General features: G+C 64.7%; 51 protein-coding genes and 2 pseudogenes (1 of these 53 only partly in view). 21 read left to right on the forward strand and 32 right to left on the reverse strand.

Annotated features, from left to right (window positions below):
• The 3 genes and pseudogenes from AC5JDC_RS27040 to AC5JDC_RS27050 all read right to left on the reverse strand — a co-directional run.
• On the reverse strand, window positions 1-1432 hold the 5' portion of the coding sequence (locus AC5JDC_RS27040; RefSeq protein WP_495846306.1) for an AbgT family transporter. 119 nt of this gene lie to the left of the window's left edge; the window shows 1432 of its 1551 coding nt (coding positions 1-1432); the start codon lies at window positions 1430-1432; its stop codon lies off the left edge, out of view.
• Window positions 1433-1795: 363 nt separating this feature from the next.
• Window positions 1796-2077, reverse strand: a complete 282-nt coding sequence (locus AC5JDC_RS27045; protein ID WP_495846308.1) for a YMGG-like glycine zipper-containing protein — start codon at window positions 2075-2077, stop codon at window positions 1796-1798.
• A gap of 181 nt (window positions 2078-2258) precedes the next feature.
• Window positions 2259-2378: pseudogene (locus tag AC5JDC_RS27050) on the reverse strand (alpha/beta fold hydrolase); the annotation flags it as partial.
• 121 nt (window positions 2379-2499) lie between these two features.
• On the opposite strand from AC5JDC_RS27050, the gene AC5JDC_RS27055 reads away from it, so the two are divergent.
• The 4 genes from AC5JDC_RS27055 (at window position 2500) to AC5JDC_RS27070 (ending at window position 6845) form a co-directional block, all read left to right on the forward strand.
• Window positions 2500-3393: a LysR family transcriptional regulator gene (locus AC5JDC_RS27055; RefSeq protein ID WP_495846310.1), complete on the forward strand. Its 894-nt coding sequence runs from the start codon at window positions 2500-2502 to the stop codon at window positions 3391-3393.
• Between the two features lie 176 nt (window positions 3394-3569).
• Window positions 3570-4505, forward strand: coding sequence for a pirin family protein (locus AC5JDC_RS27060; protein ID WP_495846312.1), 936 nt, complete (start codon window positions 3570-3572; stop codon window positions 4503-4505).
• Between the two features lie 99 nt (window positions 4506-4604).
• Window positions 4605-5855: a DUF5996 family protein gene (locus AC5JDC_RS27065; protein WP_495846314.1), complete on the forward strand. Its 1251-nt coding sequence runs from the start codon at window positions 4605-4607 to the stop codon at window positions 5853-5855.
• A 249-nt stretch (window positions 5856-6104) separates the two neighbouring features.
• Entirely contained in the window at window positions 6105-6845 is a 741-nt protein-coding gene (locus AC5JDC_RS27070) for an SDR family NAD(P)-dependent oxidoreductase (RefSeq protein WP_495846316.1), read from the forward strand.
• 70 nt (window positions 6846-6915) lie between these two features.
• Here AC5JDC_RS27070 and AC5JDC_RS27075 read toward each other — a convergent pair.
• Window positions 6916-7077, reverse strand: a pseudogene (locus AC5JDC_RS27075) (helix-turn-helix domain-containing protein); the annotation flags it as partial.
• Window positions 7078-7231: 154 nt separating this feature from the next.
• Between AC5JDC_RS27075 and AC5JDC_RS27080 the strand changes: the two are divergent.
• Complete coding sequence (locus tag AC5JDC_RS27080; RefSeq protein ID WP_495846318.1) at window positions 7232-7882, forward strand: hydrolase; 651 nt, start codon at window positions 7232-7234, stop codon at window positions 7880-7882.
• A 219-nt stretch (window positions 7883-8101) separates the two neighbouring features.
• Here AC5JDC_RS27080 and AC5JDC_RS27085 read toward each other — a convergent pair whose 3' ends face one another.
• The 11 genes from AC5JDC_RS27085 to AC5JDC_RS27135 all read right to left on the reverse strand — a co-directional run bounded on the left by AC5JDC_RS27085 (window position 8102) and on the right by AC5JDC_RS27135 (window position 18308).
• Window positions 8102-9010: an ABC transporter permease gene (locus AC5JDC_RS27085; RefSeq protein ID WP_495846320.1), complete on the reverse strand. Its 909-nt coding sequence runs from the start codon at window positions 9008-9010 to the stop codon at window positions 8102-8104.
• Window positions 9011-9014: 4 nt separating this feature from the next.
• Window positions 9015-10019 carry an ABC transporter permease gene (locus AC5JDC_RS27090; protein WP_495846322.1) on the reverse strand — a complete coding sequence of 335 codons (1005 nt, stop codon included), beginning with the start codon at window positions 10017-10019 and terminating at the stop codon, window positions 9015-9017.
• A 20-nt stretch (window positions 10020-10039) separates the two neighbouring features.
• Window positions 10040-10195, reverse strand: coding sequence for a hypothetical protein (locus AC5JDC_RS27095; protein ID WP_495846324.1), 156 nt, complete (start codon window positions 10193-10195; stop codon window positions 10040-10042).
• A gap of 6 nt (window positions 10196-10201) precedes the next feature.
• Window positions 10202-11290, reverse strand: coding sequence for an acyl-CoA dehydrogenase family protein (locus AC5JDC_RS27100; RefSeq protein ID WP_495846326.1), 1089 nt, complete (start codon window positions 11288-11290; stop codon window positions 10202-10204).
• A gap of 14 nt (window positions 11291-11304) precedes the next feature.
• The gene (locus AC5JDC_RS27105) at window positions 11305-11937 is read right to left on the reverse strand and encodes an adenine deaminase C-terminal domain-containing protein (protein ID WP_495846328.1); all 633 of its coding nucleotides are present in this window, start codon (window positions 11935-11937) and stop codon (window positions 11305-11307) included.
• A 15-nt stretch (window positions 11938-11952) separates the two neighbouring features.
• Complete coding sequence (locus AC5JDC_RS27110) at window positions 11953-13179, reverse strand: amidohydrolase family protein (protein ID WP_495846330.1); 1227 nt, start codon at window positions 13177-13179, stop codon at window positions 11953-11955.
• Complete coding sequence (locus AC5JDC_RS27115; protein WP_495846422.1) at window positions 13176-14681, reverse strand: ATP-binding cassette domain-containing protein; 1506 nt, start codon at window positions 14679-14681, stop codon at window positions 13176-13178. Before AC5JDC_RS27115 ends, AC5JDC_RS27110 begins: the two co-directional genes overlap by 4 nt.
• Window positions 14682-14702: 21 nt before the next feature.
• Window positions 14703-15692, reverse strand: coding sequence for a BMP family protein (locus AC5JDC_RS27120; protein ID WP_495846332.1), 990 nt, complete (start codon window positions 15690-15692; stop codon window positions 14703-14705).
• On the reverse strand, window positions 15689-16141 hold the full coding sequence (locus tag AC5JDC_RS27125; protein ID WP_133170160.1) for a hypothetical protein: 453 nt from the start codon (window positions 16139-16141) through the stop codon (window positions 15689-15691). Before AC5JDC_RS27125 ends, AC5JDC_RS27120 begins: the two co-directional genes overlap by 4 nt.
• 137 nt (window positions 16142-16278) lie before the next feature.
• Window positions 16279-17268: an adenosine deaminase gene (gene add, locus AC5JDC_RS27130; RefSeq protein WP_495846335.1), complete on the reverse strand. Its 990-nt coding sequence runs from the start codon at window positions 17266-17268 to the stop codon at window positions 16279-16281.
• A 107-nt stretch (window positions 17269-17375) separates the two neighbouring features.
• Window positions 17376-18308: a LysR family transcriptional regulator gene (locus AC5JDC_RS27135; RefSeq protein ID WP_495846337.1), complete on the reverse strand. Its 933-nt coding sequence runs from the start codon at window positions 18306-18308 to the stop codon at window positions 17376-17378.
• A 118-nt stretch (window positions 18309-18426) separates the two neighbouring features.
• Between AC5JDC_RS27135 and AC5JDC_RS27140 the strand changes: the two genes are divergently transcribed.
• Window positions 18427-18927: a nucleoside deaminase gene (locus tag AC5JDC_RS27140; RefSeq protein ID WP_495846339.1), complete on the forward strand. Its 501-nt coding sequence runs from the start codon at window positions 18427-18429 to the stop codon at window positions 18925-18927.
• Between the two features lie 63 nt (window positions 18928-18990).
• Here AC5JDC_RS27140 and AC5JDC_RS27145 read toward each other — a convergent pair whose 3' ends face one another.
• From AC5JDC_RS27145 to AC5JDC_RS27170, 6 genes are read right to left on the reverse strand one after another with little or no spacing between them, the layout of a single operon-like run.
• Entirely contained in the window at window positions 18991-19953 is a 963-nt protein-coding gene (locus tag AC5JDC_RS27145; RefSeq protein WP_495846341.1) for a nucleoside hydrolase, read from the reverse strand.
• A 26-nt stretch (window positions 19954-19979) separates the two neighbouring features.
• Complete coding sequence (locus AC5JDC_RS27150; RefSeq protein ID WP_495846424.1) at window positions 19980-20888, reverse strand: ABC transporter permease; 909 nt, start codon at window positions 20886-20888, stop codon at window positions 19980-19982.
• Window positions 20889-20893: 5 nt separating this feature from the next.
• Window positions 20894-21949 carry an ABC transporter permease gene (locus AC5JDC_RS27155; protein WP_495846343.1) on the reverse strand — a complete coding sequence of 352 codons (1056 nt, stop codon included), beginning with the start codon at window positions 21947-21949 and terminating at the stop codon, window positions 20894-20896.
• Window positions 21946-23472 carry an ABC transporter ATP-binding protein gene (locus tag AC5JDC_RS27160; protein WP_495846345.1) on the reverse strand — a complete coding sequence of 509 codons (1527 nt, stop codon included), beginning with the start codon at window positions 23470-23472 and terminating at the stop codon, window positions 21946-21948. The genes AC5JDC_RS27155 and AC5JDC_RS27160 overlap by 4 nt, the downstream gene beginning before the upstream one ends.
• 27 nt (window positions 23473-23499) lie before the next feature.
• Window positions 23500-24612, reverse strand: coding sequence for a BMP family ABC transporter substrate-binding protein (locus tag AC5JDC_RS27165; RefSeq protein ID WP_495846426.1), 1113 nt, complete (start codon window positions 24610-24612; stop codon window positions 23500-23502).
• A 55-nt stretch (window positions 24613-24667) separates the two neighbouring features.
• Complete coding sequence (locus AC5JDC_RS27170) at window positions 24668-26041, reverse strand: amidohydrolase family protein (RefSeq protein WP_495846347.1); 1374 nt, start codon at window positions 26039-26041, stop codon at window positions 24668-24670.
• A 204-nt stretch (window positions 26042-26245) separates the two neighbouring features.
• Here AC5JDC_RS27170 and AC5JDC_RS27175 point away from each other — a divergent pair, with 204 nt between their 5' ends.
• A complete protein-coding gene (locus tag AC5JDC_RS27175; protein ID WP_495846349.1) occupies window positions 26246-27151 on the forward strand; it encodes a LysR family transcriptional regulator in 906 nt (301 codons plus the stop codon).
• A gap of 27 nt (window positions 27152-27178) precedes the next feature.
• On the opposite strand, the gene AC5JDC_RS27180 is transcribed toward AC5JDC_RS27175, so the two are convergent.
• The 5 genes from AC5JDC_RS27180 to AC5JDC_RS27200 form a co-directional block, all read right to left on the reverse strand.
• The gene (locus tag AC5JDC_RS27180) at window positions 27179-28051 is read right to left on the reverse strand and encodes a 2OG-Fe(II) oxygenase family protein (protein WP_495846351.1); all 873 of its coding nucleotides are present in this window, start codon (window positions 28049-28051) and stop codon (window positions 27179-27181) included.
• Between the two features lie 243 nt (window positions 28052-28294).
• Entirely contained in the window at window positions 28295-28417 is a 123-nt protein-coding gene (locus tag AC5JDC_RS27185) for a hypothetical protein (protein ID WP_495846353.1), read from the reverse strand.
• A gap of 41 nt (window positions 28418-28458) precedes the next feature.
• The gene (fabF, locus tag AC5JDC_RS27190) at window positions 28459-29760 is read right to left on the reverse strand and encodes a beta-ketoacyl-ACP synthase II (RefSeq protein WP_495846355.1); all 1302 of its coding nucleotides are present in this window, start codon (window positions 29758-29760) and stop codon (window positions 28459-28461) included.
• A 172-nt stretch (window positions 29761-29932) separates the two neighbouring features.
• Window positions 29933-30730 carry an SDR family NAD(P)-dependent oxidoreductase gene (locus AC5JDC_RS27195; protein WP_495846357.1) on the reverse strand — a complete coding sequence of 266 codons (798 nt, stop codon included), beginning with the start codon at window positions 30728-30730 and terminating at the stop codon, window positions 29933-29935.
• A gap of 71 nt (window positions 30731-30801) precedes the next feature.
• Complete coding sequence (locus AC5JDC_RS27200) at window positions 30802-31380, reverse strand: TetR/AcrR family transcriptional regulator (protein ID WP_495846359.1); 579 nt, start codon at window positions 31378-31380, stop codon at window positions 30802-30804.
• Between the two features lie 121 nt (window positions 31381-31501).
• On the opposite strand from AC5JDC_RS27200, the gene AC5JDC_RS27205 reads away from it, so the two are divergent.
• The 3 genes from AC5JDC_RS27205 to irrA all read left to right on the forward strand — a co-directional run bounded on the left by AC5JDC_RS27205 (window position 31502) and on the right by irrA (window position 36317).
• Window positions 31502-32611 (forward strand): efflux RND transporter periplasmic adaptor subunit, encoded by a 1110-nt coding sequence (locus AC5JDC_RS27205; RefSeq protein ID WP_495846361.1) that lies wholly within the window; start codon window positions 31502-31504, stop codon window positions 32609-32611.
• On the forward strand, window positions 32611-35721 hold the full coding sequence (locus AC5JDC_RS27210; protein ID WP_495846363.1) for an efflux RND transporter permease subunit: 3111 nt from the start codon (window positions 32611-32613) through the stop codon (window positions 35719-35721). The genes AC5JDC_RS27205 and AC5JDC_RS27210 overlap by 1 nt, the downstream gene beginning before the upstream one ends.
• Window positions 35722-35891: 170 nt before the next feature.
• Window positions 35892-36317: an iron response transcriptional regulator IrrA gene (gene irrA / locus AC5JDC_RS27215; protein WP_106775027.1), complete on the forward strand. Its 426-nt coding sequence runs from the start codon at window positions 35892-35894 to the stop codon at window positions 36315-36317.
• Window positions 36318-36447: 130 nt separating this feature from the next.
• On the opposite strand, the gene AC5JDC_RS27220 is transcribed toward irrA, so the two are convergent.
• Window positions 36448-37008 (reverse strand): SH3 domain-containing protein, encoded by a 561-nt coding sequence (locus AC5JDC_RS27220; protein WP_495846366.1) that lies wholly within the window; start codon window positions 37006-37008, stop codon window positions 36448-36450.
• 162 nt (window positions 37009-37170) lie between these two features.
• On the opposite strand from AC5JDC_RS27220, the gene AC5JDC_RS27225 reads away from it, so the two are divergent.
• Window positions 37171-38172 (forward strand): 2-hydroxyacid dehydrogenase, encoded by a 1002-nt coding sequence (locus AC5JDC_RS27225; protein ID WP_495846369.1) that lies wholly within the window; start codon window positions 37171-37173, stop codon window positions 38170-38172.
• A 503-nt stretch (window positions 38173-38675) separates the two neighbouring features.
• On the forward strand, window positions 38676-39410 hold the full coding sequence (locus AC5JDC_RS27230; RefSeq protein ID WP_495846371.1) for a pentapeptide repeat-containing protein: 735 nt from the start codon (window positions 38676-38678) through the stop codon (window positions 39408-39410).
• Window positions 39411-39422: 12 nt separating this feature from the next.
• On the opposite strand, the gene AC5JDC_RS27235 is transcribed toward AC5JDC_RS27230, so the two are convergent.
• Complete coding sequence (locus AC5JDC_RS27235) at window positions 39423-41114, reverse strand: hypothetical protein (protein WP_495846373.1); 1692 nt, start codon at window positions 41112-41114, stop codon at window positions 39423-39425.
• Window positions 41115-41595: 481 nt separating this feature from the next.
• Between AC5JDC_RS27235 and AC5JDC_RS27240 the strand changes: the two genes are divergently transcribed.
• The 4 genes from AC5JDC_RS27240 (at window position 41596) to AC5JDC_RS27255 (ending at window position 45095) form a co-directional block, all read left to right on the forward strand.
• Window positions 41596-42702 (forward strand): DNA alkylation repair protein, encoded by a 1107-nt coding sequence (locus tag AC5JDC_RS27240; protein WP_495846375.1) that lies wholly within the window; start codon window positions 41596-41598, stop codon window positions 42700-42702.
• 87 nt (window positions 42703-42789) lie between these two features.
• Window positions 42790-44379 carry a peptide chain release factor 3 gene (locus tag AC5JDC_RS27245; RefSeq protein WP_495846377.1) on the forward strand — a complete coding sequence of 530 codons (1590 nt, stop codon included), beginning with the start codon at window positions 42790-42792 and terminating at the stop codon, window positions 44377-44379.
• Between the two features lie 105 nt (window positions 44380-44484).
• Window positions 44485-44763 (forward strand): type II toxin-antitoxin system RelE/ParE family toxin, encoded by a 279-nt coding sequence (locus AC5JDC_RS27250; protein WP_495846379.1) that lies wholly within the window; start codon window positions 44485-44487, stop codon window positions 44761-44763.
• A gap of 5 nt (window positions 44764-44768) precedes the next feature.
• Window positions 44769-45095, forward strand: coding sequence for a HigA family addiction module antitoxin (locus AC5JDC_RS27255; RefSeq protein WP_495846381.1), 327 nt, complete (start codon window positions 44769-44771; stop codon window positions 45093-45095).
• 79 nt (window positions 45096-45174) lie between these two features.
• On the opposite strand, the gene AC5JDC_RS27260 is transcribed toward AC5JDC_RS27255, so the two are convergent.
• Window positions 45175-46152, reverse strand: a complete 978-nt coding sequence (locus tag AC5JDC_RS27260) for a M23 family metallopeptidase (RefSeq protein ID WP_495846383.1) — start codon at window positions 46150-46152, stop codon at window positions 45175-45177.
• A 219-nt stretch (window positions 46153-46371) separates the two neighbouring features.
• Here AC5JDC_RS27260 and AC5JDC_RS27265 point away from each other — a divergent pair, with 219 nt between their 5' ends.
• Window positions 46372-47079: a pyrimidine 5'-nucleotidase gene (locus tag AC5JDC_RS27265; protein ID WP_495846385.1), complete on the forward strand. Its 708-nt coding sequence runs from the start codon at window positions 46372-46374 to the stop codon at window positions 47077-47079.
• Window positions 47076-47996: a DUF817 domain-containing protein gene (locus AC5JDC_RS27270; RefSeq protein ID WP_495846387.1), complete on the forward strand. Its 921-nt coding sequence runs from the start codon at window positions 47076-47078 to the stop codon at window positions 47994-47996. The genes AC5JDC_RS27265 and AC5JDC_RS27270 overlap by 4 nt, the downstream gene beginning before the upstream one ends.
• Here the strand turns inward: AC5JDC_RS27270 and AC5JDC_RS27275 are convergent.
• On the reverse strand, window positions 47971-48813 hold the full coding sequence (locus AC5JDC_RS27275; protein ID WP_106772728.1) for an LOG family protein: 843 nt from the start codon (window positions 48811-48813) through the stop codon (window positions 47971-47973). The two genes, AC5JDC_RS27270 and AC5JDC_RS27275, sit on opposite strands and share 26 nt — an antisense overlap.
• 145 nt (window positions 48814-48958) lie before the next feature.
• On the opposite strand from AC5JDC_RS27275, the gene dapD reads away from it, so the two are divergent.
• The 3 genes from dapD (at window position 48959) to AC5JDC_RS27290 (ending at window position 51015) form a co-directional block, all read left to right on the forward strand.
• Window positions 48959-49813, forward strand: a complete 855-nt coding sequence (gene dapD, locus AC5JDC_RS27280) for a 2,3,4,5-tetrahydropyridine-2,6-dicarboxylate N-succinyltransferase (RefSeq protein ID WP_495846389.1) — start codon at window positions 48959-48961, stop codon at window positions 49811-49813.
• A 106-nt stretch (window positions 49814-49919) separates the two neighbouring features.
• Complete coding sequence (locus tag AC5JDC_RS27285; protein ID WP_165816069.1) at window positions 49920-50282, forward strand: DUF805 domain-containing protein; 363 nt, start codon at window positions 49920-49922, stop codon at window positions 50280-50282.
• Between the two features lie 22 nt (window positions 50283-50304).
• A complete protein-coding gene (locus tag AC5JDC_RS27290; protein ID WP_106772875.1) occupies window positions 50305-51015 on the forward strand; it encodes a hypothetical protein in 711 nt (236 codons plus the stop codon).
• Between the two features lie 10 nt (window positions 51016-51025).
• On the opposite strand, the gene AC5JDC_RS27295 is transcribed toward AC5JDC_RS27290, so the two are convergent.
• The gene (locus AC5JDC_RS27295) at window positions 51026-52162 is read right to left on the reverse strand and encodes an ABC transporter permease (RefSeq protein WP_106772731.1); all 1137 of its coding nucleotides are present in this window, start codon (window positions 52160-52162) and stop codon (window positions 51026-51028) included.
• Window positions 52159-53085: an ABC transporter ATP-binding protein gene (locus tag AC5JDC_RS27300; RefSeq protein WP_495846392.1), complete on the reverse strand. Its 927-nt coding sequence runs from the start codon at window positions 53083-53085 to the stop codon at window positions 52159-52161. The genes AC5JDC_RS27295 and AC5JDC_RS27300 overlap by 4 nt, the downstream gene beginning before the upstream one ends.
• Window positions 53086-53228 lie beyond the last annotated feature (143 nt).

Genomic DNA, 53228 nt, shown 5'->3' on the forward strand with positions numbered 1-53228 from the left:
TGTCGTACTTCTGGGCAAAGCCGACGACGAGCGCGAAATAGGCGTTGAGCGGCGTGATCGCGTTCATCGGGGAATCGCCGACGCGGTAGGCGGCTAGCACCGCCTCAGGTTCGACGCCAAGCTGCATCAAAAGCGGCACGAAGACCGGTGCAAAAATCGCCCACTTGGCGATTGCCCCGGTGAGCAGCAGATCGATGATCGCGACCACTATGATGAAGCCGATCAGCAGAGGCAGCGCACCGATATTGGCCGCTTGCAGGACGCCCGAGAGGCTGAGCGCCATGACTGTGCCGATATTGGTGTAGGTGAAATAGGCGACGAACTGACTGAGCACGAAGAACAGGAAGATCGTGCCGCCCATGTTCTTGATCGACTTCTCGATCGCGCCGATGACCTCGGTCAGCGTACGCAGGGTTCCGGCGCCGATGCCATAGGCCCAGCCGGTCACCAGAAACATGAGGACGATGAGGGTTATGAGGCCGCTCATGAATGGCGAGTTGCCGATCAGTTCGCCCGTGTCCGGATTGCGCAGCGGTCCCCATGACGGGATCGTCAGCAGGCAGAAGACCACGATCAGGCCGAGCAGTCCGAAACCGGCGAAACGCAGGCCACGCGACTCCTGTTCGCCAAGCATAGCGCTCTGGTCCGTCGTGGTGCCTTCGGAGGCGCTCTTAGGATTATAGGTTCCAAGGCGTGGTTCGATGATGCGATCGGATATGAATGCTATGATGACTGTCAGAAACAGCACCGATGCGATGGAGAACCAGAGGTTCGAGGCCAGGCCGATCGATCTGGTGGGGTCGACAAGGGCGGCGGCGTCATTGGTGAACTCGACGAGCACCGTGTCGAGCGGCTTTATCAGCATGTTGACGGTGAAAGCGGCTGCGACGGCGGCAAAACCCAGCGCCAGGCCGGCCAAAGGATGCCGCCCGACTGCAAGATAGGCGATGCCGGCGAGAGGGATCAGGACAAGATAGCCCGCATCGGCGGCAATGCTGGCAAGTATGCCGACAAAGGCCAAGATGTAAGTGAGCGCCCAGTGCGGCGACACGATGACGAGCTTGTGGATCAGCGCGGTGACCAGCCCGGATTCCTCTGCCACGCCGGCGCCGATCATCGCCGCAATCATCAAACCCACGGCGGTAAAGGCCATGAAGTTGGGAACCAGCGATTCGTACATGAAGCGAATGCCGTCCGTATTGAGCAGGCTGCGTATTTCCGTGCTCGCAATCTCGATTTGGTGCGTGTCCGGATTGATGCGGTCGAAAGTGACCGCCGCGTCGAACATGCCCAGAACCGCCGACAGAACGATGACGATGGCAATCAGGATCAGGAAGATGACGACCGGATGGGGAACCATGTTCCCGACTTTCTCGACGCCATCAAGAAATCTTTGCATCGCGGTTTTCGGAGCCGCATCGGCGGTGGGCATTTCTTCTTCCCCTCTGCTGGACCCGTTGGTGCGGTCGACCAGGAGATATGCTCAGATCAAATGGATTCTGAGATTAGTCCTCCGTGCAAGGAATCATGAGCGCAGAACGCACTGTATCAGACGAAGCGTATGGTTGCCTTCAAGCTAATTTGTTGAAAAGGACATTACCTTCTAAGTCGGCGGAAATCGACGACGCGGGCATTGTGCGAGTTAATAGCTATTTCGAACAGGAATGCCCCACGCCGCGCGTGAGTTTCGTGCGCTGATCCGACATTGTGGATGCCCTCATGTTGCCCAACGTCCTTAGGTGGCTGCTGGGTCTTGTCCGGACAGTTGCTGTGGATCCGCTATCAAACCGGGTGTTTAGCAGCGTGCGGTATAAATTGTACCGTCAGGGCGTTGGAATCGACAGTAGCCGGCGCCGCGAGGCGTTGATGCGGTCCCGACCACGGCGCCCAGAAGCGCACCAGCACCCGCGCCAACGACCGTGCTGCGAGTGTTTCGGCCGAGTGCCTGTCCAGCCACCGCACCTGTGCCGGCGCCAATCAGCGCCCCGGTACCGGCTCGTTGTTCTTGCGTGGCCTCGCAACCCGTTAGTGAAAAAGGAACAATTATCGATGTGACAATAAAAAGAGCGAATCTCATGACCTAGGTTCCCCTCACTCGCAACTTCAAATGAATTCTAGGATTGCATGAGTGAACCCCGAGAACAATCACCGATGGGCAAATAGGAAGCTCATCCCGGCGGCCGCCCTTTGACATGCGAACCCAGAACCCGTTCGACCCTTGCTGACGTGGGCCTACCAGCGAAGTCGTTGTTGTTCGAGGCGTCCCAGTCGTCGGAGCTGAGCGGCCAGCCATGGTGAAAAACGATGGGCTGGGCATCCTTGGGACCCCAATCCTTATAGAAAATCCGTACGTCGTCGTCGGTCGTGACAAAGCCCATGGTGTGTTCTCCTTCTGGAGCGTCGTGCTTGGACATTGCCCGGCCGCAATTTGTCGTTCCCCATCGCAATACGGTAGTGCCATAGTCAGGCAAGCTGTGTCGCGTAGCAAGGAACGCCAAATTGGACATCGAAGATCTACAGACATTCGTCGCAGTAGCCGATGCCGGAGGCGTATCGGCCGCCGCACGCCGGCTTGGCGTCTCCAAGTCAATCGTCAGCCGGAGGCTCTTCCGGGTTGAAGCGGAGCTTGGGGTCCAGCTTCTTGCACGAACGACCCGCGGCGCCGCGCTCACGGAAGCGGGGATCACGTTCAGGGACCATGCCGCCCGCGCCAGCGCCGAGATCGATACGGCCAGGGAAACGATCCTCCCCACCGGTGAGTTGCGTGGCCGGCTGAGGGTTGCCATGCCGCTTACTTTCGGCCCGACCCACTTCGCTCCGGTACTGGCGGAAATGGCGCGCCGGCATCCGCAGCTTCACATTCATACCTCCTACAGCGATCGCTTCGTCGATCTCATCGCAGATGGTTTCGATTGCGCGATCCGGGCTGGCTACCTTCAGGACTCCAACCTGGTCGCGAAGCGCGTCGGGCCGTTCCATGGCAAGCTTGTCGCAAGCCCGGACTATATCGAAGCGCACGGCTCACCCGAGACTCCGGAGCAACTCGTCACCCATCAGGCCCTCATGCAGGGAACCGAAACCTGGCAGTTCATGGATGGTGGCAAGGTTGTCACGGTCCAGCCGCAGGGCAGGTTCAAGGCCGATAGCGCCACGGCGCTCGCCGCCGCGGCGGCGGCAGGTCTCGGCATCGCCTGGCTCGCCGACTGCATCACACATGACTATGTGGCCTCCGGCGCGCTGGTCCCGATCATGACACGCTATCCGGTACCTCCGGCGGCCGTATATGTCGTCCGCCCGCCGGGTCAGCATCCCACGCGGAAAGTACGGGTGCTCACCGAGATGCTGATCGAGTATTTCAAACGGAACCCGGATCTTTGGGGGCTCGATCGGTAGGACACGAACGCTTCGAAGTCTTGTCGGACAATTGCGACCCATACTTCGGCGGCATGTGCCGTTCCACTTGCTGCGACACAGCTTGACGTATCGCGGGCCTAGTTCGGTAGATGGTCCCGCGCCAACTTAGACATTCCGGAAACCCAGGGTCGGAAGCCCAAGAGAGGATAGCGCGCATGAGTTGGAACCCGGCAATCGAACCGGGCTGTCCCGATGAGGTTGGCCTCGACGCGATCGAAACGCTCATCGTCCCGCGCGCCCGAGACCTGGGCGGCTTCGAGGTTCGGCGCGCCCTGCCGGCGCCGAAACGGCAGATGGTCGGACCATTCATCTTCTTCGATCAGGCCGGCCCGGCCGAGCTCCTGACCGGACAGGGCGTCGACGTTCGGCCGCATCCGCATATCGGGCTCGGCACCGTCACGTACCTTTATCGCGGCGACTTTCATCACCGCGACAGCACCGGCGCCGATCAGATAATACGTCCTGGCGCGCTGAACTGGATGGTCGCCGGGCGCGGCGTGACCCATTCGGAGCGCACATCAGCGGCCGCCAGAAGCGGTCCGAACAGCCTGTTCGGGATACAAACATGGCTTGCGCTGCCCGATACGCATGAGGATATGGCGCCTACCTTCGAACATCACGGCAAGGAGGCGCTGCCGGTGATCGAGGATCGCGGCGTTTCGGTTCGGCTCATCCTGGGGGAGGCCTATGGCCGGAAGGCACCCGCGACGATGTTCTCCGAGACGTTCTACGCCGATGTGAAACTCGAGCCTGGAAGCCGGCTGCCCATGCCGGACGATCATGAGGACAGAGCCATCTACATCGTCGAAGGCTCGATCTCGATCGCCGGCCAGGCTTTCGAGGCACCGCAGATGATGGTCTTCCGCCCCGGCGACAGGATCACGGTCGCGGCCCGCGACCAGGGCGCGCGGTTGATGATCCTCGGCGGCGCCACGCTCGGCGGACCGCGCTACATCTGGTGGAATTTCGTCGCCTCGTCCCGGGAGCGCATCGAAGAAGCCAAGGCCGAATGGCGCGTGCAGAACTGGGGCAAGGGGCGCTTCGATCTACCCGTCGATGACCGGGAAGAGCACATTCCTCTTCCGGACTGACCGGCGCCGATGACATGATCGCCGGACACGGCTCGGGTGGGCCTAGGACGGCATGACCGACGTCGCGTGCCGGTTGAATGCTGGATGGAGACTGGGAAGATGAGCAACAAATGGCCCCATCTCGACTACGTCGGTTGGCGCGAGACGTGTTCAGCGCTGCATCTCTACCTGCAGGTCGCCGGCAAGTATCGACTGGCTCATGCTCCGTGGCTCAACCATTCCTGGAACGCGACCTTCTATGTCACGCCTACCGGCCTGGCATCTTCGCCGATCCCCGACGGCCCTGGCATCGAGATCCTGTTCGACCTTCGAGACCACATGGTGATGGGCACGAGCGGCGGCGGCCGCAAGGCGTCCTTTGCGCTCGGGCCGATGACCGTCGCGGCGTTCCACGCCAGTTTCGTGGAGTTGATTTCGGAACTCGGCGGCACGCCGACGTTCAACGGACAACCGAACGAAGTGCCCAACCCGGTACCTTTCGCCGAAGATCATCGCGACAGGCCCTATGACCGCGACGCCGTTCAACGTTTCCATCACGCGTTGGTGGCGGTCGACAGGGTATTCAATCGGTTCCGGACCTCCTTTCTCGGCAAATCCAGTCCCGTTCACCTGTTCTGGGGCGCTCTCGATCTCGCCGTCACCCGCTTCTCAGGGAGACGCGCTCCTCTCCATCCGGGCGGCATTCCGGCATTGCCGGACGACGTCACGCAAGAGGCCTATGACCGCGAGGTCTCATCGACCGGCTTCTGGCCGGGCGGCGGCGGCATCGATTATCTCGCCTTCTACGCCTACGCCTACCCGACGCCGAACGGCTACCGCAGCGCGCCGGTCCGGCCCGATGCCGCGTTCTGGCATGACGGCCTGTCGGAGTTCATTCTGCCCTACGATGCCGTACAGTCGGCGCCCGACCCTGATGAGGCCCTGATGACGTTTCTAGTCTCGACCTACGAGGCTGCTGCCGATCTGGGCAGATGGGACCGCGATCTGCTGGAATGCGCGCAAGGGCGGCCGCGTCAGGTCCGCCGCCCGGACGCGGCGCTGGCGAAGGCTGCGCATTCAGCCGGCGACGAAAAGGTCGAGCGCGAGGATGGGGCATCAAAAGGGCGTTATCGGCTGATCATTGATGGTGTCGAAGCGGAGATGACCTACAGCCGGGCCGGCAAGGGGTTGATCATCATCGACCATACCGAAGTTCCGGCGGCCATGCGTGGCCGCAAGGTCGGCGAACGACTGGTGAGACAGGCGGTCGAGGATGCCCGGCGTGACGGGGTTGCCGTCATGCCGCTCTGTCCATTCGCAAAAGCGCAGATCGCTCGTCATCCGGAATGGCAGGACGTGCTGCGTCGGTGACAGGGGGCGTGGCCGTCAGCAGGAACACCAGCACCAAGGCGACCAGGTTGCCCGCCGGAAGGTGGTCGCCTCGCCCGGCTTGAGAAGCCATCGGCCAGCGTTGCCCTCTTAGCAACACTGCTGAGCATTTCTCGACGCTGAAAGCGACAGATCCCGAACGTCAAATTCGTCGATCAGGCTTTTGCCGCGTGCCGCGTCTCACGCGATTGCCGGGCGCTTGAACCAACAATGGTAGAAATGGACAAACATATGATCGACCTGAATGGGAAGCGTGCATTGGTTACTGGAGGTTCGCGGGGCATCGGAGCCGCGATCGCCTTGGCGCTGGCGGAATACGGTGCTGACGTCGCGTTCACGTACAAGCGCACAACCGAAAAAGCTGAAGCGGTGGCCAAATCCATCGAGAGTGCGGGGCGTCGCGCCATCGCTATCCAGGCCGATAGCGGCGATCCGGAGGCCATCATGCGCTCCGTGAGCGAAGCCGTCTCCGCGCTCGGTGGACTCGATATCCTCGTCAACAGCGCGGCCATCGGCCACACGGGAACGATCGCCGACATCGACGTGAATGACTATCAGGCCGTGATGGACGTCAACGTGCGAGCGCCAGTGCTGTTTGCGAAGGCAGTTATCCCGCATCTCACCGAAGGGGGACGCATCATCACGATCGGTTCGGCCCTGGGTGAGAGGGTCCCGTTCCCGGGCATTACCGCATATGCGATGTCCAAGGCGGCACTTACCTCCTTCACCCGCGGTCTTTCGCGCGAACTCGGCCCGAACGGCATCACCGTCAATCTTGTGCAGCCCGGGGCGACGAACACGGATGCAAATCCGGCGGATGGCGAGGCTGCCGATTTCCAGCGAAGCCTGACGTCTTTGGGACGCTACGCCGAGCCACGCGAAGTCGCGAACGCCGTGGTCTTTCTGGCAAGTCCCGCCGCGAGCGTAATTACGGGCGCCATCTTGACCGCCGACGGGGGCGCAATCGCCTGAGCCAACTTGGCATTCGCCAAACCGCCTGCCGCAAGGTGCATCGAGCACGGCGCCGCCGAGGACTGCCTGTGCCGCGGGTCTTTCGTGCAAGAAGCTGGACGCCAAGCTCCGCTTCAACCCGAAAGAGCCTCCGGCTGACGATTGACTTGGAGACGCCGAGCCGGCGCGCGGCGGCCGATATGCCCCCTGCATCGGCCACCGCGACGAATGTCTCCAAATCTTCGATGTCCAATCGGCGTTCCTCGCTACGCGACACAGCGTGCCTGACCATGGCACTACCGCATCGCCAAAAGGAACAGCAAATTGCGTCCCAGGCAACGTCGTCCGCTGGCGCATGTCTCCCGTGACCCCATTGCCGTCCATGGCGGCAGAGAAAGGAAGTCTTGATGACCCCTCGTAACGGCCTCGATTCGCTGCTTCGTCCCGAAGACTCGGTACTCGTTCTGATCGATCACCAGCCTTACCAGCTCGCGAACCTGAACAGTCACGATCCGCATATGGTGGTCAACAATGCGACGGCGCTGGCGAAGGCCGCCAAGGCCTTCGGGGTGCCGACGATCCTGACGAGCGTGATCGCCGATCGCGGCGGCCTCATCTTCCCCCAGATCACAGATGTCTTCCCCGGTCAGGAGGTGATTGACCGTACGTTCATCAACACATGGCAGGACCGGAAGGTCGTCGACGCAGTCAAAGCGACGGGCCGTAAGCAGCTTATCATCGCGGGCCTGTGGACCGAAATCTGCGTTGCGATGCCGACGATTCAGGCACTCGGCGAAGGCTGGGATGTGACGGTCGTTACCGATGCTTCGGGTGGCACTTCGGTCGAGGCCCACGAGGTCGGGATTCAACGCATGATCGCGGCCGGCGCGAACATGATGACCTGGCTGTCGGTGGCATCCGAATGGCAGCGCGACTGGGCCCGCACCGAGCATGCCGCCGAACTTGCGGAAGTGCTTGTACGGCATGCCGCCGGCAGCGGCATCGCGTTCCTGTGGGAGCAGCAGCTGCTCAACACGCCGGTTCCGAGCAAAGGCTGATCCGGGCTCGGCCCACGGTTGGACTCGACGCTTGAAAGGTATGCGTGCGTCGGTGGGGCACAAGAAATCCCATCTCGCACTACAGAAGCGGTTGCGCTCATCGCGGTCTCACAGCGCGAATGCCAGCCAGTCCCATTGCCGAGGCCGAAACCGGACGGCCAGCAGACGGCCCCGCATCGGTCGTTTGATGCCATCGGCCTCGGCGCCGGAGCAGACCGCCTACAGCGAGCGCGGCGCGATTTTGGCGCGCGCCGTCAGAGCAAGGGCAAGAAGCGTCATGGCATAGGGCAGGATGGAGAAGAGTTCCGTCGGAACAAAGCTCATTCCGCTCTGCGCGCGAAGGCCGAGGCTTTCGAAGAACGAGAACAGGAGCGCTCCCGCAAAGGCTCCTGGCACGGACCAGCGACCGATGATGACGACCGCGAGCGCGACGTAGCCGCGGCCATTGGTGAGCCCGTCATTGAAGGCGCCGAGCACGCCGAGCGTTATGGCCGCGCCCGCGAGCCCCATCAGCGCGCCACCGAGCGTCAGCGCCACGTAGCGCACCAGCGCCGTATCGACGCCTCGCATCTCCGCCCCTGCCGGATCGTCGCCCACCGCCTTCAGAATGATGCCGATACGGGTCTTGGCCAGCACGAAAATTCCCACGACCAGCGCGACGAACGTCGCGTAGGTCATCAGGTTCTGTCGGAACAGTATGGGGCCGACGAACGGGATATCGCTCAGGAACGGCACCTTCCATGTCGGCGTTAGCGGCACGAAGATCGCCATCTGGCCGGAAGGCTGCCAGAGCTGGAAGAGATAGGAGGTAAGCCCGGCGCCTATAAGTGAGATAGCGATGCCGATGACGATCTGGTTGGCGCCGAGCCGGATGACGGAGACGGCCAGAAGGGCTCCGTAGCAGGCGCCGACCGCGCCGGCGCCGAGAAGCCCCGCCTGCCATCCGGCCATGTGAGCGAAGACGACCGCGGCAAAGGCCCCCGCTGTCATGATTCCGTCGATACCGAGATTGAGCGTTCCCGCCCGCTCGGTGATCATCTCACCGAGCGCAGCCAGGAAGATCGGCGCCGCGAGCCGCAGCATGCCGCCAAGCACGATCTGCCAGAAAACGATGTCGGTCCAGGTCACGGGATCATGCCGTCCTTTTTCGCTGCAGACCGATCGCGACGATCAGCAGCACCAGCCCCTGCGCCACGACTGCGATCGCTGCCGGTACGGAGGTTCCCATCTGCATTCCCTGGGCACCGGTGGTGAGGGCCGCGAACATCAGGGAAGCAAGCACGATGCCGAGCGGTCTAAGCCCACCCAGCACCGCGACCAGGATGCCGCCGAAGCCGAGACCGCCGTCGACGCTGGGGTAGAGCGTGTGGGCGACGCCGGCGACCTGCAGCCAGCCGGCGAGACCGGCGGTGGCCCCGGCGAAAAGAAAGCTTGTCACTACCGCCCGTGGCCGCGACAAACCGAGCCGCGCGGCGAGCCCCTCGTTGCTGGCGAAAACCCGGTAGAGGAGGCCCGACCGCGTGCGCATCCACACCATCAGCCCAGCGGCGAGCAGAACCACGAAGGCCGCGCCCCAGTGAAGACGCGTGCCCTCGAGCAGGCTCGGCACGAGGGAGGTCTCCGGCAAAGGGGCGCTGCGCGGCGTGGCCGTTTGCGCGGCCGCGGCAAGCGGTCCCTTGAGAAGCCAGATCAGCGCGAACCCGGCTATGTAATTCAGGAGCAACGTAGAGAGTATCTCGTTGACCTGGACGTAGGCGCGCAGCAGGCCGGGCAGCAACGCATAGAGCATGCCGCCGAGCACGCCGCCCATGAAGCCGACCGTCAGCAGAACCACGGGCTCGTCGGCCGGTACGGAAAAGACGAACGCCGTCGAGAGCGCCGCGCCTGCAATCAGTTGCCCCTGGCTGCCAATGGTGAATACGCCGGTCCGAAGTGCCGGCATGACGCCGAGCCCCACGATCGCGAGCGGCACGGCGGTGACAAGCGTTTCGGCAAGCAGGTAGCGTTCGCCGAATGCGCCGTGCACCAGCGCCCGCAGCGCGGCGAGAGGATTGGCGCCGGCCAACCACACCAGCGCCGCTACGGCCGCCGCCAACACGGCTGCACCGAGCAGTATCCGCGCAAGCTCGGTCGCCAACCCGTCCGTCGTGCGCCCCGTCACTGATAGAGGCCCGGTTCCGGCTGCCAGCCCGTGAGGACGTGACGGCCGATCTCCGCCTGCTTCCAGTTGACCGGATCGTGCAGGGCGAGGACGCGGATATTGCGCCAGTAGCGGTCGAAGCCGTTGGCCCGCGCTACCGAGCGCGTTCCCATCAAAGCTTAGATTTCCGAGGCAGCGGCGAGCGATGCCTTGTGGGCGGCGACTTTGGCGGCATAGACCGGGATGGCAAGCCCCGTGCGATCGATGTCGCCGCGCTCATAGGCATCGAGGAGATCGGCCGCGCTCAGCATCAGGGTATAGGCGGCTACGAGATCCGCCACGAGCTCGCCGGTCGACCTCTGCGTCAGCGGGTCGTCGGCGGCATTTGCCACCTTGGCCGATGGCCACGGGCGGCTCTTCGACTGAACGAAATCGGCCGCCTGGCGCAGGGCGCCGATCGCCGTACCTATCATGATGGCACAGAAGCCGACCTGATAGCGCAAGGAGGCGTGCGGCGGCGAAAACTGTCCGGGGATCGTCGCGTTCCACAGCGGATCGGTCTGCACCTGGTCGAAGGTTATCGTTCCGGAATCCGTCGCCCTCTGCCCGATCGCGTCCCAGTCGCGGTGCACGGTAACGCCTTCGGTCGCCGGCGGGATGAGATTGAGCTGCATCCCGGCAAGCGCGTTCTCCGATGCGCCGGGCGCCTGGGGATTGAAGGCCCAGGTGGCGATGTAGTCGGCTTCGGCTGCCGCAGTCGTGTAGATCTTGCGGCCGTTGACGACGAAGCCGCCATCCGGCCGGGCAAGCGCCGTGGTGGTCATGGGAGCGTCGACCGTGCGGCCGGACTCAGCGACGGCAAGGCCGATGATGGCTGCTTCGTCGACGACTGCACGCGCCAGACGCGGCTTGAGGCCCTCCGGGCAATAGGTCAGGATCTCACGCACGATCTCGTCATGCACCTTGTAGATCTGGGCAACCGAGCTGTCCGCGATGGCGAGCCGCAGTTGCACCTCCATGGACACGCGGTGGGAGATGCCCAGTCCACCCAGCGATTTCGGCAATATGGCGCGCAGAAATCCGCTTCGCTTCAGGGCCGCGATCGACTCCGTGGGGTAACGTCCCGTCGCGTCGTTTTCGACGGCGCGTGGCGCAATCTCGCCGCCGATCGCCTTCTGCAGGTCCAGCATGAGCGGAGCGACCTCCGCCGGCAGCGCAAGCGGCGGAAAGGCCGCGCAGAGGAGCGGAGAAAGTGTGGTCTTTGTCATTCCCTCATCCAGCATCAGACGGCGACGGCCTCGAAACGGGCCGGATCCATCGCCCGGTGAATATCGTGCGTATGGCTGGGGCAGCGGCAGCAGACGAGGCCGCCTTTCATGCCGAGCACGAGGTCGGTGAAGCTTTGCGTCTTGGTTTCGACGAGCCCGCGCTCGGTAAGGCCGAGATCCGGCACGCCCACCAGCCCGATGAAAGACATGATCAGGAAGGGCGCATGCATCGTGCAGCCGATGGTCCGGGTGGCGGCGTCGCAAGCGAGCGACTGGTCGCGCACCGTCTCCCATGGCTGGTCGCTCATGCAGCCCGCGACCGGCAGAGGAACGGTCGACAGCACTTCGCCGTCGGCGACCGTGACGTAGCCGCCGCCGAGAGCCTCGATCGCCCGGGCGGCAAAGGCCAGGTCTGCGTCCGAAGTGCCGACGATCACCAGGTTCTGGTTCTCGCAATTGGTGGTCGCGGCGATGGCGCCGCGCTTCAGGCCGAAACCCTTGACGAAGCCTATGCCGACATTGAGCGTCGCATGGTGGCGGTCGACGATGGCGACCTTGAGCACATCCCTGTCGGTATCGCAGGCGACCAGGCCGTCGCGAACGTCGAGTTCGGTGTGGAAGGCGCGCTTGAAGTAGCCGTCATACATCTCCATCGCCTGCACTCAGGCCTTGTCGCCCTGCGCATTCACCGAGAAGAAGGTTTCGTCGATATCGGGATGAAGATGCATCGTGTTGCGCGTGAATGCCGGCACTTCGTCGGTGTTCGCGAAAAGCGCCACGCCGTCGCGGGCGACGACCTTGCCGTCGACCAGCACGAGATGCGGCCGCGCTTCGGCGAGATCCTCGACCAGCTGCAGATCGGCGATCTTGTTGGGTGTGACCGAGCCTATCAGATGGTCGACCCGGTAGTACGAGGCGGCGTTGAGCGTCGCCATGCGCCAGGCCTTGAGCGGCTCGACGCCGCACTCGATCGCCTTGCGCACCTGATGATCGATGTGACCCTGGCGGTCGAGGTCCTCCACCAGCTTGTCGTCCGCGCAAAAGGCGATGTGGCCGAGCCCATCCTTCAGCGCGGGAATGTCGGCGAAGACCTCGGGAGTGTTGTCGTTCATGCTGCCGGCCATGACCGTCAGCATGGCCCCGAGGCGCAGCCGCTCGACGACATCCCTTGTCTTGTGGGCGTTGTGGTCGTCCGAGATGCCGCCGGCGAGATAGCTCCATAACGGCTCGTTCTCGAGCAGCGCGGTGTGGCCGGTGATGCGCTTGCCGGCCGAGATCGCCGCGACCTGCTTGCGAGCGGAGGACTCGTCCAGGTTGAAGGGGTTGGATTCGCCCAGCGTGGCGGCATCCGGACGCTGCACGCGTGCGGCGATCTGCTGGGTGGTCAGGTGCGCGCCGCCGAGTTCAAGCTCGGGAGCCTGCGGCACCTTGTGGGAGACCTGGCGCAGGATGCGCAGCGGCGTCGTCGTGGAGCCCATGAAATCGAGCCCGGCCTCGCCCAGCACGTTGGCGATGCAATTGGCGTCGGCGAGCACGGTGGTCGTGCCCTTCGGCACCGACAGGCGCGCCAGTTCGCCGGGCACGAGCTTGGTATATTCGATATGCAGGTGGACGTCGATGAAGGTCGGGGCGACGAAGTATCCGGTCGCGTCTATGATATTGTCGCATTCGAAGTGCCCGACCGGCGTGATTGCCGCGATATGGCGCCCGCTGATGACGACGTCGCGCTCGAGAATTTCGCCGATATGCAGCGCCAGCACCTTGCCGCCGCGAAGGATCAGATCCGGTTTTTCCTTGCCCGCCGCGACGAAGCGCATGCGCATCAGCTCGGCGACAGACGGCGCCCAGGCGGCCCCGGTCGCGGGATAGGTGAGCGGTTCGTCGCTCATGGTGCTGTCTCCATTCCATTGAGGCCCGTCATTGTCTGTCCGAGCAGGGTCATGTCGACGGGTCGGGCAAGATCGAACTCCGCCACGATGCGGCCGTTGGTGATGACGATCATGCGATGTCCGAGTTCCAGGAGTTCATCGAGGTCCGCCGAGATGACCACGACCGCCGCTCCATCGGCGGCAACCTTCGCCAGCGCGGCGCGGATGGTGGCGGCCGCGGCAAGATCGAGCCCCTGCGTGGGGCCGTGCGCCACGACCACACCGGGAGCACGGGCGAGTTCGCGGCCGACGAGAAGCTTCTGCTGGTTGCCGCCGGAAAGACCCCCGGCGACCGCATCGGGATCGGGCGGCCGAACGTCGAAATCCGCGATGATGCGCTTGCCGTGGTCATGTTCGGCCGATCGATCGCGCATGCCCGGAAACCGCCGGAACGCCTTGCCTCCCATCTCAAAGAGGCTGGCATTCTCGAAGATCGTCAGATCGGCGACGATCCCGTCGGCCCGGTTTTCCGGAATGAACGCCAGGCCCAGGCGCGTGGAGCCGGCCGGGTCGCCGGTGACGTCGATCGCATCGATCTCTACGCGTCCGCCATTCACGGCCCGCAGCCCGGCCAGCGCTTCCGCCAGCGCCGGCTGGCTGACACCCGCCACCCCTGCGATCGCCAAGATTTCGCCCTGCCGTACCTCCAGAGAGATGCCGTCGAGTATCAACTGATCCTCGTCCCGGAGCATCAGGCCGGAGACCTTCAGGCGCCGCCACTCGCTGGTCGCGGCCGCGCGTGTCGCCCTGCCCCGATCGCGGTCGCCAACCATAAGGCGCGCCACCTCGTTGGTGTCGAGCCCCGCTGTCGTGCCGTCCAGGATGACCTTGCCGCCGCGCAGAACGGTGAGGCTGTCGGCACCCTCCATGACCTCGGCAATGCGGTGGGTGACCAGCGCCACCGAGGTTCCGCCGGCCGCCAGGCGGCGAATGGTCCTGACGAGACGGTCGATCTCGACCGGCCCCAGCGCCGAGGTAGGCTCGTCGAGCAGCAGGATGCGCGCGCCGGCGGTGACCGCCGAGACGATCTCGCCGAGCTGGCGGCCGGCCAGGCTGAGGCGCTCGACCGGAGACGTCAGGTCGAGCGAGACGTCCATGTCCACGGCCGCCTCCTGGAGCCGCGAAAGCGCGCCGGCGCGATCGAGCCTCAGGCCGCGTCCGGCCAGCAGGTGGTTGTCGACGATGGACAGCGTCGAAACAAAGGAAAGCGCCTGCGGCACGAAGCCTATTCCGGCCGCGATGGCCTGGCGCCTCGACCATGGCCCTACAGCCGCCCCGTCGAGGACGAACTCTCCGGTATCGCGCGGAACAATGCCGGCGATGATTTTCGCCAGCGTGGACTTGCCCGCTCCGTTCTCGCCGACGATCGCGCGGATGCGCCCGCGCTCCAGATCGATCGCGGCACCGGAAAGGGCCGATATCGATCCGAAGCGCTTGTCCACGTCCTTGAGACTGACGAGCATATCCGACACGTCGCCGTTCTCTTATTCGAAGAAATTGGGCAGCGTCTTCTTGCCGCTTTCGAGATCGGCGATCAGCGCCTCGACCTGGTTCTTCAGATCGGCAGGCAGGCTTTCGCCGACCTCACGAACTTCGGTCATCACCAGGCCCTTGTTGGCGATGCCGGAAACGAAGAACTTCTTGCCGAAGCTGCCGGCCTTGATGTCGTCCACATAGGCCTTGTAGGTCGGGTACATGTCGAGCACGACGGATGCGATGTTGACCTTCTCGGCAAAACCGCCGGCCTCGCCCGTCACGCCGATCGTCAGCGCGCCTTCCTGTCCGGCCGCGGCGGCGACGCCGTTGCCGATGCCGTCGCCTGACGTCCAGATGAGGCCGGCGCCCTGCGCGATCATGCCCTTGGTCACCTCGGCGGCCTTCTGGGCGTCGTCGAAGGACCCGGTATAGGTTTCGACGAAGGCGGCCGACGCGTTGCCTTCCTTCAGGCCGGCCTTGAAGCCGTTATGGGAAGCCTTGACGAAGGGAAGGTCCGGACCGCCGACCATGCCGAACGTGGTGACGCCGGCAAGCTTGCCGGCAATGAAGCCGCCGAGATAGCCCTGCTGTCCGAAATCATAGGTCCATCCGTCGACATTGGCGATCAGACGGTCGGCGAGATCAGGTCCGCCGGACGCGGCGAAATGCACCTTGGGAAAGTCGGGCGCGATCTTCAGGATCGGGTCGGAAAGCTCGATGCCGTGACCGATGACGAGGTCATAGCCCTGCGACGCATACTGGCGGATGACGGACTCGGACTTTGACGGGTCGGCCATTTCCTCGCGGAGTTCGAACGTGATGTCACCGTCCTTGGCAAGCTTCTCGGCAGCCTCGCGGGCGACCTGGTTGAACGACCCGTCATTGGCATGGCCTGGCACGAGGAGAGCGACCTTGAGGGGATCGGCGAATGCGGCGCCAGCGGAAAGGCTGGCGAACACGACGGTGGCGGCAAGACTGATCTGACGCAGTGTTTTCATGGAGCCTGTTCCTTCGGAGCCGTGGTTGCGTTGTCGGTTGCGAATGTGAGCGACGCCGGATCAAGGCTGGGGCCGTCGAAGCGGTTGCTGAATCTGTTCTTCTGGGCGATCGCCGCCCCGGTCGTGATCTCGAAGCACGGGTCGAGGATCGGCCGCGAAATTCCGAGCATTTCCGCAGGCACGCACAGAACCGAGAAGCGGCCGTAGGGCTCGGCCTCGATGGAAGCGTCCAGCGCGCCGGCGCGGCTTTTCGAGATCAGCGCGGCCGTCGACAGAAAACCGGCGGGCGAGGGCGTGCCGTCGCAGGCCATCCCGCCCGGGCAGACAAGGTGCCGCATCGTCCCGTCGGCATCGACCGCGACCGCTTCGCGCGACCGCTCCGCCCAGGCGGGAGCACCGCCGAGGATGGACACCACGTCACCGTCGCGGCTGATGTCGATCGCCGCCATATAGGTCGGCTCCACCTTGGAGCCGGATACCGCGAAACGTTCCGGGAGGCTCCTTGCCCATTGCAAGAGGTCGGTGCCAGCCGCCGCGGCGGTCGCTTCCGCGAACGCGAGAGCGACGATTGCAAGCGCGAGGCATCTCACCATCTTGCGAGGGCCTCCAGCAGGGAGGCCTTCAGCGCGTCCGAGGCGAAGGAGGCGCGAATAGAGGTTTCCGCGACACCTCTGCACGTTTCCTTGTCCCAGGCGAAGGCGTCGGCCGTGCGGGCATACTCCGCGGCAAGGTCGGTGCGCAGCAGGGCGGGATCGTCGGTGTTGACCGAAACCGGCACGCCGGCGCGACGCAGAAGCTCGATCGGATGCTCGCCCAGCGTCCTGTAGAGGCCGAGCACGAGGTTGGAATTCGGACAGACCCCGAGCGCGATCTGGCGATCGGCCAGGATCTCCACAAGCGCGGGATCCTCGATGGCGCGAACGCCGTGATCGATGCGGTCCGCGCCGAGCAGGAAGATCGCGTCGCGAACCCCTTCTGGTCCGCTGGATTCGCCGGCATGAGCGGTGCGCCCGAGACCGCCGCGTCCGGCGATCTGGAAAGCCTCCGCGAATTTCTCGCCGGTGCGGCCGGATGCAGCTTCGTTTCCGTCGACCGAAAGCGCGACGACCCGCGGATGCTTCAACCGGAGCAGTTCCTCGACCAGCGCGACGGCTTCCGCGGAGGATTGCTGCCGCAGAAGCGACACGCACAGGCCGACCGGCGGGAGGCCATCCGCTTCGGCTGCGCGAAAACCCTCGTCGAGCCCTTCCACCAGTCCGGACAGATTACCCCGCCAGCCCGACCAGTGCGTCGGATTGACGATTACGTCGGCGTAGCCGACGCCGGAATCCGCCATCCGCCGGGAAAAGGCATAGGCCGACCTGGCGAGCTGATCCTTGCTGCGCGACAGGCCGCAGATGAAATCGAGGAACCGGAGAAAATCCGCGAGGCCCTGAAATTCCAGCAACCGCTCTTCCGGCCGGGGCAGAGGCGTACCGTTCTCGCGCGCGAGCTCCACGATCGTCTCGGTGGAGAAGCAGCCTTCGAGATGGATAGGGATTTCCGCTTTCGGCAGCGATTTGAAGTCCGTCGACACGTGTGCTGAAGCCCCGGATTTTCCTTGGTTCCGGCTGAGGAGCTTCCAGCTTTTTCGCAGGTGCACAAGAGCAATTTCACGTTCGAACCGTGCGACGGAATGCAACGCTAGCTAACGTTTTCGGTCATGGATTGCGTCGACGCGATGTCGGTGAGTGCGCCGCGCAGCAGCGCGATGGCAGCCTGTGCGGCCGGTGACGGACGGCGGTTCGACGGCACCGCGATGACGAGTTCCTCCTTCTCGAGTTTGCTGTCCTCGATCTTGAGGAAGGCGAGTTCGCCATGCGCGAGTTCGGTTTGCACGTCAAAGATCGACAGAATCGCCATCAGTTCGGCGTTGCGGAGCATCGACTTCAACATCGCGATCGAGTTGGATTTGAGGGGCGAGACGACTTCGATATGCGCCTCGCGAAAAGCGCTCTCGATGAAGTCGTGAATGCGCACCGAACTGTCCGGAAGGACGAAACCATGACGAAGACAGTTGGCCAGTCTCAAGTTGCGGGAACCGGCCAGAGGATGGTTCGCCGCCATCACCAGGCCGGGGCGCAGTTTGAGCCGGAAGACGATATCGGCGGCAAAGCGCGCCGGAGGATTGAACACCAGCGCCAGGTCCAGTTCCTTGGCGACAAGCCTGCGCACGAGTTCTTCGGTCGAGGCGATCTGGACCGACGCCTCGACCCCCGAATGGTACTGCCACAGCGACCTGATGACATCCGGCAGCACGGCCGTGCTGAAGCACTCGGTGGCGCCGATCGAGACCGCTCCGCGTCTCTGTCCGGTGAGTTCGCGCAACTGCCCTTCGGCGAGGGCCTGCTCGCGCCGCCACCGTCTGATGTCGGCCAGCAGCCGCTCCCCTATCGGGGTCGGACGGACCCCCCGGGGAAGACGCTCGAGCAGCGGCAGGCCGATGTCCGCCTCCATGTTGAGTATCTGCCGGTTGATCGCCGAGGCGGACATGTTGAGCGCTTCCGCCGCGCGACGGAACGAACCTGCCCGTGCCACGGCATCCAGCAGGATCGCGGAGGAAGAAAGCAGCTGCATGGTTTCCTGATCGCGGCAGAGCGTTGCATCTTCTCGTACGGTAGCGCCGTGAATTGTTGCTTGTCACTGATTTTCCCATTCGGCACCCTGCTGCAATGCACATAAGGGAGCGCATGCGATGAAGGACAACCGCAGCCCGATCGATCACGAGTATTTTCTGCGCAAGACGTTCGAGGTGGCCGAGCGCGCGCAGGCGGCGGGCAACCACCCGTTCGGCGCCATTCTCGTGGGAGCGGATGGCGAGGTGTTGATGGAACAGGAGAACGCCTTCCAGCCGCTGCAGGACATGACCGGCCACGCCGAACGCGTGCTGATGACACGCGCGTCGCAGGCCTACCGCCCGCGGTTCCTCGCGGAATGCACCATGTATACCTCCGCCGAGCCCTGCGCCATGTGCTCCGGGGCCGTCTATTGGGCAGGCGTCGGCAGGGTCGTCTACGGTCTCGGCGAAAGCCGGCTGAAGCTGATCACAGGCAATCACGACGAAAACCCGACGCTCGACCTGCCCTGCCGAACGGTATTCGAGGCGGGTCAGCGCGACATCGAGGTTATCGGCCCGCTGCTAGCGGACGAAGCCGCCGGGCTGCACGAAGCGTTCTGGCGGAAAACCCAGGATTGATCGCGAGCAGATACGAGCCATTCTTGTCCGCCGCCACCGGAAGCTGGCTACTCTTTACGACCATCAGCGCGCTTCGATGAGCGTCGAACGATAAAGGTCAAGCAAGCCGTCGGAATCGACGGAGCTGCAGACCCTGTGCGACGGCCGGCCATCCCATGCGCCGGGCGGATAGGACAATGTGTCCGGTTTCTGGACCGTCATGCCACGGGTGATGCCGTCGGTCGAGACGCGGATGGCTCCGCTGCGCGTGGTGAAAAGCTCGGGCTTCAGAAAATAGGCCACGGCGGAGGAGTCGTGGACATAGATCGACGAAACCCCGCCGGCCTGGTGGAAGGCTTCGTAAAAACGCGAGATGTCCCATACAAAATGGCCGCTTTCGCCACTTTTTTCGGCAAGATCAGCCAGAAAATCGGTGGACATTCTGGTTTTCTGGGTCACGTCGAGACCGACGAAGGTGATCGGCCAGTCGGCGGCGGCAATCTCGTCGGCGGCTTCCGGATCGCCGATAATGTTGGCCTCGGCAGCGGGAGTGACGTTGCCCTGCACGCCGGCGATGCCGAAGGCGCCGCCCATGACGACGATCTCCTTGACCAGGGAGGCGATGCCCGGATCCTCCCGCAGCGCCAAGGCCAGATTGGTCATGCGGCCGACGGCGACGATGGAGATCTCGTGAGGGGCGGCACGCACGGCGTCGATGATGAAACGATATGCCGGGCGTGGGTCGGCCCTGGCCCGGAGTTGCGCCGGCAGCGCCACGTCGCCCAGTGCGTTGCGGCCGTGGACGAAATCGGGCGGCGCCATCGCCGCGCCGACCAGCGGCGCGCCCGCCCCGCGCGCGACCGGCGCGGCGATGCCGAAACGCTCGGCGATATAAAGAGCGTTGAACGTGGTCTGATCGATGGTGCCGTTGCCGAACGTCGTGGTGATGCCCGCAAGCTCCACCTCCGGCGCGTGATGCAGGAAGAGCAGCGCCATCGCGTCGTCTACGCCCGGATCGGTGTCGAAGATCACTTTGCGGAGGGTCATGAGCCGGTCCTCGTTCGATGCGGGGTTCAGATGCGCACGGAGCGCTTGCGGCGGGCGCGGGCATGGATGACCAGCGCCACGATCGGCACGATGTAGGGCAGGGACTGCAGGAGTTCGCTCGGGATGCCCTTGCCCTGCAGCGAAATGACGAACGCGTCGGCGGCACCGAGCAGCAGCGACGCCGCCATTGTGCCCCAGGCGCTGCCATAGCCCATCAGGTCGGCGGCAAGGGCGACGAAGCCGCGGCCTCCGCTCATGTTCTGCGAGAACCAGCTCACATAGCCCATCGAAAGGAAGGCCCCCGCCGCGCCGGCGAGAAGACCCGAAAGCACGAGCGCGGCTATCTGCATGCGCGCCACGTCGATGCCAGCGGTCGCCGCCGCTTCCGCGCCCTCGCCGACGGCGCGCAGGCGGATGCCGAAGGGCGTGCGCATCATCAGGACGGCGACCACCGGCACCATGGCGAAGGCGAGATAGGTCAGAACGTGATGACCCGACAGCAGCCTGCCGAACACGGGAATGTCGGCGATCAGCGGGATCGTGAGCGAAGGAAGGACGCCGCTCGACAACGAGCCGGACATGCCCTTGTCGCCGGTGAGCATGTAGAGGACCAGCGTCGTGCCTGCCGCGGCAAGCATGTTCAACGCGATGCCGGACAGGATAAGGTCCGCCTTCAGCACATGGATGGCGAAGGACAGGAGGAAACCCAGCACGGCTCCCGTCGCCAGCGCGCCGGCCAGTCCGATCCACGCACTGCCGCTCGCCGCGCTGGCCAGCACGCCGGCAAGCGCTGCGGCCAGCATCATGCCTTCGACGCCGAGATTGAGCACGCCCGCCTTCTGGGAGATGTGCACGCCCAGCGCCGCCAGCAGGATCGGCGTGGTCACGCGCAGCAGCACCGGAACGAGGTCGACGATATGGGCGATGGTCTCCAGGAAGGTCACGCGTGGCCCTCCTTGCGCTTGCCGGAGAGCAGGGCCAGCAGGCGCGGGCTGCGCGTGATCGCCGACGCCGTGACCAGAATCAGGATCAGCGCCTGGATCAGCCCCACCACCTCGTTGGGCACGTCGTGGTTGCGGGCGACGAGATCGCCGCCGACCTGCAGATAGGAGAGGAACAGCGCCGAGGGGATCAGCAGCAGCGGCCGGTCACGCGCCAGGATCGCCACCACCACTCCGGTCCAGCCATTGCCGGGCAGGCCTTGCCAGGAGAAGCGCTGATAGAGGCCCAAAAGCTCGATGCCGCCGGCCAGCGCGGCGATCGTTCCGCCCAGGACCTGGGCGCGCAGCATGACCGAGCGGATCGGCAGTCCGAGATGCGCGGCAAAGCCCGGATTGGCGCCGACGATGCGCGATTCGTATCCCGCCTTGGTGCGGAACAGGTAGATGCTGCCGGCTACGCAGGCGAGGAAGGCAAGGACGGTTCCCAGATGGATGCGGGTGCCGTCGACGATGCGCGGCAGGCGGGCGTCCGCCGGTATCCTGTAGCTCACCATCGCACCCGCGGAAGGGTCCCGCAGGACGGAGTTCACGACGTAGAGGCCGATGAACATCACCGCGAAGTTCAGCATCAGCGACGAGACCAGTTCGGAGACCTCGAAGCGGTTGCGCAGCACGCCCGGCACCACGCAGGCCGACGATCCGACGATCATTCCGCCGGCGAGCGCCACCGGCGCCATCGCCCAGCCCGGCAGGGGCACGAGGATGACGATGGCGGCCGTCGCAAGCGCGCCGAGGAAGAAGGCGCCCTCCACGCCGAGATTGAACATGCCGGCGCGGAACATCAGCGCCACTGCCAGGCCGCACAGCATCGCGGGCGTCGCCATCTCGACGATGTTGCCCGTGTGGCGGAAGGTGCGGAAAGGACCGAACAGGAACGTGTCGATCATGCCGATCGGATCCGGCGTCGCCAGGGCGACCGGAATCAGCACGGCTGCGACCGCCACGATCAGCACCAGCACCGTCAGAACGAAAGGAGCCAATGTCCGGCGGATCATGCCGCCTCCTCCAGCCCGAGCATGAAAGGCCCGAGCCGTTCCGGCGTCAGGTTCGGGCCGTTGTCGAGCACGGCGGTGATCCGCCCGGCATAGAGAACGGCGACGCGGTCGGAAAGAGCGAGCAGTTCGTCGAGGTCGGCGCTGATCAGCAGCACCGCCGTTCCCTGCCGTGCCATGTCGAGGATGCGGCCCTGCAGGAAGGCGGCGGCGGCGATGTCGATGCCGCGCGTCGGCTGGTCGGCGATCAGGAAGGTCGGCGCCGTCGCGAACTCGCGCGCGGCGATGACTTTCTGCGCGTTGCCGCCGGAAAGCGCGGACAGCGGCGCGCGCGGCCCGGGACAGCGGATCGAGAAGTCCGATATCAGGCGCCGGGCCTCGGTCTCCATCTCGCGCACACGCAGGAAGGCGCCACGGGAAAACCGGCTGCTCCTATGGGCACCGGCGATCGCGTTGTCGACGACGCTCAGCGTGCGCGCGCTGCCCTGATGGAAACGATCGGCCGGCAGATGGGCCATGCCGCCCTTGCGCAGGGCCGCCGTCGAACAGCCGCGGGCAGACCGGCCGTCCAGATGGAAATCTCCGTCATGGGGCAACACCTCCCCGGTGAGCACCGAGACCAGTCCGCGCTGGCCGCTGCCGTCGACGCCGGCGATGCCTAGGATCTCGCCGGCCCGGATCGAGAGGCTCACGCCGTCCAGCCTGTCGGCGCCGGCCGGGGACCTGAGAACGACCTTGTTGACCCGCAGCCGCTCGGCACCGAAGCCGTGGGGCTCGCGCCGCGGCGGCACGGTCTTTGTCGTTCCCATGACCAGCGTCGCGATCTCGGCGTCGGAGATGTCGCCCATGGCCGCATCGCCCGACAGCAGCCCGGCGCGCAGCGTCGTGACGCGATCGGCCAGCGCCCGCACCTCGCCGAGCTTGTGCGAGATGAAGAGAATGGTGATCCCGGCCCGCCTGAGCCCGTGAAGCCGGCGGAAGAGCTCGTCCGTCTCCGGCGGCGTCAGCACCGCGGTCGGCTCGTCCAGGATCAGCACCCGCACGTCGCGGGAAAGCGCTTTCAGGATCTCGACCTTCTGCTGGGCGGCGACCGACAGGCCGGCGACGCGGGCATCCGGATCCGCGTCGAGATTGTACCTGGCGGCAAGCGCTGCGACCCGCTCGCGCGCGACCTTGCGGTCCACCAGCAAACCCCTGCGCGGCTCCTGGCCGAGCAGGATGTTCTCGGCGACCGTGAGCGAGGGCAGCAGCGAGAAGTGCTGATGCACCATGCTGATGCCGAAGCTGGCAGCTGCGCGCGGCGAGGAGATGTCGACGGGCTGCCCGTCGATGCGGATCGTGCCGCCGGTCGCCCGCTCCAGCCCGAACAGGATCTTCATCAGCGTCGATTTGCCGGCGCCGTTCTCGCCGCAGATGGCGTGGATGGTCCCGGCCTCGATCGAGAACGAGACGCCTTTCAGCGCCTCGGTCCCGTTGGGATATCGCTTCGAGATCGCCTCGAAGCGGATGATGGGTTCAGCCGCCATTGGCCGCCTGTCCTGTTCCGCTTCGGATCAGGGGCGAACCGCGGTCCGCATCTTGTCGAGTGCCGCCTGATCGATAGCGAAGCCGGAAGAGACCTTGATGGCACCGGAGATGATGCCGGCCTTCGCTTCGTCGAGCTTCTGCTTCAGCGCCGGCGGGGCGAGCGCGGCCATGTTGCCGGTTTCGGCCAGTCCGACAGCCTCCTCCTTGAGGCCGATGGCCTCGACGGTGCCGACGGGCAGCTTGCCCTCCAGGAACAGATCATAGGTGCGGGCGAGCGTGACATCGACCTTCTTCAGCATCGACGTGGCGACCTTGGCGGCCATCGCCGGATCGCTTTCTTTGAAGATCAGCTCCTGGTCGGAATTCACCCCGAGCGCCCATCTGTCCGCCTCCTTGGCCGCCGCCAGCTGGCCGACGCCCGTCAGGCCGGCGACGTTGAAGCCGATGGCCGTGCCGGCGCGATACTGGGCGAGCGCCAGCTCCTTGCCCTTGGCCGCATCGTTGAAGGTGCCGGCATAGGAGATCGCGATCTTGATGTCCGGCGTGACGGACTGCGCCCCTTCGACGTAGCCGACGAGAAAGTCGTTGATGATCGGAATGTCCATGCCGCCGAGAAAGCCGAGGGATGTCCCCTGAGAGCCTGGAACGATGCCGTCCTTCAGCAGGCTCGCCGCAAAGATACCCGCGAGGTAGGAGCCTTCGTTCTGCTTGTAGACGACCGAATACACATTGCCGTAGTCGCCCTTGTCGTACGGCATCACGCCGTCGATCAGGACATAGGTCTTGTCCGGATATTCCGGCGCGACTTCCGCCATGATGTCTGAGATCTCGAACGTGCAGGCGATGATCAGATCATAGTCCTGCTCGGAGACGTCCTGGAAGGTCGGCAGCCATTTGGTCTGGTCGGTGCCCATCTCGATCACCTTGGTCTCGACCTGGTCGCCGTATTTCTGCTTCACCAGATCCATGCCCTTGGCACCGAGATCGAAATAGGACTTGTCGCCCAGATTGCCGTTGACGAGGAAGACGATCTTTTTGGCATCGGCACCCTGGGCGCCCGTGACGGCCACGGCGAGCACGGAGGTCGAAGCCGCAAGCATCATGGCGCGGAGAGCGCTGCGGCGGGTCATGGCGGTGATCATCATTATGGTTCCCCTTTTTTTTTTTAAGTCTTGAGTAGTAATCGGGTCGCCGTCAGGCCGAGGAAATCGGACTGACCGCGCCCGCGGCATTCTCGGCAAGCCAGGCGCCGCGCCGGGCGAAAAGGCCGGGCACGACCGCCTGCACCTCGGCAATCAGGTCGCCGATGCTGGCCGTCTTCAGATGTCCGTCCTCGACCAGCGTGCGGCCGTCGACCATCGTGAGATCGACGTCGCCGCCGCGCACGGCATGGACGAGATTGTGGTGCAGGTTTCCGCCCTTGCCGCCGAACAGCGGCGTCATGCGCGGCGTATCGGTGCGGACGGCGATGATGTCGGCCCTCTTGCCGGTTTCGAGCGAACCGATCTCGTGCTCCTTGCCGATGGCGCGCGCCCCCTCGATGGTCGCCATGCGCATCACGTCCCAGGCGTCGAGAGCGGCGGCATCGTGCGTGGCGAACTTGCTCAGCAGCGAAGCGAACTTCATTTCCTCGAACATGTCGAGGTTGTTGTTCTCCTTCTCCCCATCCGTGCCGATGCCGACGGCGACGCCCGCCGCCCGCAGCTTGCCGATCGGGGCATAACCGCTGGCGAGCTTCATGTTGCTGGCGGGATTGTGGGCGACCGCCACTCCGCGCCGGGCCATCACGTCGATCTCGCTGTCGTCGAGCCAGACGCAGTGGGCAAGCAGCGTCTTGCCGGCATCGAGAAGGCCGAGCTTCTCCAGCGCCTGGATCGACCGGGTGCCGTAGCGGCGGTGCATCTCCCTGAGCTCGACGTCGGCCTCGTTGCTGTGGGTGTGGAAGCCGGTGCCGAACTTCCTGGCGAGCTCGATGGCGCGGCGATGGCCGTCCTCGGTCGAATAGAAGGCATGTTCGAGCCCCACCCAGACTTCGACGCGGCCGTCGGCCTTGCCGTGCCAGGTTTCGAGCAGGCGCTCGGTGTCGTCGAGACGGTCGAAGTAGTCGTAGTCCGGATGCTCTCCGACATAGGGCACCATGACGGTGCGGTTGCCGATGGCGCTGGCGGCACGGGCGGCGCCTTCCATGTGACGCCACATGTCCACGACCGTCGTCGTCCCCGACAGCACGGCTTCCGCGTAGCAGAGCCAGGAGGCCGCCTCGGCCTCGCGCGGCCGCAGTACCCGATGCATCGGATCGATGTACATGCGAAGCCAGTCCCACACCGGAAGGCCTTCGGCCGTTCCGCGCAGCAGGCCGGAATGAAGATGGGCGTTGACGAGGCCGGGCATCAGCAGGCGGTCGCGCAACTGGCGAACGGGGCTGTCCGGGAAGCCTGCCCGGAGCTCCGCCAGCGGGCCGACCGAGACGATACGGCCGCCGTCGATGGCGACCGCGCCGTTTTCGACGACCCGGTTTTCCGGATCCATGGTGATGACGTGGTCGGCTGCGAGAATTCGAACGGTCATGGACTCCGGCTCGGCTTGCGCATGCGTCCGCGCGCCGGAAGGCCCTTGCGGCTCCCGATCGGGCTATCAGCTTGCGCGGAATGGTTGATTTCGGGGCGGCTCGCCATCCGCCGGTTGACATTTCAAAGCTTATGAAGGCGGATGAACGTACACAAGAAAAGTTTATCGCACGGCCCGTGCTCAAAGTGAGAGCAGTCGACATCGATGCCCATTTTTACGACGGCGACCCGTTGTCTTGTGGAGGTGATCGAGGCCGGGTCGATCCGGCGCGCGGCGGAAATTCTCAACATGGCGCCGTCTGCGATCAACCGGCACATCCTGAACCTCGAAACCGAATACAAGATGATCTTCCTCGAACGCCTGCCGCGCGGCGTGCGTGCGACGCCGGCCGGCAGGCTCATGGCCGAGCAGATCCGCCGCTGGCATGCGGACATGGAGGGCGTGACCGACGAGCTGGCGAAGCTGCGCGGCAAGGAGAGCCAGCGCATCACGATCGGCATGATGGAGTGTTTCGCCGGCGGCTTCTTCACCGAAATCCTCGCCACGGTGCGCCAGAGCTATCCGGAAGTGTCGGCCGTCGTCCGCGTCGGCGGGACGCGCGAGCTGGTCAGCCTGCTGGAGGACGGCGAGATCGACCTGGTCGTCGCCTTCAACATGCCGCCAAGCTCCAACTACTGGGCGGTGGAAACCATGCCCATCAACATGGCGGTGGCGGTGGCGGCCGGTCATCCCTTCGCCGCGCGCCGCTCGATTTCCCCGAGCGAATGCGAGAGCGAGCCGCTGCTTCTGGTCGACGGCAGCCTGAGCCTGCGGCCGCTGATCGACACCATCTTCGCAAGCGGCTCGCCATGGACGACCGCGCCGCTGACCTCGAATTCGATCCTCATGATCAAGAGCGCCGTACGCGCCGGAGCCGGCATCAGCATCCTGACGCGGTTCGACGTGCGCGACGAACTGGCGAGCGGTCAGATCGTGCTGGTCCCGCTGGACGCGCCGAACACGCGGGAAACCCTGTCGATCTGCGTGCGCGACCAGTCGACGGTGCCGGCCCTCAGCACCGCCTTCACCCAGGCGATCATCGCGGCGGTCCGCCGCGAACTGTCCCGTTGACCTCGAGCAGGTCAGCGATTTCGTTCTTTACTTGACGCCGAGCTCGCGCAGGCGCTCCTCGAGATAGGACCCTGCCGTATAGCGCTCGGAAAGAACGACGTCCGAACGCGGCTGGAGGAATACGGGCAGGGACACGCGCGATCGACGGGCGCTTTCACCGACCGGATTGGCGACACGATGCGTCGTCGACTTGTAGTAGCCGCCGGTCGCCTCCTGCAGCATGTCGCCGATATTGATGACCAGCGAGCCGTGGTCGGACGGCACGTAGCCCCACTCGCCGTTCTCCGTCAGGAGCTGCAGGCCGCGTTCGTTCGATGCGGGCAGCACTGTCAACAGGTTGATGTCTTCATGGGCGGCGGCGCGCAGTGCGCCGTCCTCCTCGTTTCCCGTAAGCGGCGGGTAGTGGAGGATCCTCAGCAGCGTCTGCGGGCTGTCCTTGATCATATCGGGCAATGGCATCGAAAGCCTTGCCCGGATGTCGAACGGCGTATGCATCTCCACCCAGGAGAGAAGTTCGGCTGCGAGCGCGCTGGCTGCTGCGTAGTAGCGTTTTGCGGCATCGGAGACCTCGGCGGGATAGCGGCCCGCCGGGAAGCAGTGGAAGAATTCCTTGGTATCCTTCTTGGTGCTGCCCTTGGCCGTCTCGGACACTGCCGTCGAGAAGAAGCCATCCTGCTTCTCCTTGTCATAGGCATAGGCGTGCTTGGCTTCGCTTTTGAAGAAATCCAGCCATTCCCCATGGATGGTCTCGATGAGCTCCTGCGGGATCGGGTGATCCTTGAGCACGCCAAAACCGGTCCTCCGCAGCGATTCCGCGAAGAGCCGCGGCGCCTCGGGATCCTTGTAGGAAACGGCGGCTACTCCAGTGTCCACTTCGTCCCGCGGCGAGGTGCTGGTCATGATCATCTTCCCCTTAAAACCTGTTCGCAGGGAAGCTATGAAACGCGATCAGCCACAAGGCACCAATTCGCATACGGCCTGTCCACGAAAACGGGGCATTTGACATGGCGCTCTGCCATGTCGTCGGAGAGGTTCTTCCCGTATCCCTGCCACTCGTGTTCGCAGATCACGCCGTGACCGCCCGGTTGCGGGCGACGATTTCGTCGTGGCCGAGCTTGCCGCCGGCTGCCATGAATTCTCTGATCAGAGCGTCACGATTGCCGGGAGCGCGAGGTCGGCCGACTGCAGCGCCGATTTCAGGTCGTTCGTTGTGACCTCCGTGCAATAGGCCGGGGTACCGGGCTGCCGACGCATCCCGATCTTCATCGAAATGTACTCCCGTCAGGCCGGAGCGCGAGCGGCGGCGATCACGAGCCACCTCCAGTGCTTGCGCCGGACAGATCGTCCGTCCAGCGCCGGAACAGCGCGCTGGCGTTCACGCCGCCGAAGCCGAAGCCGTTGGCGATCGCGTATTCCATCGCCATAGGCCGGGCCTCGTTTGCAACGAAGTCGATTCCGTCGCCGGCCGGATCGGGCATGCTCAGATTGAGGGTCGGCGGCGCCACCTGATCCCTCAGCGCCAGGATCGCGAAGATGGCGCCGAGCCCGCCGGCGGCCCCGAGCAGGTGCCCGGTCGCCGATTTCGTTGCGCTGACGGCAATCGCGAAATCGCGGCCGAACACGCTCTTTATCGCCTCGATCTCGCCCATGTCGCCGACCGGCGTGGAGGTCGCATGCGCATTGAGATGACGAACCTCGCGCGGCAAAATCCCCGCCTGGGCGATCGCAATCTCCATGGCCCGGCGCGCGCCGTCGCCGTCCTCGGGGCCGGACGTGACGTGATGAGCATCCGCTGTCGTGCCGTAGCCGACGAGTTCGGCGAGCGGTTTTGCGCCGCGCGCCAGCGCGTGGCTCAGTTCCTCGATGACCAGGATGCCGGCTCCTTCGCCCATGACGAAGCCGTCCCGCGACCTGTCGAAAGGCCGGGAGGCCTGGGTCGGCGCCCAATTGAAACCGGTCGAAAGAGAGCGCGCCGCGGCAAACCCACCAAGGCTGACGAGGTTCATGCAGGCTTCCGTGCCGCCGCACAGGGCGATGTCGGCCTCACCTGCGCGGATCAGCCGTGCCGCGTCGCCGATCGCCTGGATGCCGGCCGCGCATGCGGTCACCGGCGCGCCGAGCGGCCCCTTGAAGCCGTGGCGGATCGAGACATGCCCGGCGGCGAGGTTCACCAGGAAAGAGGGTATCGTGAACGGCGACAGGCGGCGCGCACCGCGTGAATCCACCGTGCGCACCGCCTCGGTGATGGCCGGGAAACCGCCGATGCCGGACGCGATGATCGTGGCCGTGCGCAGGCGCTCGGTTTCGGAGCCGGGTTTCCAGTCCGCCTGCGCCAGCGCCTCGTCCGCCGCCGCCAGCGCGAAGAGAATGAAGCGGTCGGCCTTGCGCTGGTCCTTCGGCGCAAAGACGGCATTCGGATCGAAGCCGGCTTGGGGGTCTTCTTCCAAAGAGGGAACCACACCGCCGACCTTCGCCGGCAGGTCTCCTACGACATCGTCCGGGAGCCTGCGAACGCCCGAGCGGCCGGCCAGCAGGCGCGACCAGGACGTTTCGACGCCCGCGGCGAGCGGCGTGACCGCTCCGAGACCAGTGACAACAATTCGTCGCATCATCTTCCTGTCGATCTGCCGAACCGCTTGGGCTGGCACAGTGCAAGCACGTTCGCATGCCCGGCTGCCGGAGGCCGCCGCAACGGCACTCGGTTTGAACTTCGATGGCGAGCTTACTCGGTCTGGCCGTGCGCATCCTGCAAGGCCCGGCATCGTTCCCGCCACGCGGGACCTAAGCCGCCATTATTCTTCTCATCGTGGCCCTTTGCATCGATCGCGGCGTCAGGCGGTTTGAAAAGGCTGCCATCTTGTTCGACAGGCCCGCGACCACCATGGCCTTTCCTTGCAAGAGCGCCCGCATGCCGCTCGCGGCAACCGGGCGTGGCTTCATGGTGAGGAGGCGCAACAAGGCCGAGTCAGTGGCCCCAGCCGCCGCATCGAACCCGGTCGCAGTGTGCCCCGGGCAGAGGCTGGTCACGACCACGCCGTGGGGGTGGAACTCGTCATGCAGGGCCTCGCCAAGCGCGAGCACATAAGCCTTGGTCGCCGCATAGGCCGCGTAGCTGGGAACCGCCTGGAAGGCCAGGAGGCTGGCGACGAGAAGGATGTGTCCGGATCGCCGCGTGGCCATATCGCGGCCGAAGAGATAGGTCAGCTCGGTGAGCGTTGTGATGTTGAGCTGGATCATATCCGCGGTGCGCTCGATAGGGGTTTCCAGAAAATCGCCGTGCAGGCCGTATCCGGCATTATTCACCAGGATGTCGATCGCTATCGCCTTCGCGTCGAGACTGCTTTTCAGGCGACGGGCCGCGCCGGGCGAGGCCAGATCGATCGCTTCGACCAGCACGTCCACCCCGTATTTGCGGCGAAGATCGGAGGCGAGACTTTCCATCGGCTCCTGCCGTCGGGCCACCAATACGAGATCGATCTTCTGCGCCGCCAGGATATCCGCGAATTCAAGACCGAGGCCGCTCGATGCCCCTGTGACCAGAGCCCGTTTTCCGGCAAGGCTTATTGTTTCTTTCGGCATCGTTCTCTCCGTCATTTATTTGATCGGCGAATGGGCTCGGCCACATCCGATCAGAACATCAATCGATTCCGTCAAGCACTCACGGCTTCGCGAACCTGATGGGTAGCCGCATCCAGAAAGGCCTGCGCAAGGTCGGCGTCGTTGACCGCCCGCGACAGGACCACCGCACCGACCATGGTCGAGAGGATGGCCATGGCCTTGCCACTTGATTCCGTGCCATCGGCCTCGCCCACCCAACGATCGAGCAGTTCGAGGTATTCGCCGATCCCGGTTTCGAACGACGCCTTCACGTCGGCACCTTGCCTGGCGGCATCCGAGCCGAGCGCCACGACCGGGCAGCCGTCCATCCTTTCCGCGCGATGGTCCATGCTGAGGTAAAACGCGACCACCGCGCCAAGCGGGTCGCGCGGATTGGCCTCGGCCGCCGCTGACCATCGGCGGGAAGCGCTCTCCAGCGCCCGCCTGGATGCCTGTGCCGCCAGGTCGTCCTTGGATTCGAACTGCTTGTAAAAGGCGCCCTGGGTAAGCCCGGCGCCCTTCATCAGATCTTTGAGGCCGATGCCGTCAAAGCCGCGCTCCCTGAAGAGGCGGCTTGCCACATTGATCACGGTCTCGCGGTTTTCCGCGGCCTGCATGCGACTCACGCGCATCGTCGATCTCCTTCTTTTTTAGATTGCATCTGTAATCTATGCCATATATAGAGTTCGAACGCAATCTAAAAAAGGAACGTAGGCCGATGTTGAGGTCAGCGCAACTGTCGAGGCCACGGGCATGAAAAGGAAACCCACCATTGTGCTGGGAGGCGTCCTGATTGCAGGAATAGGGGCGGCCACCTTCGTCGCGCTTTCCCTTCGCACGCAGGAAGCCGCGGCGGTGAGCGACCCGAGGCAGGAAGCGCCTATCGTCAGGCTGGTGACGGCAGCGCCAGTGACCGGATCCGAACGAAGCTTCACCGGCATCGTCGGGGCAAGGGTTGAGAGCAATCTCGGCTTCCGCGTCCCCGGCAAGATCGTGGAGCGGCTCGTGAATGTCGGCGAGCAGGTCAAGGCCGGTCAGCCGCTGATGCGGATCGACGAGACCGACCTTCGCCTCGCGCTCGCGGGAAAGCACAATGCGGTTGTCGCCGCGCGCGCGATCGTCGCTCAGACGGAACCGGATGAACGGCGATACGCCAGTTTGCTAAAGGACGGATGGGTACCCCGGCAGCGCTACGAACAGGCAAAGGCTGCGCTGGATACGGCCCGGGCCCAGCTCGCCGCAGCCGAAGCCGATGCGAGTGTCGCCGAGAACGAGGCGACCTATTCCGTCCTGGTGGCGGATGCGGACGGAACGGTTGTCGAGACGCTCGGCGAGCCAGGGCAGGTCGTGTCCGCCGGTCAGGCCGTGGTTCGGCTCGCCCAGGCGGGGCCTCGCGAAGCGGTGGTTACGCTCCCTGAAACGATCCGGCCGGCGATCGGCTCGGCCGCCGAGGCCAGCGTGTACGGGGGCAATGGCCGCCGCTATGCGGCACGTCTGCGGCAGCTCTCGGACTCCGCCGACGCCCAGACCCGCACCTATGAGGCCCGCTATGTGCTCGACGGCGATGCAGCGGCGGCACCGCTTGGCGCGACGGTCACCATCCGGTTGGTCAATCAGGCGAGCCGACCCGAGGTGGAGGTGCCGCTGGGAGCGGTGCTGGATGATGGCGAAAAGACCGGCGTCTGGGTCTTGGACCGCGCCACCTCGACCGTACGGTTTCAGCCTGTCCAGCTTGTTCGCGTAACCGGCGAAACCGCCGTGGTGTCCGGACTGCACTCCAGCGATTCGATCGTTTCGCTGGGCGCTCATCTCCTGCAGGAGGGCGCTCGCGTCAGAACCGCGCCGGAAAGCGGAGGCAGTTGATGAACCTCAACCTTTCCGCGATCGCCGTTCGCGAACGCGCCGTCACCCTGTTCTTCATCCTCCTGCTGGTTGCCGCCGGCGCTTACGCCTTCGTCATGCTCGGGCGGGCGGAGGACCCCAACTTCACCATCAAGACCCTCACGGTCACGACGGCATGGCCGGGCGCGACGGCGCGCGAGATGCAGGACCTCGTCGCCGAACCGCTGGAGAAGCGGCTTCAGGAACTGACCTGGTACGACCGGGTGGAGACGACCACGCGGCCGGGCTATGCGTATATGACGGTCACGCTGAAGGACAGCACGCCGCCATCCGTCGTGCAGGAAGAGTTCTACCAGGCGCGCAAGAAGCTCGGGGATGAGGCCCGCAACCTGCCGCCCGGCGTCTACGGCCCCTTCGTCAACGACGAATATTCGGATGTGAGCTTCGCCCTTTACGCGCTGAAGGCCAAGGGCATGCCGATGCGTGAGCTGGCCCGGCAGGCCGAGGTGATCCGCCAGGACCTCCTGCATGTGCCCGGCGTCAAGAAGATCAACATCCTCGGTGAACGTCCCGAGCAGATATTCGTCGAATTTTCCTACGCCAGGCTGGCGACCCTCGGCGTGTCGGCACAGGACATCGTCGCCGCCTTGCAGCGGCAGAATACCGTCACGCCGGCGGGCTCGGTCGACACAAAGGGGCCGCGGGTCTTCATCCGGGTCGACGGCGCTTATGACAGCGTCCAGGCGATCGCCGACACGCCGATAGCCGCAGCGGGGCGGACGCTGAAGCTCTCCGACATCGCCGAGGTCCGCCGCGGCTACGAAGATCCTCCCACCTACCTCATCCGACGTCAGGGTGAGCCCACCATCATGCTGGCGGCGGTGATGCAGGAGGGCTGGGACGGTCTCGCGCTCGGCAAGGCCCTGGAGGACAGGACGGCGGCCATCGCGCAGGCACTGCCGCTCGGCATGACGCTCGACAAGGTGACCGACCAGGCCGTGAACATCGCCTCGGCGGTCGACGAATTCATGATGAAGTTCGCGATGGCGCTCGGCGTCGTGCTGCTGATCGCCCTGATCAGCATGGGTTGGCGCGTCGGCATCGTCGTGGCGGCCGCCGTCCCGCTGACGCTCGCCGTCGTCTTCCTCATCATGCTGGAGACCGGCCGGTTCTTCGACCGCATCACGCTCGGCGCCCTGATCCTGGCGCTCGGCCTTCTCGTCGACGATGCCATCATCGCCATCGAGGTGATGGTGGTGAAGATGGAAGAGGGCATGGACCGCATCAAGGCGGCCGCCCATGCGTGGAGCCACACCGCCGCGCCGATGCTGTCGGGAACGCTGGTGACGATCGCCGGCTTCCTGCCGGTGGGCTTCGCCCGCTCGACCGCCGGCGAATACGCCGGCAACATCTTCTGGGTCGTGGGGTTCGCCCTCATCGTCTCCTGGATCGTCGCGGTGATCTTCACGCCCTATCTCGGCGTGAAGATGCTGCCCGCGATCAAGCCGGTCGCAGGCGGCACCCACGCGATCTACGACACGCCGAACTACCGGCGCCTGCGGCGGCTCATCGCCTTTGCCGTGCGCCACAAGTTCGCGACCTGCGCCACAGTCGGCATAGCCTTCGCGCTGTCCGTCGTCGGCATGGGTGCCGTCAAAGAGCAGTTCTTCCCGACATCCGACCGTCCGGAGGTGCTGGTGGAGGTCCGCCTGCCGGAAGGCTCCAGCATCGAGACGACGACAGCGACGGTCGAGAAACTCGAACATTGGCTGGAAGACCAGCCCGAGGCCAGGATCGTCACGAGCTATGTCGGTCAGGGCGCGCCCCGCTTCTTCTTCGCGATGGCGCCGGAGCTGCCCGATCCCGCCTTCGCCAAGATCGTCGCGCTGACCGCTGACGCCGAGGCGCGCGAGGTGTTGAAGCACCGGCTCCGGCAGGCGGTGGCACAGGGGCTCGCACCGGAAGCCTATGTCCGCGTCACGCAGCTCGTGTTCGGCCCCTACACGCCGTTCCCGGTCGAGTTCAGGGTGATGGGGCCTGATCCCATGCAACTCTACCGTATTTCCGAGAAGGCCCTCGACATCATGCGGGACGTCCCGGACGTGCGGCAGGCCAATCGCGACTGGGGCAGTCGCACGCCGGTGCTCCGCTTCGTCCCGGATCAGGATCGGCTGAACCTCATCGGCCTTTCGCCGGCGGAGGTGGGTCAGCAGCTCCAGTTCCTCCTCACCGGCATCCCGGTTACGCAGGTCCGCGAGGACATCCGCAATGTCCCCATCGTGGCGCGCAGTGCCGGCGGGGAGCGGCTGGATCCGGCGCGCCTGGCGGATTTCTCTCTGATGAGCCGGGACGGCCGACCGATTCCGCTCGACCAGATCGGCCATTCGGAAATCCGTATGGAAGAGCCGATCCTTAAGCGCCGCGATCGCACGCCCGTCATCACGATCCGCTCGGACATCAACGAGGCGACCCAGCCTCCTGAGGTCTCCAAGCAGATCATGAAGGCCCTTCAGCCGCTGATCGCATCTCTCCCGGCCGGCTATCGCATCGAATTGGGCGGATCGATCGAGGAGGCTGGCAAGGCCAACGCAGCCTTGGGCAAGGTCTTCCCGCTGATGATCGCCATCACGCTGATCGTCATCATGCTGCAGGTGCGATCGTTCTCGATGATGGCCATGGTGCTGCTGACGGCACCGCTCGGGCTTGTCGGCGCGGTGCCGACACTGCTCGCCTTCAACCAGCCCTTCGGTTTCAACGCCATCCTGGGGCTGATCGGGTTGGCCGGCATCCTGATGCGCAACACGCTGATTCTGACCGAGCAGATCAAGGAGAACCGCGCGGCCGGTCTCGACGATTATCACGCCGTCGTCGAAGCAACGGTGCAGCGCACGAGGCCTGTGGTCCTGACCGCACTTGCCGCCGTGCTGGCCTTCATCCCCCTCACGCACTCCGTCTTCTGGGGATCGATGGCCTATACTCTGATCGGCGGCACGGCGGTCGGCACGGTGCTGATCCTGCTCTTCCTGCCCGCGCTCTACGCCGCGTGGTTCCGGATCAAGCCGACTGCGGACGAGGTCCCCGAGGACACGGCGGAGGAACCGGAATTGCGCACGGCAATGGCTGCGGAGTAGACCTCTGCCTGGGTCGATTCCGGACATATCGGCGAGCGCCTCGCGCGGACATCGTCGAAGCGCGGCTATTGATCGGCAATCCACAACCGAATATATGCTCGTAAAGGGAATTGTGACCAAGTTCGTGTATTCGCGGGCTTGCAGTCTCTCTCGGGGTTGTAGTTGGGACGATGAAGTCACCGGACAACGCAGTCAGCATCGGTGAGCGCGTGCGCAAGGCGGGCCTGCGCCCGACACGCCAGCGCGTGGCGCTGGCCGACCTGCTGTTCGCCAAGGGCGACCGTCATCTCTCCGCCGAATTGCTGCACGAGGAGGCGCTTGCCGCCGGCGTGCCGGTGTCGCTGGCGACCGTCTACAACACGCTGCACCAGTTCACGGAAGCCGGCCTGCTGCGCATCCTCGCCGTCGAAGGCTCCAAGACCTATTTCGACACCAACACGTCCGACCACCATCATTTCTTCATCGAGGGCGAGAACACCGTCTTCGACATCATGTCCGGCCCGATCAAGGTCAGCGACCTGCCCGCGCCGCCGGAAGGGATGGAGATCGTCAACGTCGACGTGGTCGTGCGGCTGCGCCGCAAGGCCGGCGCCTGACACCACATCCGATCTTGCCGAACTGGCTGGGGGCGACGCTGCGCCTCGAATGGCTGCGTATTGCGCCGATCCGTCGATGACGGCGCCTGCTCAAGCGCCGGCCGGCCGGCTGGGCGCGCGGCCGCTGCGGTCAATCCTTGATCGTCTCGCCGGGATAGGCGCCCCACACAAGCGTCTGGCTGATCCAGCCGGTGTGGCCGGAAAAAATCATCTGGCACCACTCGCCGTTGCATTCCTTGATGGTGCCGACCACCCCCGGCTCTATGACGGCGACCTTGCGTGCCTCGCGGCGCGGCTCCGCCACCAGGTCGATCGTGGCATCCTTGCCGCGCTGCCACGGAGCGGCGATCGCCGTGCGCTTGCCGGACAGCAGCGACTGGTTGATCCAGCCCTCCGCCCCGTCGGCATCGCGCACGCGCCGCCAGTTGTCGTATTCCTGGATGATCTCCATCGGCAGTCCGGGCTTCAGATAGAGCCAGTCGACCGGATAGTTCACGCCGGGTCCGATGCGCGAATTGACCTTGCCGGACTTGAGGCTGACGAAGCGCGGCAGCGGCAGGCCGCTCGGGCCGACCGAGGCGCCCGGGCCGGCGGCGCCTTGCGCGGCGGCATGGCGATCGCCGACCGGGAACAGCGCCAGGCCGAGCAGCGCGCTCAGGACAACCGTGCGAATCGACACCAGACCAGACACCTTCGTTCCTCTGCACATGAGCCGGCATCCCCCGCGGGACGCCCCTTTTTCTTTGTCATAGGCCCGGCCGCTTGTTACACAGGCGGTCACGCCGGGGCCGGGTGCAAGTTTCGCGCGCCTTGGTTAAAGAGGTCTCAACAGGATCCGGATTCGAGGAAACTCATGGCGGGCAAGAAGAAGCCTCTCGTCGTCATCACCCGCAAGCTTCCGGACCAGGTCGAGACGCGCATGCGGGAACTGTTCGACGCGCGGCTGAACCTCGACGACCGCCCGCTCAGCCAGCCCGAGCTTGTCGCCGCCATGAAGGAGGCGGACGTGCTGGTGCCGACCGTCACCGACCGGATCGACGCCGCGCTCATCGAGCAGGCCGGTGCGAATCTCAGGCTCATCGCCAATTTCGGCAACGGCGTCGACAAGATCGACGTGGAGGCGGCCGCCCGCAAGGGCATCACCGTCACCAACACGCCGGGCGTGCTCACCGAGGATACGGCCGACATGACCATGGCGCTCATGCTGGCCGTGCCGCGCCGGCTGACCGAGGGCGCCAACATCCTGGAGCACCCGTCGAAATGGGCCGGCTGGTCGCCGACGTGGATGCTCGGCCGACGCTTCACCGGCAAGCGGCTCGGCATCATCGGCATGGGCCGCATCGGCACCGCGGTGGCGCGGCGCGCAAAAGCCTTCGGCCTGTCGATCCACTACCACAACCGGCACCGCGTGCTGCAGAGCGTCGAGGACGAGCTGGAGGCTACCTATTGGGAAAGCCTCGACCAGATGCTGGCGCGCATGGACATCATCTCCATCAACTGCCCGTCGACGCCTGCCACCTTCCACCTGCTGTCGGCGCGCCGCCTCGCCCTGCTGCAGCCGACCGCCTACATCGTCAACACGGCGCGCGGCGACCTGATCGACGAGGAGACGCTGGTCAGGATGCTGCAGGAGGGCAAGATCGCTGGCGCCGGCCTCGACGTGTTCGAGCACGAGCCGGCGGTCAATCCCAAGCTGGTCAAGCTCGCCGCCAAGGGCAAGGTCGTCATCCTGCCGCATATGGGCTCGGCGACGATCGAAGGCCGCATCGACATGGGCGAGAAGGTGATCATCAACATCCGCACCTTCTTCGACGGCCACCGCCCGCCCGACCGCGTGCTGCCGAACCGGACTTGAGAATGTCCGATCTTTGGGCACAGACGGTGAAGGAGATTCGTTCGGTCCTGGAGGAAAGCACCGGCGATCCTGTTTCATCGTCGACGGCCGCGAATGCTTGGGACCTTGTAACCCAGATCCGCTCAGATCACATGCCCCAACTGAAGTCGGTCGAGGTTATCGGCCGACCATTTGCATGAGCTGGAACGAGGTTTCTCCCAAAGGTTTTCAGATTGAGGTCCATGAAGACAAGTATGAATTCTACCGATTCTTCGAAGGCCATACAGAAATAGCGGAAATGCATTACAGAGCAGGCGACGACTTCCCTCCGGAATCTTGGAAAAACTGCACATCATATCCATGATAGTTTAATCTATTTTCTCGACCTCCGTCCTGGCGGTCATACCCACTATCCCGCGGCCCGGCGCAAGGACACGAACTCGTCATATTTGTCGCGACACAGTCTCGGCTATAAGCAGGCTGGAGCCGGAAAAACCAAGGCCGGACGATCGCAGGACGATTGAATGCCGAGAGTTCTGGTGGAAACAATTTCAAACGCTCGGGCCGGTGTGCGACGTGCCGCGCTGGCGGCCCTTCTGCTCCCCGCCTTTCTCGCTCCAGGATCGCCGGCCGGCGCGGCAAACTGCAGGTCGATGCCGGCGCCCGGCGTCGACTGGAGCCAATGCGGCAAGAGCAACCTGCTCCTGCCGGACAGCCAGCTGGACGGCGCCAATCTCACCGATGCCGACCTCAACGCCACCGACCTGCGCAATTCCAGCCTGGTCGGCACCAATCTGGAGAAGGCGGCGCTGATCCGTTCCTCGCTCGCCGGCTCCAAGGCCGAGAAGGCGAATTTTGCCCGCGTCGAAGGCTACCGGACCATCTTCGCGGGGATGTCGGCCCATGGCGCCTCCTTCGCCAGCGCCGAGCTGCAGCGCGCCGACTTCAGCGGCGCCGATCTCTCCGGCGCGGATTTCCAGAAGGCGGAATTGGGTCGCGCGAATTTCACCGGCGCGACCATCACCGGCACCCGCTTCACCATGGCCAATCTGGCGCGGGCGCAGCTCGCCGGCGTCAAGTTCGAAGGCCCCCTCGATTTCTCCGGGGCTTTCCTGTTCCTGACCCGCATCGAGGGGCTCGACCTCAGCGCCGCCACCGGCTTGAAGCAGTGGCAGATCGACGACGCCTGCGGCGACCAGGCGACCAAGCTGCCGGCCGGGCTGACCGCGCCGGCCGACTGGCCCTGCAAGCACGACTGAGCCGCGAAGGCGCTACGACGGCGCCCGTCCGATCAAGTGGCGACGCGCCTTTTCGAGGAAGGTCACCCAGAACACGGCCGAAACGATCGCCGCGACATAGAGATAGGCGGTATCGATCGGGTCGGCGGTGTTCCTGACCTGTGCCGCCGCCAGGTGGTATTTTCCAATGAACTCCATTCCGATGACCAGCGCGCACAACACCGCCACCCCAAGCGCAGCCCGCATGCCGAGCCTGGCTTTGGCGGTGAACCTTTCCACGAGCACGAACGTGATCACGCAGGCGGCAACGCCGTAGCATAGCCTGAGCCAGTTCCGATCGAAGAAGGCCGTCAGCTTCTGCCAAAGGAAATCGGTGCAGGTGGCCACGAGAACGCCGCCTTCGCACTTGTTCGACGTGCCGATTATGGCAAGCGCATCGATCAGCAGCAGAAAGAGGCCGAGAACGACGAGGACAAGGATCGCAGCCCTGAGATAGCTTCTTCCAGCAACGACATCGGCCTGCCTGCCATCCCTGTCCCTATACCAGTCGTCATCTTCCAGCCGGAATTTCCTGTACAGGAAGAAGACGAATATCCCCAAGCCAACCCATATGTATCCGGCCACGACATTGAACAGGTTGCCGCCGATCGCCTCGATCCTGGGCCAGGTCCTGGCCCAATCCGGCCTCAGCTGAACGATCGAACCGTTCAGGAAAGACATCGAGACATAGAGAAAGGCGACTGCGCCAAGGCTGAAGAAGAAGGCGAAGAGGATTGCATCCGCCTGGAACTGCAGCCGGCTCGCGTTGCGGATGTCCGCTATCTGCTCCTGGGACAGGTTCAGGCGCAGGGCGTCGAGAACCGTGGACATCTGAACTCTCTTGGCCCGGTTCACGACCGCGCAGCTGATGAAGCTGTAGACGTCGTCATAGTTCTTGTCGATCAACGGCTTCAGCTTTTCGGCGGCCTGCTCCAGTGACCTGTAGTCTGTGATCGAGCTCACGCCGAGCTGCATGCTTATGCTGTCGTGCTCGTCCAGGATTCTGTCCCAGATTATCTTGTATTTTTCGAAGAACGATCGGCCGATCTTCGGGGATCTGTTGGCATCCCGCAGGACTTTGCGTACCGACCGAACGATGAAGCTCGTCTTTACCCAGTTCTCGAGTTCGCTGGGCAGATCGCCCGATTCGAACTGCGCTTCCAGCTCGGCAAAACGAAACAGCTCCTTCCTGCCCTCAGCGGAGAGGGCCTGAAGATTCTGCGACGCCGCCGCCAGTTCGCTTTTGGTGTCCTCGACGGAGCGGATGATCATCGCCCTGTTGTGCATCATGCCGCGCAGCCACAGCTCGACCTGAGAAAACCAGGGCAGGTTCGGCAGCAGGCCGACCATCAGCAGCGCACTCGTGGTCGGCCAGGCGATCAGGGTGACCTTGTCGACGCGCTCGATGCCGAGCCCACGGCCGAACAAAGTTATTGCAACGAACATGAAGAGCAGGATCGCCAGATAGATTATCAGCGACTCCGTAAAGGCGCGATGGACGGTCAGGTCCTTCATGTAGATTTGAGAGATGACCCGGTCTTTGTTGGCCGATTTCAGGCTAGGGATCTCCTCGTAGAATTTGTTCCATCCATAAAGGACGACCACGATTAAGCCGAACCCCCAGCTGAACATCACTTCCGGCGCAAGCAACTGGCCAACATCAGTCGGCGATCCGGGCGGCGACATATCGGCACCTCACTTGCATTCGCCATTGACGCAGTTTTGTGCAAGCACGGTATGGGGAATTTGCACGACGGCAACAATCCCAAAGAAGACGACGAGCGCCCATGCGCGAGAAATAACCTTGACCTGCATGTCATTCACCCAAGCCTTGTTCGTTTACACAAAATAACAAACATCGATCTTTTCGACAAGAAACCTTAGAGATTTAGCTTTGAAATGCTTTGCCATTAACCGGATCATCTTTCATCGCGCGAGCGTGCCCCAATGAAGCGCCAAGCGGCCGGTCGAGCCAACGGCGTCACCGGCCAGCGATGGGAGGTTCCTTTCGATACCGCGTCGCTCTCCTGCCGGTTCCTGTCAGCGGATCGCGCCATCCGCCGCCGCCGCATCTTCCGTGGACGGGCCTTCCATGACTTCATGGTCGGGAGATTCGCGCCGCATCTCCCGATCATTCCCGCGGCAATGGACAATGGAGGCGCAAACAATGGCGGACAATTCGGTACAGGCGGCGCCGGCGCTGAAGGAGATCTTCGACCGGGCGCGGCTCCGCCACATCGCGACCCAGGCCGCGGCGGTCTCGCCAGGTTTCGAGATCGAGCGGTTCATGCAGCTCGCCACCGACGATCTCGACGCGCTGGGCATCATGCAGCGCATGCGGCAGACGGCCTTGAGCCTGCACGCCACCCTGCCGGCGGATTTCGGCCGGGCGGTCGAAGCCCTGCGCGCGCTCGCGCCGCGCATCGAGCACAATTTCGCGTCGATCGCGCTCTGCGAATATGTGGCTCTTTACGGCCAGGAGCATTTCGACGTGTCGATGGATACGCTGAAATTCCTGACGCGGTTCGGATCGGCGGAGTTCGCCATCCGGCCCTTCCTCGCCCGCGATTTCGACGGGACGCTCGCCGTGATGCGCGGCTGGGCCGAGGACGACGACGAGCACGTGCGCCGGCTTGCCAGCGAGGGCTCGCGGCCGCGCCTGCCGTGGTCGTCCAACCTGAAGAACCTGATGGCCGATCCGTCGCCGACGGCGCCGATCCTCGAGGCGCTGAAACGCGATGCCAGCCTCTATGTGCGGAAATCGGTCGCCAACCACCTCAACGACATCAGCAAGGACAATCCCGACTGGGCTCTCGACCGGGTTTCGGGATGGGATCTGAGCGACCGGAACACCGCGTGGATCGTGAAGCATGCGCTCCGAAGCCTGATCAAGAAGGGCGAGCCGCGGGCGCTCGGGTTGGCCGGCGCGACCGGCAAGCCCGAACTGCGCGTCGAGGCATTTTCGGTCGAACCCGCCAATGTGGCGCTCGGCGACCGGATCACGATCTCCGCGGCCATCGCCTCCACCGGGCTTGGGTCGCAGCAACTGGTGGCCGACTATGCCATCCACTACGTGAAGAAGAACGGCACCGCGTCGCGCAAGGTCTTCAAGTTCAAGGAGCTGACGCTGCAACCCGCCGGCAGGACGACGCTGGCGATCAGCCAGACCATCCGCGACTTCACCACCCGCAAGCACCATGCCGGGCGCCACCGCGTCGAGCTGATCGTCAACGGCGAGATTCTCGCCGAGAGCGCCTTCGATCTCGGTATCTGAGCGGGCCGCCGATACGGGACCAGCCGGCATTCCTCGACAGCGGCGAAAGCGCCTGCTAGAAGCCCGCGCACTCCACGGATTCCAGACATGGCCGAAGACATCAGACAGGCGGTGGCACGCCGCCGCACCTTTGCGATCATCGCGCACCCCGACGCCGGCAAGACCACGCTGACGGAGAAGCTGTTGCTGTTCGGCGGCGCCATCCAGCTCGCCGGCGAGGTCAAGGCCAAGAAGGACCGCATGAACACGCGCTCCGACTGGATGAAGATCGAGCGCGAGCGCGGCATCTCGGTGGTCACCTCGGTGATGACCTTCGAATATGGCGACCACGTCTTCAACCTGCTGGACACGCCCGGCCACGAGGATTTCGCCGACGACACGTATCGCACGCTGTCGGCCGTCGACAGCGCGGTCATGGTCATCGATGCCGCCAAGGGCATCGAGCCGCGCACGCTGAAGCTGTTCGAGGTCTGCCGGCTGCGCGACATCCCGATCGTCACCTTCGTCAACAAGATGGACCGCGACGCGCGCAACACCTTCGAGATCCTCGACGAGATCGAGCAGAAGCTGGCGCTCGACACCGCGCCCATCACCTGGCCGATCGGCCAGGGCAAGACCTTTTCGGGCACCTACCATCTGGCCGAGAACGCCGTGCGCAGGAGCGACGCCGAGGTCGAGCGGCAGAAGGTGAACGGCCCCGATTCCAACCGCGTCGCCGGCCTGCTGCCGGACAACGAGCGCGAGACCTTCATCGAGGAGCTGGAGCTGGCGCGCGAAGCCTGCCGGCCGTTCGAGCTGGGGGCCTTCCGCGAGGGCCACATGACGCCGGTCTATTTCGGCTCGGCGCTGCGCAATTTCGGCGTGCGCGACCTGATCGAGGGGCTCGGCGCCTTCGCCCCCAGCCCGCGCGACCAGGAGGCCGACATCCGCACGGTCGAGGCGACGGAGGCCAAGATGACCTCCTTCGTCTTCAAGATCCAGGCCAACATGGACCCCAACCACCGCGACCGCATCGCCTTCGTGCGCGTCTGCTCGGGCGCGCTGGAGCGCGGCATGAAAGCCAAGCTGGTGCGCACCGGCAAGCAGATGTCGCTGACGGCGCCGCAGTTCTTCTTCGCCCGCTCGCGCATCACCGCCGACGAGGCCTATGCCGGCGACGTGGTCGGCATTCCCAATCACGGGACGCTGCGCATCGGCGACACCTTGACCGAGGGCGAGGACATATTGTTCCGCGGCGTGCCCAACTTCGCGCCGGAGATTCTTCGCCGCGTGCGCCTGGGCGACGCCATGAAGGCGAAGAAGCTGAAGGAAGCCCTGCAGCAGATGGCCGAGGAGGGCGTGGTCCAGCTGTTCTCGCCCGAAGACGGATCGCCCGCGATCGTGGGCGTGGTCGGCGCGCTGCAACTCGACGTGCTCAAGGAGCGGCTCAACGTCGAGTACACGCTGCCCGTCGACTTCGAGATGTCGCGCTTTTCCATCTGCCGCTGGATCTCGGCGGACGAGCGCGCCGAGCTGCAGCGCTTCATCGACGCGCATCGCGGCGACATAGCCCGCGACCTCGACGGCGACCCGGTGTTTTTGGCCCAGCACGGCTTCTCGCTCAACTACGAGGCCGAGCGCTGGAAGGCGATCCGCTTCGACGCGGTGAAGGACTATCAGGTGCGGGAAGCGGCGTAGGCTGCCGCGCGATGTAAAGCAATGCTTGACTGAGACGTTTTTTCCCGTAATCTCTTGTCAACGTCCACTCTGCGCATGACGTGCGGATAGCGAAGGGGAATCACGATGATTCTTTCGTTCCGCAGTCGCCCACTTAGGAAGTTTTGGCAGAAGCACGACGGTAGGGGCTTAAACCCGCAGCACCTGGGAAAAATCGAACTCATCCTCGACATGCTGGAGAACGCCAGAGTTGCGGAAGACATGAACCTCGCGAGACTGGATTTTCACAAACTGACCGGCGAGAGCCCGCCGCGCTGGTCGGTCCACGTGAACGGGAACTGGTGCATAACCTTCTCGTTCGAAGGCGAGGATGCAGTCGCGGTCGACTACGAAGATTATCACTGAGACCGATGAGCGCCAGAAAGCATAGCCTCCGCGATCCCAATCGCCCCCCGGTACATCCCGGGGCGATCCTGAAGGGTATTGTTCTGGAAGGCGGCGTGCCGTCCAAATCCGAGTTTGCCGCTGCGCTGGGCATTTCGCGGCAGATGCTTCACGGCATCCTGACGGAGAAGCATCCGATCACCGTGGAGATGGCCGTGCGGCTCGGCCATGTGCTGGGCAACGGGCCGGGCATCTGGGTGCGCATGCAGCAAGCCCATGACCTCTGGCATGCGGAACGCAAGATCGACACCAGCAAGCTCAAGGTGCTGCATCCGGCGGTCGCCGCCGAATAGACCCGAGAAGCCGCTCGTTTTGACGCGTTCCGTGACTAACCAGGTGCGGGAAGCGGCGTAGCCCGTCCGTCCTGCTCCGTCACTCGACGGTGAAGCTACCCGACTTGCGCAGGATGGCGCCGGCGTTGCCCCACACCTCGACCTTGAGGTCGTAACGTCCGGGCGCGGGTGCGCCGCGCTTGCCGGCAAAGGACGAATAGGCCGCCTTCGGCCGGTCCATGCGCTCGGTCATGGTCTCGGCGAACGTGGCTCCGTCCGGTCCGGTCACGACCAGGCGAATGCGGTCGCCGGCGCGCAGGTTGATGAGCCAGCCCCAGCCGACGAGATTGGGCGAGGCGGCCGTCGCCGCCGGCGGCGGACCGGAGACCGGCAGAGCCGCATGGTCGAGCGGCTCCCCCGCCAAGCCCATCGCCAGAAGCTGCGGCCGCCCGCCGCCAAGCGCCGCGGCGACATCGGCCGCGAACAGCGGCGCGGCCTGGCCGGGCTCCTTCAGGCAACCCTGCCTCGGCCGGCGGCCCGTCATCGGCTCGACCACCTCGCCGTCGCGGCGGACGGTGACGTGGACATGCGGAAAGGCCGCCATGCCGGACGCGCCGATCTCGCCGAGCTTCTGGCCGCGCTTCACCGTGTCGCCGGGCGCCGCCACCAGGCTGCCCCGCCGCATGTGGCAGTACTGGACTTCCAGCCCGCCGCCATGATCGACGACCATGCCGTTGCCGCACTCCTTGTCGGCCACGGCGGCGCGATCCTGATCGGTGACCACCAGGTGATCGGGCTCGCCGTCGCGGCCGCGCAGCACGGTTCCGTCGGCCATGGCGACGACCGGCACGCCCCGCTCGACGTCGGCCATCGACAGAACGCGCAGATCGGTGCCCTCGTGGCCGTCATAGGCGGCGTTGCCGCAGAAGGGGTCGGCGATCCCGCCGCCCTCCTGCATGTCCATGAACTGCTGCACGAAGCAATCCTTGCCGGGCGTGCAGTCGGCCGGCAGTCCGAACTCCTGGGCGGATGCCGGGACGGCGGCGATCAAGATGGCGACCAGGCACGCAAACCGCATCGAACGCTCCCTTCCAAGCGACGGATGTGGAGCCGCATGATGCATCGGACGCCGCCGCTTGGCCAGAACCGGCCGACATGACGGATCGCCGGCGCACGCAACCCTTTCGCTTCCGCCGGATTTCTGCCACGCCAGGCGCGGACAGTCGGTTTCCGCGGGTCTTGCTGTGACAGACGGCGGAGAATCGGCAAGAAAGGCCGCGCCAGACGAAGGACGCCAATGATCGACCGCCCCGACGCCGCTCGCTTCGCCCATGTCAGGGACTGGGTGTTCGACCTCGACAACACGCTCTATCCGCACCACACCAACCTGTTCTCTCAGATCGACGTGAAGATGACCGCCTACGTCTCCGAGCTGCTCACGCTGCCGCGCGAGGAGGCGCGCACGCTGCAGAAGGAACTCTATCTAAAATACGGGACGACGCTGGCGGGCCTGATGCAGCGCCACAACATCGATTCCGACGACTTCCTGGAGAAGGTCCACGACATCGATTATTCGTGGCTCACGCCGGACCCGGCGCTCGGCAGCGCCATCCGGGCCTTGCCGGGCCGCAAATTCATCTTCACCAACGGCAACCGCGGCCATGCCGAGCGCACCGCCCGCCAACTCGGCATCCTCGACGACTTCGACGACATCTTCGACATCGTCGCCGCCGGCTTGACACCGAAGCCAGCGCCGGAAACCTACGACCGCTTCCTCACACTGCATCGGATCGCCGGGCCGGACGCGGTGATGTTCGAGGACCTGGCGCGCAACCTGGTCGTCCCGAAGGCGCTCGGCATGACGACGGTGCTGATCGTGCCGCGCAATTTCGAGCCGACCTTCTCCGAGATCTGGGAGCGCGACCCGGCGTTCGACGACGCTGTCGATTTCGTCACCGACGACCTGGCGGGCTTTCTGGGCGGGCTGGCCGGCAGCCGCGCATGAACCGCTTCACCTCGGTCGAGGCCCGGATCGACGGCGCCGCGCATGCCGTACTCGACCGGCTGCCGGGACGGGGACTGTCGGGCGCCCTGGTCGAGTTCGTGGTGTTCGGGCTGAAACAGGCGTGGGCCTGCCTGTTCGGCGGCCTGATGCTGGCGCTGATCCTAGCCACGAAATATCTGCCGCCGGACGCGATCGGGCTGGCGCGCTACGATTTCCTCTTCCTCGCGGCCTTGACCGTTCAGGTCGCCATGTTGGCGTTCAGGCTGGAGACGCCGTCCGAGGCCAAGGTCATTCTGATCTTTCACGTGGTCGGCACCGCGATGGAAATCTTCAAGACGTCGGCAGGGTCGTGGATCTATCCGGAGGAGAGCGTCTTTCGCATCGGCAGCGTGCCGCTGTTTTCCGGCTTCATGTATGCCGCCGTCGGCTCCTACATCGCCCGCATCTCGCGCATCTTCGACATGCGCTACGCATCCTATCCGCCACCATGGGCGACGGTCTGCCTGGCGGCGGCGATCTACGTGAACTTCTTCGCGCATCATTTCGTTGCCGACCTGCGCTACGTGCTGTTCGCCGTAACGGTGCTGCTCTTCCTGCGCACCACCGTCCATTATCGTGTCTTCCGCTTCCGCCACCGCATGCCGCTGCTCGTCGGCTTCCTGCTGGTGGCGCTGTTCATCTGGTTGGCTGAGAACATCGGCACATGGTCACGTGCATGGCTCTACCCTGGGCAGCGCGACGGCTGGGCGCCTGTGTCGATCCACAAGCTCGGCGCCTGGTATCTGCTGATGATCATTTCCTTCGTGCTGGTGACACTGGTTCATCGGCCCAAGGCGGTCGAGGCTGCCGAGCGGGATCAACGGGCGCCGGATGGCCTGCCCGCGGATGCCGTCACTGAAGATCGTAGAACCGGCTGATGATCTCCCAGGCGTCGTCGGCGGTGTCGACGAAATCGATGATGTCCTGGTCGCCCGGCGAGATCGTGCCCTGCTCGGCGAGGTAGTCGAGGTCCATCGCCCGGCTCCAGAACTCCTTGCCGAACAGGATGATCGGGACCCGCTCCATGCGGCCAGTCTGGATCAGCGTCAGCGTCTCGAAGAATTCGTCGAGCGTGCCGAAACCGCCGGGAAACACCGCCACCGCCTTGGCGCGCATGACGAAATGCATCTTGCGGATGGCGAAATAGTGGAAGTTGAAGCAGAGCTCGGGGGTGACATAGGGATTCGGCGCCTGCTCGTGCGGCAGCACGATGTTGAGCCCGATCGACGGCGCGCCGACGTCGTCGGCGCCGCGGTTGCCCGCCTCCATGACGCCCGGCCCGCCGCCGGTGACGACCACGAACTCGCGATAGTAGGAGAGCGCCGAATGCTGCGAGCACAGCCGCGCGAACTTGCGTGCCTCGTCGTAGTAGACGCTGTTCTTGAGCAGGTTTCTCTTCTGCGTCTCGTTCTTGGCGGCCCAGGCCTCGCCGCCCGGTTCCGGCAGGCGGGCGCCGCCGAACAGGATGACGGTCGAGCGGATGCCGCGCTCGGCCAACGTCATCTCGGGCTTGAGCAGTTCGAGCTGCAGGCGCACGGGCCTGAGCTCGCGCCGCGTCATGAAGTCCTCGTCGGTCCAAGCGAGCTTGTAGGTGGCCGCGCGCGTCTGCGGCGTATCGGGAACGCTCCTCACCCGCTCGAGGTCTTCGTCGGCATGCGACAAAGGTGTCCATCCCGTCTTTTCGTTCGGATTCATTGCGTTTCTGTCCGTTTCCTGCCGGCCCGCGCCATCGCATGGCGCAAGCGCGATTGACCCGATTCCTGTCGTGAAATAGGGTCCGCCCGCCCTTCCGACACAGTAGAAGCCTTCAACCTTAAGAGCGCGTATAGCGGAGCATGCGATGCCAAGACCAGACCTGACGAGCCTCGAAACGACGATCGAAGCCGCTTTCGAGGCCCGCGAGGGCATTTCCACCGCTACGCGCGGCGCGGTTCGCGAGGCGATCGAGACGGCGCTCGACCTGCTCGACCGCGGCGAGGTGCGGGTGGCGGAGCGGCAGGCGGACGGCGCCTGGACGGTCAATCAGTGGCTGAAGAAGGCGGTGCTGCTGTCGTTCCGGCTCAACCCGATGGAGATCATCGAGGGCGGTCCGGGCGGCTCGGCCTGGTGGGACAAGGTGCCGTCGAAATTCTCCGGCTGGAGCGCGCTCGACTTCGAGAAGGCCGGCTTCCGCGCCGTGCCGTCGGCGGTGGTGCGGCGCTCGGCCTATGTGGCGCCCGGCGCCATCCTGATGCCCTCTTTCGTGAATCTCGGCGCCTATGTCGATTCGGGCACGATGGTCGACACCTGGGCCTCGGTCGGCTCCTGCGCGCAGATCGGCAAGAACGTGCATCTCTCCGGCGGCGTCGGCATCGGCGGCGTGCTGGAGCCGATGCAGGCCGGCCCGACCATCATCGAGGACAACTGCTTCATCGGCGCCCGTTCCGAAGTGGTCGAGGGCTGCATCGTGCGCGAGGGCTCGGTGCTCGGCATGGGCGTGTTCATCGGCAAGTCGACCAAGATCGTCGACCGCACGACCGGCGAGATCAGCTATGGCGAGGTGCCGGCCAATTCGGTGGTGGTCGCCGGCTCGCTGCCCGGAAAGCCGCTCCCCAACGGCGAACCGGGGCCGAGCCTCTACTGCGCCGTGATCGTCAAGCGGGTGGACGCGCAGACGCGCTCCAAGACCTCGATCAACGATCTGCTCAGGGACTGACGCGAGGTCCTGCCCGCTCGACCGTGAGGCTGCAGGCCTCGCATCGCATTCGACCAATCCGTTCCCGGCGGACGCCGCCGGGACAAACCGCAAAGTTCCCGTACCCTTGTCAGAAACAGCGAAATTCATATGGCTGTGCTTCAGCTTCTCGGGTCGGCTTGGTCGGTACCCCTACGCGCTCGCCGGCATGCTGTGCTATCTGGCAAGAATGTTCCCGGTTTACAGGATCGTCATAGCGACGGACGAGGCAACGGTTGCCTATTGGAGCAGCATCTTCATGCTGACCGCTCTCGGCTCCTTCGTCGTGCTGGTGCCGCTGGCGGCAAAACGCCTTCATGACTTCGGCAAGCCGGCGGCGCTGGCGTTCCTGGCGATCTTCCTGGACGTCCTGATGTACCTGCCGCTCTGCTTCATTCCAGGCGACAAGGGGCCGAACCGCTACGGCCAGGCCGCCAACGAGCCGAAATAATCGCATGGGCGAGGACCGGGCCATATCCTACCGTTCGCTCGATCCCCGCCTGATCATCCAGACGACCGAACGGCTCGAGCAGCGCATCGCCGACCGTTTTCCCGATGCCGGCCTCCGCAGGGTGGCGCGGGATCTGGTCGCGCTGGCCGGCGATGTCAGTCGCGCGGCGGTCGAGCTGGAGAAGCCGATCCTGTGGTTGCGCATCCTCGTCGGCTCGGTCTTCACCGCGGGTGTCGGCGTCTTCCTGTTCGTAGGCACCATCCTGCCGCTCGAGCGCTTCGCCGGCGACACGGTGATGGAATCGGTGGAAGGCATCGAGGCGTCGCTCAACACCGTCATCCTCGCCGTGCTCGGCATCCTGGCGCTGGTGCATGCCGAGGACCGGATCAAACGCAAGCGGGTGTTCCGGCAACTGCACGAGCTGCGCTCGCTGATCCATGTCATCGACATGCACCAGCTCACCAAGGACCCGGCGGCGCTGTCGCCGCATTTCACGCCCGCCGCGCACTCGCCCGACCGGCCGATGAAGCGTGGCGACCTGCTGCGTTATCTCGACTACTGCTCGGAGATGCTGTCGATCACCGGCAAGCTCGCGGCCCTGTTCGCGCAGTCGGTCAACGACGAGGTGGTGATCGACGCGGTCAACGACATCGAAGATCTCGGCTCCAATTTGTCGCGCAAAATCTGGCAGAAGATCATGATGCTTGACGCGGAGCACAACGCGGCGAAATAAGAACGTCGGCTCAATCCAGCGTGCGGCGGAACCGCATCAGCGCCAGCCCGGCGAAGACGACGGCGAATACCGACAGCGCGGCGATCTCGGCTGCGATCTCGGCAAAGTCGGCGCCTTTCAGCATCACCGCACGGGTGACGCGCAGGAAATGCGTCAGCGGCAGGATCTCGCCGAGCGCCTGCGCCCAGCCGGGCATGCCGCGATAGGGGAACATGAAGCCGGAGAGCAGGATCGACGGCAGGAAGAAGAAGAAGGTGAGCTGCAGCGCCTGCATCTGCGTGCGCGCCACCGTCGAGATGGTGTAGCCGAGCAGCACCAGCGCCATGACGAAGACGAAGATGGCTCCGACCAGCAGCCAGAGCGAGCCGACGAACGGCACCGAGAACAGGAGCCTTGCCGCCGCAAGCACGACCGCGACCTGCACGCCGCCCACGACAAGATAAGGCAGCACCTTACCCAGCATGATCTCGGTGGGCGAGGCCGGCATGGCGAGCAGGTTTTCCATCGTGCCGCGCTCGGTCTCGCGGGTAAGCGCGATCGAAGTCATCATCACCAGCGTCATCTGCAGGATGACCCCGAGCAGACCGGGCACGATGTTGTATTGCGAGATGCCTTCGGGATTGTAGCGGCGGTGGACGACCACCTGTAGCTGACCGGCGGCGTTCTCGGCGGCGACAGCCTCCATGCCCTGCTCGCGCAGCAGCGCCTGGCTGGCGACCGTGCCGAGCGTGGCGATGGCGTTGCCGGCCGCCGACGGATCGGTGGCGTCGGCCTCGATCAGGATCCGCGGGTTGTCGCCGCGATCGACGCGCCGGCGGAAGTCGGACGGGATGGTGACGACGAAGGACACCTCGCCCCTGGCCATCAGCGATTCGGCCTCGGCCTCGCTGGCGGCGACGCGGACGAAGCGGTAGTAGCCGGTGGTCTCCAGCGCCGAGACCATGGCGCGGGTGTACTGGTCCTGGCTGGTGACGACAAGGGCGGCCGGCAGCGCCTTCGGGTCATTGTTGATGGCGTAGCCGAACAGCACCAATTGCACCAGCGGAACGCCGAGCATCATGGCGAAGGTGATGCGGTCGCGCCGCATCTGGATGAACTCCTTGATCAGAAGCGCGCCGAGCCGGCCGAAGGAGAACACCGCGTTCATTGCATGTTGTCCTTCGATCCCGCCATGAACTGGATGAAGACGTCCTCCAGGCTGGTCTCGCCAGGCCGCACCGTCACGCCGTCGCGCCGGGCGATATCGGCAAGCGACTTCTTCAAAAGCTTGGCGTCGGAGCCGACCACATGCAGCGTGGCACCGAAGGGCGCGATCTGCTCGACGCCCGGCCGCCCCTCCAGCTCGGCCGCGACCTCGTTCAGATGCTCGCCGTCGACGACGAACGTCGTGAGGCCGGCATTGGCGACGACCTCGTCGACCGCGCCGCTGGCCAGCATCCTGCCGTAGGAGATGTAGCTGATGCGATGGCAGCGCTCGGCCTCGTCCATGTAGTGGGTGGAGACCAGCACGGTGAGGCCGTCGCGGGCGAGCCGGTGGATTTCGTCCCAGAACTCGCGCCGCGCCTTCGGGTCGACGCCGGCGGTCGGCTCGTCGAGCAGGAGCAGCTTGGGCTTGTGCATGATGCAGGCGGCAAGCGCCAGCCGCTGCTTCCAGCCGCCCGACAGCGTGCCGGCGAGCTGGTCGCGCCGCGAGGTCAGTCCGAGCTCCTCCAGCGTGCGGCCCACATGCTCCTCGACCGGCTTCAGCCGGTAGAGCCGCGCCACGAATTCGAGGTTTTCGGCGATCGTCAGGTCTTCGTAGAAGGAGAATCGCTGGGTCATGTAGCCGACCTCGCGCTTGATCCGCAGCGCCTCGGTCCTCAGATCGTGGCCGAGCACGGAACCCTCGCCCTCGTCGGGCGTGAGCAGGCCGCAGATGATGCGGATGGTGGTTGTCTTGCCCGAGCCATTAGGGCCGAGGAAGCCGACGATCTCGCCGGTCGCGACATCCATCGAGACATGGTCGACAACGGTCTTGGTGCCGAAGCGCTTGACCAGGTTGCGGACGGAGATGGCGGGGGACGTGTTCACTGTTTCCGCCTCGGAGAGGAGCGAACAGCGAATAGGGAGTAGCGAATAGGGAACAATTTCATTGACTTGATCTCCAGGCGCGTAACCCTCGCTATTCGCTATTCGCTATTCGCTATTCGCTATTCGCTATTCGCTATTCGCTA

It is taken from the genome of Kumtagia sp. (genome assembly GCF_059502445.1).

What these genes read in the sequence shown, in the direction of transcription:
- AC5JDC_RS27145 (WP_495846341.1), bottom strand. Translation starts at nt 19,953, where the DNA reads ATGACCCTCCGCAAAGTGATCTTCGACACCGATCCGGGCGTAGACGAC.
- AC5JDC_RS27140 (WP_495846339.1), top strand. Translation starts at nt 18,427, where the DNA reads ATGAAGGACAACCGCAGCCCGATCGATCACGAGTATTTTCTGCGCAAG.
- AC5JDC_RS27170 (WP_495846347.1), bottom strand. Translation starts at nt 26,041, where the DNA reads ATGACCGTTCGAATTCTCGCAGCCGACCACGTCATCACCATGGATCCG.
- AC5JDC_RS27115 (WP_495846422.1), bottom strand. Translation starts at nt 14,681, where the DNA reads ATGCTCGTCAGTCTCAAGGACGTGGACAAGCGCTTCGGATCGATATCG.
- AC5JDC_RS27185 (WP_495846353.1), bottom strand. Translation starts at nt 28,417, where the DNA reads ATGAAGATCGGGATGCGTCGGCAGCCCGGTACCCCGGCCTATTGCACG.
- AC5JDC_RS27070 (WP_495846316.1), top strand. Translation starts at nt 6,105, where the DNA reads ATGATCGACCTGAATGGGAAGCGTGCATTGGTTACTGGAGGTTCGCGG.
- AC5JDC_RS27210 (WP_495846363.1), top strand. Translation starts at nt 32,611, where the DNA reads ATGAACCTCAACCTTTCCGCGATCGCCGTTCGCGAACGCGCCGTCACC.
- AC5JDC_RS27135 (WP_495846337.1), bottom strand. Translation starts at nt 18,308, where the DNA reads ATGCAGCTGCTTTCTTCCTCCGCGATCCTGCTGGATGCCGTGGCACGG.
- AC5JDC_RS27235 (WP_495846373.1), bottom strand. Translation starts at nt 41,114, where the DNA reads ATGTCGCCGCCCGGATCGCCGACTGATGTTGGCCAGTTGCTTGCGCCG.
- irrA (WP_106775027.1), top strand. Translation starts at nt 35,892, where the DNA reads ATGAAGTCACCGGACAACGCAGTCAGCATCGGTGAGCGCGTGCGCAAG.
- AC5JDC_RS27095 (WP_495846324.1), bottom strand. Translation starts at nt 10,195, where the DNA reads ATGGGAACGCGCTCGGTAGCGCGGGCCAACGGCTTCGACCGCTACTGG.
- AC5JDC_RS27060 (WP_495846312.1), top strand. Translation starts at nt 3,570, where the DNA reads ATGAGTTGGAACCCGGCAATCGAACCGGGCTGTCCCGATGAGGTTGGC.
- AC5JDC_RS27105 (WP_495846328.1), bottom strand. Translation starts at nt 11,937, where the DNA reads ATGTATGACGGCTACTTCAAGCGCGCCTTCCACACCGAACTCGACGTT.
- AC5JDC_RS27160 (WP_495846345.1), bottom strand. Translation starts at nt 23,472, where the DNA reads ATGGCGGCTGAACCCATCATCCGCTTCGAGGCGATCTCGAAGCGATAT.
- AC5JDC_RS27080 (WP_495846318.1), top strand. Translation starts at nt 7,232, where the DNA reads ATGACCCCTCGTAACGGCCTCGATTCGCTGCTTCGTCCCGAAGACTCG.
- AC5JDC_RS27205 (WP_495846361.1), top strand. Translation starts at nt 31,502, where the DNA reads ATGAAAAGGAAACCCACCATTGTGCTGGGAGGCGTCCTGATTGCAGGA.
- AC5JDC_RS27230 (WP_495846371.1), top strand. Translation starts at nt 38,676, where the DNA reads ATGCCGAGAGTTCTGGTGGAAACAATTTCAAACGCTCGGGCCGGTGTG.
- AC5JDC_RS27225 (WP_495846369.1), top strand. Translation starts at nt 37,171, where the DNA reads ATGGCGGGCAAGAAGAAGCCTCTCGTCGTCATCACCCGCAAGCTTCCG.
- AC5JDC_RS27245 (WP_495846377.1), top strand. Translation starts at nt 42,790, where the DNA reads ATGGCCGAAGACATCAGACAGGCGGTGGCACGCCGCCGCACCTTTGCG.
- AC5JDC_RS27180 (WP_495846351.1), bottom strand. Translation starts at nt 28,051, where the DNA reads ATGACCAGCACCTCGCCGCGGGACGAAGTGGACACTGGAGTAGCCGCC.
- AC5JDC_RS27175 (WP_495846349.1), top strand. Translation starts at nt 26,246, where the DNA reads ATGCCCATTTTTACGACGGCGACCCGTTGTCTTGTGGAGGTGATCGAG.
- AC5JDC_RS27120 (WP_495846332.1), bottom strand. Translation starts at nt 15,692, where the DNA reads ATGAAAACACTGCGTCAGATCAGTCTTGCCGCCACCGTCGTGTTCGCC.
- AC5JDC_RS27195 (WP_495846357.1), bottom strand. Translation starts at nt 30,730, where the DNA reads ATGCCGAAAGAAACAATAAGCCTTGCCGGAAAACGGGCTCTGGTCACA.
- dapD (WP_495846389.1), top strand. Translation starts at nt 48,959, where the DNA reads ATGCCAAGACCAGACCTGACGAGCCTCGAAACGACGATCGAAGCCGCT.
- AC5JDC_RS27155 (WP_495846343.1), bottom strand. Translation starts at nt 21,949, where the DNA reads ATGATCCGCCGGACATTGGCTCCTTTCGTTCTGACGGTGCTGGTGCTG.
- AC5JDC_RS27275 (WP_106772728.1), bottom strand. Translation starts at nt 48,813, where the DNA reads ATGAATCCGAACGAAAAGACGGGATGGACACCTTTGTCGCATGCCGAC.
- AC5JDC_RS27045 (WP_495846308.1), bottom strand. Translation starts at nt 2,077, where the DNA reads ATGAGATTCGCTCTTTTTATTGTCACATCGATAATTGTTCCTTTTTCA.
- AC5JDC_RS27295 (WP_106772731.1), bottom strand. Translation starts at nt 52,162, where the DNA reads ATGAACGCGGTGTTCTCCTTCGGCCGGCTCGGCGCGCTTCTGATCAAG.
- AC5JDC_RS27250 (WP_495846379.1), top strand. Translation starts at nt 44,485, where the DNA reads ATGATTCTTTCGTTCCGCAGTCGCCCACTTAGGAAGTTTTGGCAGAAG.
- AC5JDC_RS27200 (WP_495846359.1), bottom strand. Translation starts at nt 31,380, where the DNA reads ATGCGCGTGAGTCGCATGCAGGCCGCGGAAAACCGCGAGACCGTGATC.
- AC5JDC_RS27065 (WP_495846314.1), top strand. Translation starts at nt 4,605, where the DNA reads ATGAGCAACAAATGGCCCCATCTCGACTACGTCGGTTGGCGCGAGACG.
- AC5JDC_RS27260 (WP_495846383.1), bottom strand. Translation starts at nt 46,152, where the DNA reads ATGCGGTTTGCGTGCCTGGTCGCCATCTTGATCGCCGCCGTCCCGGCA.
- AC5JDC_RS27270 (WP_495846387.1), top strand. Translation starts at nt 47,076, where the DNA reads ATGAACCGCTTCACCTCGGTCGAGGCCCGGATCGACGGCGCCGCGCAT.
- AC5JDC_RS27110 (WP_495846330.1), bottom strand. Translation starts at nt 13,179, where the DNA reads ATGAGCGACGAACCGCTCACCTATCCCGCGACCGGGGCCGCCTGGGCG.
- AC5JDC_RS27125 (WP_133170160.1), bottom strand. Translation starts at nt 16,141, where the DNA reads ATGGCGGCGATCGACATCAGCCGCGACGGTGACGTGGTGTCCATCCTC.
- AC5JDC_RS27240 (WP_495846375.1), top strand. Translation starts at nt 41,596, where the DNA reads ATGGCGGACAATTCGGTACAGGCGGCGCCGGCGCTGAAGGAGATCTTC.
- AC5JDC_RS27255 (WP_495846381.1), top strand. Translation starts at nt 44,769, where the DNA reads ATGAGCGCCAGAAAGCATAGCCTCCGCGATCCCAATCGCCCCCCGGTA.
- AC5JDC_RS27100 (WP_495846326.1), bottom strand. Translation starts at nt 11,290, where the DNA reads ATGACAAAGACCACACTTTCTCCGCTCCTCTGCGCGGCCTTTCCGCCG.
- fabF (WP_495846355.1), bottom strand. Translation starts at nt 29,760, where the DNA reads ATGCGACGAATTGTTGTCACTGGTCTCGGAGCGGTCACGCCGCTCGCC.
- AC5JDC_RS27265 (WP_495846385.1), top strand. Translation starts at nt 46,372, where the DNA reads ATGATCGACCGCCCCGACGCCGCTCGCTTCGCCCATGTCAGGGACTGG.